This is a genomic window from Amycolatopsis suaedae (assembly GCF_004214935.1).
In the GTDB taxonomy this organism is placed as follows: domain Bacteria; phylum Actinomycetota; class Actinomycetes; order Mycobacteriales; family Pseudonocardiaceae; genus Amycolatopsis; species Amycolatopsis suaedae.
This window is the reverse complement of the sequence record NZ_SFCC01000010.1, coordinates 279,207-332,775: the sequence shown is the minus strand read 5'-3', so window position 1 is coordinate 332,775 and position 53,569 is coordinate 279,207. Positions and strand designations below refer to the sequence as shown.

The 53,569-nt window shown below is 70.6% G+C and carries 56 protein-coding genes and 1 tRNA gene (1 of these 57 running past the window's edge); 26 read left to right on the top strand and 31 right to left on the bottom strand.

Annotated features, from left to right (window positions below):
• Positions 1-531 precede the first annotated feature (531 nt).
• Positions 532-924 carry a hypothetical protein gene (locus tag EWH70_RS21625; RefSeq protein WP_130477260.1) on the bottom strand — a complete coding sequence of 131 codons (393 nt, stop codon included), beginning with the start codon at positions 922-924 and terminating at the stop codon, positions 532-534.
• A gap of 13 nt (positions 925-937) precedes the next feature.
• The gene (locus EWH70_RS21620) at positions 938-1,255 is read right to left on the bottom strand and encodes a hypothetical protein (RefSeq protein WP_130477313.1); all 318 of its coding nucleotides are present in this window, start codon (positions 1,253-1,255) and stop codon (positions 938-940) included.
• Positions 1,256-1,594: 339 nt separating this feature from the next.
• Here EWH70_RS21620 and EWH70_RS21615 point away from each other — a divergent pair, with 339 nt between their 5' ends.
• Both EWH70_RS21615 and EWH70_RS21610 read left to right on the top strand, forming a co-directional pair.
• On the top strand, positions 1,595-2,905 hold the full coding sequence (locus EWH70_RS21615; RefSeq protein WP_130477312.1) for a helix-turn-helix transcriptional regulator: 1,311 nt from the start codon (positions 1,595-1,597) through the stop codon (positions 2,903-2,905).
• A 31-nt stretch (positions 2,906-2,936) separates the two neighbouring features.
• Entirely contained in the window at positions 2,937-3,824 is an 888-nt protein-coding gene (locus EWH70_RS21610) for a phosphotransferase family protein (protein ID WP_130477259.1), read from the top strand.
• A 174-nt stretch (positions 3,825-3,998) separates the two neighbouring features.
• Here the strand turns inward: EWH70_RS21610 and EWH70_RS21605 are convergent, their stop codons facing one another.
• From EWH70_RS21605 to EWH70_RS21585, 5 genes are all read right to left on the bottom strand, one after another.
• Positions 3,999-6,017, bottom strand: a complete 2,019-nt coding sequence (locus tag EWH70_RS21605; protein WP_130477258.1) for a tetratricopeptide repeat protein — start codon at positions 6,015-6,017, stop codon at positions 3,999-4,001.
• 90 nt (positions 6,018-6,107) lie between these two features.
• Positions 6,108-7,130: a copper resistance D family protein gene (locus EWH70_RS21600; protein WP_130477257.1), complete on the bottom strand. Its 1,023-nt coding sequence runs from the start codon at positions 7,128-7,130 to the stop codon at positions 6,108-6,110.
• The gene (locus tag EWH70_RS21595; RefSeq protein ID WP_130477256.1) at positions 7,127-7,672 is read right to left on the bottom strand and encodes a copper resistance CopC family protein; all 546 of its coding nucleotides are present in this window, start codon (positions 7,670-7,672) and stop codon (positions 7,127-7,129) included. Before EWH70_RS21595 ends, EWH70_RS21600 begins: the two co-directional genes overlap by 4 nt.
• Positions 7,669-8,421, bottom strand: a complete 753-nt coding sequence (locus EWH70_RS21590) for a YcnI family copper-binding membrane protein (protein ID WP_130477255.1) — start codon at positions 8,419-8,421, stop codon at positions 7,669-7,671. The genes EWH70_RS21595 and EWH70_RS21590 overlap by 4 nt, the downstream gene beginning before the upstream one ends.
• 74 nt (positions 8,422-8,495) lie before the next feature.
• A complete protein-coding gene (locus EWH70_RS21585; protein WP_240687130.1) occupies positions 8,496-9,032 on the bottom strand; it encodes a hypothetical protein in 537 nt (178 codons plus the stop codon).
• A 323-nt stretch (positions 9,033-9,355) separates the two neighbouring features.
• Between EWH70_RS21585 and EWH70_RS21580 the strand changes: the two genes are divergently transcribed.
• From EWH70_RS21580 to EWH70_RS21560, 5 genes are read left to right on the top strand one after another with little or no spacing between them, the layout of a single operon-like run.
• Complete coding sequence (locus EWH70_RS21580; RefSeq protein WP_130477254.1) at positions 9,356-11,116, top strand: BCCT family transporter; 1,761 nt, start codon at positions 9,356-9,358, stop codon at positions 11,114-11,116.
• A 44-nt stretch (positions 11,117-11,160) separates the two neighbouring features.
• Positions 11,161-11,760, top strand: a complete 600-nt coding sequence (locus tag EWH70_RS21575; RefSeq protein ID WP_420809082.1) for an ABC transporter permease — start codon at positions 11,161-11,163, stop codon at positions 11,758-11,760.
• The gene (locus EWH70_RS21570) at positions 11,747-12,937 is read left to right on the top strand and encodes an ATP-binding cassette domain-containing protein (protein ID WP_420809081.1); all 1,191 of its coding nucleotides are present in this window, start codon (positions 11,747-11,749) and stop codon (positions 12,935-12,937) included. Before EWH70_RS21575 ends, EWH70_RS21570 begins: the two co-directional genes overlap by 14 nt.
• On the top strand, positions 12,934-13,728 hold the full coding sequence (locus EWH70_RS21565) for an ABC transporter permease (protein WP_240687128.1): 795 nt from the start codon (positions 12,934-12,936) through the stop codon (positions 13,726-13,728). The genes EWH70_RS21570 and EWH70_RS21565 overlap by 4 nt, the downstream gene beginning before the upstream one ends.
• On the top strand, positions 13,725-14,693 hold the full coding sequence (locus EWH70_RS21560; RefSeq protein ID WP_130477252.1) for a glycine betaine ABC transporter substrate-binding protein: 969 nt from the start codon (positions 13,725-13,727) through the stop codon (positions 14,691-14,693). Before EWH70_RS21565 ends, EWH70_RS21560 begins: the two co-directional genes overlap by 4 nt.
• Here EWH70_RS21560 and EWH70_RS21555 read toward each other — a convergent pair.
• Entirely contained in the window at positions 14,690-15,160 is a 471-nt protein-coding gene (locus tag EWH70_RS21555) for a DUF6474 family protein (protein ID WP_130477251.1), read from the bottom strand. The genes EWH70_RS21560 and EWH70_RS21555 overlap by 4 nt on opposite strands.
• A 95-nt stretch (positions 15,161-15,255) precedes the next feature.
• On the opposite strand from EWH70_RS21555, the gene EWH70_RS21550 reads away from it, so the two are divergent.
• Positions 15,256-16,890 (top strand): TM0106 family RecB-like putative nuclease, encoded by a 1,635-nt coding sequence (locus EWH70_RS21550; RefSeq protein ID WP_130477250.1) that lies wholly within the window; start codon positions 15,256-15,258, stop codon positions 16,888-16,890.
• 1 nt (position 16,891) lies between these two features.
• Here EWH70_RS21550 and EWH70_RS21545 read toward each other — a convergent pair whose 3' ends face one another.
• Positions 16,892-17,650: an SDR family NAD(P)-dependent oxidoreductase gene (locus EWH70_RS21545; protein ID WP_130477249.1), complete on the bottom strand. Its 759-nt coding sequence runs from the start codon at positions 17,648-17,650 to the stop codon at positions 16,892-16,894.
• Positions 17,651-17,774: 124 nt separating this feature from the next.
• On the opposite strand from EWH70_RS21545, the gene EWH70_RS21540 reads away from it, so the two are divergent.
• Entirely contained in the window at positions 17,775-19,079 is a 1,305-nt protein-coding gene (locus EWH70_RS21540) for a UDP-glucose dehydrogenase family protein (protein WP_130477248.1), read from the top strand.
• A 5-nt stretch (positions 19,080-19,084) separates the two neighbouring features.
• Positions 19,085-20,875: a gamma-glutamyltransferase family protein gene (locus tag EWH70_RS21535; RefSeq protein WP_165436357.1), complete on the top strand. Its 1,791-nt coding sequence runs from the start codon at positions 19,085-19,087 to the stop codon at positions 20,873-20,875.
• Here the strand turns inward: EWH70_RS21535 and EWH70_RS21530 are convergent.
• The 4 genes from EWH70_RS21530 to EWH70_RS21515 are packed head-to-tail and all read right to left on the bottom strand — an operon-like array spanning position 20,857 to position 22,830.
• The gene (locus EWH70_RS21530) at positions 20,857-21,225 is read right to left on the bottom strand and encodes an ester cyclase (RefSeq protein ID WP_130477307.1); all 369 of its coding nucleotides are present in this window, start codon (positions 21,223-21,225) and stop codon (positions 20,857-20,859) included. The two genes, EWH70_RS21535 and EWH70_RS21530, sit on opposite strands and share 19 nt — an antisense overlap.
• A gap of 27 nt (positions 21,226-21,252) precedes the next feature.
• On the bottom strand, positions 21,253-21,768 hold the full coding sequence (locus tag EWH70_RS21525; RefSeq protein WP_130477247.1) for a VOC family protein: 516 nt from the start codon (positions 21,766-21,768) through the stop codon (positions 21,253-21,255).
• Complete coding sequence (locus EWH70_RS21520) at positions 21,761-22,276, bottom strand: RNA polymerase sigma factor (protein WP_130477246.1); 516 nt, start codon at positions 22,274-22,276, stop codon at positions 21,761-21,763. Before EWH70_RS21520 ends, EWH70_RS21525 begins: the two co-directional genes overlap by 8 nt.
• A 56-nt stretch (positions 22,277-22,332) precedes the next feature.
• Entirely contained in the window at positions 22,333-22,830 is a 498-nt protein-coding gene (locus tag EWH70_RS21515; protein WP_130477245.1) for a hypothetical protein, read from the bottom strand.
• 216 nt (positions 22,831-23,046) lie between these two features.
• On the opposite strand from EWH70_RS21515, the gene EWH70_RS21510 reads away from it, so the two are divergent.
• Positions 23,047-24,027, top strand: a complete 981-nt coding sequence (locus tag EWH70_RS21510; protein WP_240687127.1) for a LysR family transcriptional regulator — start codon at positions 23,047-23,049, stop codon at positions 24,025-24,027.
• A gap of 1 nt (position 24,028) precedes the next feature.
• Here EWH70_RS21510 and EWH70_RS21505 read toward each other — a convergent pair whose 3' ends face one another.
• Positions 24,029-25,453 (bottom strand): MFS transporter, encoded by a 1,425-nt coding sequence (locus tag EWH70_RS21505; protein WP_130477244.1) that lies wholly within the window; start codon positions 25,451-25,453, stop codon positions 24,029-24,031.
• Between the two features lie 134 nt (positions 25,454-25,587).
• On the opposite strand from EWH70_RS21505, the gene EWH70_RS21500 reads away from it, so the two are divergent.
• Genes EWH70_RS21500 through EWH70_RS21485 form a run of 4 tightly spaced genes read left to right on the top strand, consistent with a single transcriptional unit; the run spans position 25,588 to position 29,182 of the window.
• Positions 25,588-26,406 carry a helix-turn-helix transcriptional regulator gene (locus EWH70_RS21500; protein WP_130477243.1) on the top strand — a complete coding sequence of 273 codons (819 nt, stop codon included), beginning with the start codon at positions 25,588-25,590 and terminating at the stop codon, positions 26,404-26,406.
• A 53-nt stretch (positions 26,407-26,459) separates the two neighbouring features.
• Positions 26,460-27,293: a hypothetical protein gene (locus tag EWH70_RS21495; protein ID WP_130477242.1), complete on the top strand. Its 834-nt coding sequence runs from the start codon at positions 26,460-26,462 to the stop codon at positions 27,291-27,293.
• A gap of 57 nt (positions 27,294-27,350) precedes the next feature.
• Positions 27,351-28,517, top strand: a complete 1,167-nt coding sequence (locus EWH70_RS21490; protein WP_130477241.1) for a sensor histidine kinase — start codon at positions 27,351-27,353, stop codon at positions 28,515-28,517.
• Positions 28,514-29,182: a response regulator transcription factor gene (locus tag EWH70_RS21485; protein WP_130477240.1), complete on the top strand. Its 669-nt coding sequence runs from the start codon at positions 28,514-28,516 to the stop codon at positions 29,180-29,182. The genes EWH70_RS21490 and EWH70_RS21485 overlap by 4 nt, the downstream gene beginning before the upstream one ends.
• A gap of 9 nt (positions 29,183-29,191) precedes the next feature.
• Here EWH70_RS21485 and EWH70_RS21480 read toward each other — a convergent pair whose 3' ends face one another.
• From EWH70_RS21480 to EWH70_RS21425, 13 genes are all read right to left on the bottom strand, one after another.
• Positions 29,192-29,686 (bottom strand): hypothetical protein, encoded by a 495-nt coding sequence (locus tag EWH70_RS21480; protein WP_130477239.1) that lies wholly within the window; start codon positions 29,684-29,686, stop codon positions 29,192-29,194.
• The gene (locus EWH70_RS21475; RefSeq protein WP_130477238.1) at positions 29,683-30,927 is read right to left on the bottom strand and encodes a hypothetical protein; all 1,245 of its coding nucleotides are present in this window, start codon (positions 30,925-30,927) and stop codon (positions 29,683-29,685) included. The genes EWH70_RS21480 and EWH70_RS21475 overlap by 4 nt, the downstream gene beginning before the upstream one ends.
• 41 nt (positions 30,928-30,968) lie before the next feature.
• Entirely contained in the window at positions 30,969-31,280 is a 312-nt protein-coding gene (locus EWH70_RS21470; protein ID WP_130477237.1) for a hypothetical protein, read from the bottom strand.
• A 325-nt stretch (positions 31,281-31,605) separates the two neighbouring features.
• Positions 31,606-33,378 carry a glycosyltransferase family protein gene (locus tag EWH70_RS21465; protein WP_240687126.1) on the bottom strand — a complete coding sequence of 591 codons (1,773 nt, stop codon included), beginning with the start codon at positions 33,376-33,378 and terminating at the stop codon, positions 31,606-31,608.
• Positions 33,375-33,917, bottom strand: a complete 543-nt coding sequence (locus EWH70_RS21460; protein ID WP_130477236.1) for a hypothetical protein — start codon at positions 33,915-33,917, stop codon at positions 33,375-33,377. The genes EWH70_RS21465 and EWH70_RS21460 overlap by 4 nt, the downstream gene beginning before the upstream one ends.
• Positions 33,914-35,725 carry a glycosyltransferase family 4 protein gene (locus tag EWH70_RS21455; RefSeq protein ID WP_240687125.1) on the bottom strand — a complete coding sequence of 604 codons (1,812 nt, stop codon included), beginning with the start codon at positions 35,723-35,725 and terminating at the stop codon, positions 33,914-33,916. Before EWH70_RS21455 ends, EWH70_RS21460 begins: the two co-directional genes overlap by 4 nt.
• A 229-nt stretch (positions 35,726-35,954) precedes the next feature.
• The gene (locus tag EWH70_RS35860; protein ID WP_240687124.1) at positions 35,955-36,716 is read right to left on the bottom strand and encodes a class I SAM-dependent methyltransferase; all 762 of its coding nucleotides are present in this window, start codon (positions 36,714-36,716) and stop codon (positions 35,955-35,957) included.
• The gene (locus EWH70_RS21450; RefSeq protein WP_205669195.1) at positions 36,713-38,227 is read right to left on the bottom strand and encodes a methyltransferase domain-containing protein; all 1,515 of its coding nucleotides are present in this window, start codon (positions 38,225-38,227) and stop codon (positions 36,713-36,715) included. The genes EWH70_RS35860 and EWH70_RS21450 overlap by 4 nt, the downstream gene beginning before the upstream one ends.
• A 1-nt stretch (position 38,228) precedes the next feature.
• Positions 38,229-39,575 carry a flagellar basal body-associated protein FliL gene (locus tag EWH70_RS21445; RefSeq protein WP_130477235.1) on the bottom strand — a complete coding sequence of 449 codons (1,347 nt, stop codon included), beginning with the start codon at positions 39,573-39,575 and terminating at the stop codon, positions 38,229-38,231.
• A gap of 113 nt (positions 39,576-39,688) precedes the next feature.
• Positions 39,689-40,906: a hypothetical protein gene (locus EWH70_RS21440; RefSeq protein ID WP_130477234.1), complete on the bottom strand. Its 1,218-nt coding sequence runs from the start codon at positions 40,904-40,906 to the stop codon at positions 39,689-39,691.
• Positions 40,907-40,973: 67 nt separating this feature from the next.
• Positions 40,974-42,116 (bottom strand): acyltransferase family protein, encoded by a 1,143-nt coding sequence (locus tag EWH70_RS21435; protein ID WP_130477233.1) that lies wholly within the window; start codon positions 42,114-42,116, stop codon positions 40,974-40,976.
• Positions 42,113-43,021, bottom strand: coding sequence for a hypothetical protein (locus EWH70_RS21430; protein ID WP_130477232.1), 909 nt, complete (start codon positions 43,019-43,021; stop codon positions 42,113-42,115). The genes EWH70_RS21435 and EWH70_RS21430 overlap by 4 nt, the downstream gene beginning before the upstream one ends.
• Entirely contained in the window at positions 43,018-43,650 is a 633-nt protein-coding gene (locus tag EWH70_RS21425; RefSeq protein WP_130477231.1) for a hypothetical protein, read from the bottom strand. Before EWH70_RS21425 ends, EWH70_RS21430 begins: the two co-directional genes overlap by 4 nt.
• 107 nt (positions 43,651-43,757) lie before the next feature.
• On the opposite strand from EWH70_RS21425, the gene msrA reads away from it, so the two are divergent.
• The 5 genes from msrA (at position 43,758) to EWH70_RS21400 (ending at position 46,639) form a co-directional block, all read left to right on the top strand.
• A complete protein-coding gene (gene msrA, locus EWH70_RS21420) occupies positions 43,758-44,420 on the top strand; it encodes a peptide-methionine (S)-S-oxide reductase MsrA (RefSeq protein WP_130477230.1) in 663 nt (220 codons plus the stop codon).
• Positions 44,421-44,462: 42 nt separating this feature from the next.
• Positions 44,463-44,810 (top strand): type II toxin-antitoxin system RelE/ParE family toxin, encoded by a 348-nt coding sequence (locus EWH70_RS21415; RefSeq protein WP_130477229.1) that lies wholly within the window; start codon positions 44,463-44,465, stop codon positions 44,808-44,810.
• A gap of 5 nt (positions 44,811-44,815) precedes the next feature.
• The gene (locus tag EWH70_RS21410) at positions 44,816-45,115 is read left to right on the top strand and encodes a helix-turn-helix domain-containing protein (RefSeq protein ID WP_130477228.1); all 300 of its coding nucleotides are present in this window, start codon (positions 44,816-44,818) and stop codon (positions 45,113-45,115) included.
• Between the two features lie 151 nt (positions 45,116-45,266).
• On the top strand, positions 45,267-45,896 hold the full coding sequence (locus EWH70_RS21405) for a hypothetical protein (protein WP_130477227.1): 630 nt from the start codon (positions 45,267-45,269) through the stop codon (positions 45,894-45,896).
• A 17-nt stretch (positions 45,897-45,913) separates the two neighbouring features.
• Entirely contained in the window at positions 45,914-46,639 is a 726-nt protein-coding gene (locus tag EWH70_RS21400; protein ID WP_240687123.1) for a PIN domain-containing protein, read from the top strand.
• A 117-nt stretch (positions 46,640-46,756) separates the two neighbouring features.
• Here the strand turns inward: EWH70_RS21400 and EWH70_RS21395 are convergent, their stop codons facing one another.
• Positions 46,757-47,413 (bottom strand): response regulator transcription factor, encoded by a 657-nt coding sequence (locus tag EWH70_RS21395; protein WP_205669194.1) that lies wholly within the window; start codon positions 47,411-47,413, stop codon positions 46,757-46,759.
• 9 nt (positions 47,414-47,422) lie between these two features.
• Entirely contained in the window at positions 47,423-48,604 is a 1,182-nt protein-coding gene (locus EWH70_RS21390; protein ID WP_205669193.1) for a sensor histidine kinase, read from the bottom strand.
• 165 nt (positions 48,605-48,769) lie between these two features.
• On the opposite strand from EWH70_RS21390, the gene EWH70_RS21385 reads away from it, so the two are divergent.
• The 3 genes from EWH70_RS21385 (at position 48,770) to EWH70_RS21375 (ending at position 50,244) form a co-directional block, all read left to right on the top strand.
• Positions 48,770-49,360 carry a DUF4190 domain-containing protein gene (locus EWH70_RS21385; protein WP_130477225.1) on the top strand — a complete coding sequence of 197 codons (591 nt, stop codon included), beginning with the start codon at positions 48,770-48,772 and terminating at the stop codon, positions 49,358-49,360.
• Between the two features lie 147 nt (positions 49,361-49,507).
• Positions 49,508-49,804, top strand: coding sequence for a YiaA/YiaB family inner membrane protein (locus tag EWH70_RS21380; RefSeq protein WP_130477224.1), 297 nt, complete (start codon positions 49,508-49,510; stop codon positions 49,802-49,804).
• Positions 49,805-49,836: 32 nt separating this feature from the next.
• Positions 49,837-50,244, top strand: coding sequence for an Imm7 family immunity protein (locus EWH70_RS21375; RefSeq protein WP_130477223.1), 408 nt, complete (start codon positions 49,837-49,839; stop codon positions 50,242-50,244).
• A gap of 53 nt (positions 50,245-50,297) precedes the next feature.
• Here EWH70_RS21375 and EWH70_RS21370 read toward each other — a convergent pair whose 3' ends face one another.
• Together EWH70_RS21370 and EWH70_RS21365 are read right to left on the bottom strand one after the other, a co-directional pair.
• Positions 50,298-50,891 (bottom strand): lytic polysaccharide monooxygenase auxiliary activity family 9 protein, encoded by a 594-nt coding sequence (locus tag EWH70_RS21370; protein WP_130477222.1) that lies wholly within the window; start codon positions 50,889-50,891, stop codon positions 50,298-50,300.
• 316 nt (positions 50,892-51,207) lie between these two features.
• Positions 51,208-51,280: transfer RNA gene (locus EWH70_RS21365), tRNA-Gly, on the bottom strand.
• A gap of 183 nt (positions 51,281-51,463) precedes the next feature.
• On the opposite strand from EWH70_RS21365, the gene EWH70_RS21360 reads away from it, so the two are divergent.
• The 3 genes from EWH70_RS21360 to EWH70_RS21350 form a co-directional block, all read left to right on the top strand.
• The gene (locus EWH70_RS21360; RefSeq protein ID WP_130477221.1) at positions 51,464-52,867 is read left to right on the top strand and encodes a sigma-70 family RNA polymerase sigma factor; all 1,404 of its coding nucleotides are present in this window, start codon (positions 51,464-51,466) and stop codon (positions 52,865-52,867) included.
• A gap of 117 nt (positions 52,868-52,984) precedes the next feature.
• Positions 52,985-53,425, top strand: a complete 441-nt coding sequence (locus tag EWH70_RS21355; protein WP_130477220.1) for a DUF983 domain-containing protein — start codon at positions 52,985-52,987, stop codon at positions 53,423-53,425.
• Between the two features lie 5 nt (positions 53,426-53,430).
• Positions 53,431-53,569: the beginning of an Fpg/Nei family DNA glycosylase gene (locus EWH70_RS21350; RefSeq protein WP_130477219.1), read on the top strand. Its footprint extends 713 nt past the window's final position; only the first 139 of its 852 coding nucleotides appear in the window; the start codon lies at positions 53,431-53,433; the stop codon falls past the right edge of the window.

Sequence of the window (53,569 nt, the reverse complement as noted above, 5' to 3'; positions counted from 1 at the left end):
CACACCGGCACCAGCCAGCACACCCACCCCACCAGCCACCACGAACGAGACAACACCCCGCCGCCACCAACGGCACCGTACTTGCGCGAGACGCAACCACAGCGCCCCTGCCAACGGCCCCAGGCCGTCGCCGCCCACGACCATGCCGAGGCTCTGACGTCTCACGTGGTGAAGGTGGCCTTCACGTGCTTCAGACACGTGGAAACCGCGGGCCGGTGCCGGTCGGGGGAGGGGGAGTGCAACAGCACCGGCCCGCGGAGAATGCGGGGCCACTCTGTGGGCGGGGAGCCACAGGTTGCGATATGCAATTTTTGTGGCGGCCAACATGATCAACAGTAACGATCGATTACCGCTCTGGCTAGGCATTGTGACGAAATTCCCCGATTAATCGTGGGACTTTCGTCGGTTGTGGTACCGGCGGCCGGCTCGTGTCGCTCGGGGGTACGGACGAACCGGCCGCCGGAGTTTCGGTGAACGGACGTCGGCACGATCGGGGCTGTCGGCCGGTCGGCATTCACCGAGATCAAGGGGTCACGGGGCTCCGGCGACCGCCTGCCGCGGCGTGACCAGTGCGTGCCGTCCGGTCGAGGCGACCTGCTCGGCCACCCGCGCCGCGCGACGGCCGCGCTTGCGTAGATCCTGCTGGGGCGCCAGGCCGCCGGCGACCAGGTGCTCGTGGGCGACCTGCCACACCGAGCACGGCGCCTTGCAGCGGTGCCAACGCGTCGAGCAGGTTGGGCAGTCGCCACGCTCGTCCGGCTCGTGGGCCTTGAGCATCGCGCGCCAGCCTTCGGTCAACCGGGGCAGTTCGGACCGGGCCACCGAGACCAGAGAAGCGGCGTCAGCGCGGTTGGCGAGGTCGGCCAGCATGTCGAGGCGCTCCCACACGGCGTTGCGGAGTACCTGACCGAGGATCTGATCCACCTGGAACTCACCGTCACCTTTCCGCCAGTTTGGCGGCTTCGTTGAGCGCGGCTCTGAGCTGGCCGAGCTGGCCACCCGTCAGCCGCGCGGTTTCCCCGGGAGGCCCGACCAGCACGACCTCACTGTCGTCCACGAACACCGTGACACAGCGCTCCCGGTTGATCACGTCACCACACTGCACGCGCCACACCGTGTGCCCGCCTTCCTGGCGACGGATGGACTCCGTGCCGGGCTGGCTCACGGGGCGCGCCGGCACGTGGCCGACGGAACGGAGGGCCGGACGCCCGGGGCGGGGCACCGTGCCTGTAGTGCTCGATTCCACGAACTGCACCGCGTCCACTCCGCTCTGTCGTCGCTCTCCGTACCGGGTTCCCCTTGGTGGTTGCTGAGCGTGATCGCCGTCTGTGTCGGCTCGCTCACAGGGAACTGCGAACTACATTGCGATGAAACCCGGGCCGATAGAAGCTCAACAGCACCTCGCCGCGCCGACCGGCCGGAGGGCGCCGATGAACGGTCATCGGAGTTCGGTCGGGCCGATCAGCCTCTACTTTTGGCACTTCGCACGGTTGAATAGGTGTGCCTACGCTGTCAATCGACGCCCAACGGACTGTGAGGGGGGCGCATGGACGCCGGAAACCCCATTCCGCCGGCTGCCTGGGAGCAGCCGGACATGCGGGACGCACTGGCTTCCCGGGACATCAGCACCGTGTACCGCCTTCTGCGCAAACACGGCGTGTCCCAGCGCCAGATAGCCGCGATGACCGGTCAGTCGCAGTCCGAGGTGTCGGAGATCCTCAAGGGTCGGCAGGTGATGGCCTACGACGTCCTGGTGCGGATCGCCGATGGCCTGGGTGTCGCCAGGGGGTACATGGGCCTCGCCTACGACGAGGCCACGGCGATACAGGTCGTCGGCGCTGCCGACGGCCGGCAGGCTGAGGAGGACGAGACCGTGAAACGGCGGAAGTTCCTCGCGCACGCCGCCCAGGTGACGATGGGAGCGGCGGTCTTCGGGCCGACCTCCGAGGCCTGGGCGACGTCGCCGGCGAGGACACCGGCGCCCGGTCGGATCGGGATGACCGACGTGCGGCAGATGGAGGCCGCGACCAGGGCGCTGCGCGCGCTCGACTACCAGTACGGCGGTGGTTTCTGCCGGGACGCGGTGGTGGCGCAGCTGTCCTGGGGACAGCAGATGCTCGAGGCGAGCGGCGCCGAGCTGGTCAAGTCGCGGCTCTACGTGGCGCTGGCCGACCTGCACAGCCTCGCCGGCTGGACCTCGTTCGACACCGGGCTCTTCGACTCGGCACGCGGCCACTTCGCCAACGCGCTCGACCTGGCCAAACAGGGTGACAACAACCCGCTGGTCGCCAACGTGCTCTACCGGATGGGCCGGGTCTACCTGCACCAGCACGCCCCCAACGACGCGCTGAAGCTGTTCCAGCTCGGCCAGATCGCGGCCCAGGAATCGGGCTCCGAGCTGGCGATCTCCGTGTTGTGCGCCAACCAGGCGTGGGCCTACGCGATGATGGGCAACGAGGAGCAGGCGGTCAAGCTGCTCGGCCGCACCAAGGACGAGTTCGCGCGGGCCGACATCGCCAGCGCCGAGTCCTGGGTGCAGTTCTTCAACGAGACCGACGTCTACGCCATGATCGGCACCGTGCACACCGCGCTGGCCATCGAGGGCAAGCTGGAGCACACCAAGTACGCCATCCCGGCGCTGACCAGGGCCGTCGAGGCCTACGGCGACGACATGGCGCGCAGCAAGACGTTCAACCTCAGTGCGCTGGCGGTCAATCACCTGCTCGAAGGCGACATCGACCAGGGCGCGAAGGTGGGCGGGAAGGCGCTGGACGCCGCGGAGGGGCTCAAGTCGGCCCGGGTCAAGGACCGGATGGAGCCGCTGAAGGTCGAGGCCGAGCGGCGGCGTAACAACACCGACGCCCGCGACCTGGCCGACCGGATCAACGCCTTCTACGCCGCCTGAGCCGAATCGCTGGTCAGGCCGGAAGAGCAGAGTGGACGGCCGATTCACAGCGGAGACCCTGGCCGACGTGCTGCGGCGGACCTGTGAGCTGCTCGGGCTCGCCCACCAGGGCGCCCGGTTGCTGCGGTTCACCAACAACGCGGTCTACCTGCTGGCCGACGACCGGGTCGTCGTCCGCGTGTGTGGTTCGCTGGCGCTGCGGCACCGCGCGGCCAAGGTGGTCGCCGTGGCCTCCTACCTGGCCGAACACGGCGTGCCGGCCATCCGGCTGCTGCCCGGCGTCGAGCAGCCGATGCGGGTCGGCGAGCACATCGTGACCGTGTGGGAGCGGGTGCCGGCCGGGCCCCGCGTGTCCACCGCGGCTGACCTGGCGTTTCTGCTGCGAAAGGTCCATTCGTTGCCGGTTCCCGAGGGGGTCGGCCCGTGGACGCCGGTCGCCGACGTGCGGGCACGGATCGACGACGCCGAGGAACTCGACGAGGGGGACCGGCGGTTCCTGCTGGACCGCTGCGCCGAGGTGGAGGACGCACTGGCCAGGGTCGAGTTCGTGCTGCCGACCTCGCTGATCCACGGCGACGCCCACCCTGGCAACGTCCTGGTCGGTCCGGACGGGCCGGTGCTGTGCGACTTCGACTCCAGCTGCGTCGGCCCGCCGGAGTGGGACCTGACGCCGCTCGCGGTGGGCAGGGAACGCTTCGGCGACCCCGCGGGCCGGTACCGGATGCTGGCCGACGGGTACGGCTTCGACGTGACCCGCTGGCCCGGCTTCACTACTCTGCGTGCGGCCAGGGAGCTGAAGCTGGCGACCAGCGTGCTGCCCATCCTGCGCAGTCATCCCTTTGTCCGGGGTGAGCTGAAAGGCCGCCTACGCGATCTGCGCGACGGTCGTACCGACACCCGGTGGAGTCGATACCGCTGAACGGAGGGCCGTCAACAGCGCTTTTCCGGTGATGTTCGGCGCTGGAAAATGACCGTTCGCCGTTTCTCCGAAACGAACACGCTGCGCGTAGTGAATTCGGCCCTCCTGGTCACCCTGTATGACAGATAGTGTCCCCCGTTCGCGCGGGAATGACTACGCTGCGCTACTTGACCCTTAGCTGGGCTCGATTTGCGCGCGCTCCAGCTGCTCCCGCAACGGGCCGGCTTCGGGCCGGCCGAGCTTCTCGTAGATGGCCAGCGCCTCGGTGTGCAGCCTGCGTGCCTCGGCCGCGTCGCCGGTCGCCTCGGCGAGGTCGCCGAGCCCGTGCATGGCCCTGGCCTCCTCGAACTGCGAGCCGCTGGCCCGCATGACCTCCAGTGCGGCGGTCAGGTGTTCCTCGGCCTCGGCGGTCCGGCCCGCCGCGGTGAGCGCACGGCCCAGCCCGGTCCGGGCGCGGGCCACGTTGTACTCGTTGCCGTGCTCGGTGAGCAGCTCGACGGCTCGCTCGAGCCGTCCGACCGCCTCCGTCGCGTTGCCGGAGTCGGTCAGCGTCACCCCGAGGTTGACCAGTGCCAGTGCGGCGTCGTGTTCCCGGTTGAGCCGGTCGGCGAGGTCGAGCACCTCGGTGAACCGGGCCGCGGCCTCGTCCAGGTCGCGGCGTGCCAGCGCGACCAGCCCGAGGCCCTCGACGGACCGCAGCGCGAGGACCTCGCCGACGCCTTCGGGCAGGACGTCGCGGGCAGCCGTGTAGTGCTTCACGGCGTCGTCGAACAGACCGGTCGCGCGGCGGGCGGCCGCCCAGCGGTTGTGCATCAGCGCCTCGGCGAGCGGGTTGCCCCACTTGGCGGCCACCTTGACGCCGAGCTGGCTGACCGTCACGAAGTCGCGGTAGTGCTTGTGCAGCAGGAACAGCGGCCACATCGCGGCGGCCAGCTGCCAGGCCAGTTCAGGTTCGCGACGGCGTTCGGCCGAGTTGATGGCCGCGATGAGGTTGAGCCGTTCGGTCTCCAGCCAGGCCAGCGCCCGCTCGGGCGGCGGCAGCGAGCCGGAGTCGGCCAGCGGGAAGGCGAACTCGTAGGGAATGCGGTCCTGGTCGGGCGTGGTCAGGTGGTCCTCGGCTGCCTGGGCGGCACGCAGGTACCACTCGACGATGCGACGCCAGGCTGCCCTCGGCTCGTCGGTGCCCAGTTCGCGGGCCTTCTCCTCGGCGTGTTCGCGGACGAGGTCGTGGAACTCGTATCGCTCGCCCGGCTTGTCGTTCAGCAGCGAGGCCTCGGCGAGTTGGATCAGCAGCCTCCTGGCCTCGGTCTGGCTGCGGTCGACGGCGGCGGACGCGACGCCGACGCCGAAGTCCGGGCCGGGGTGCTGGGCCAGTGCCACGTACAGGGCGGCCGCGTCGGCGGGCAGTTTGCGGTAGGAGAATTCCAGCGCGGCGGACACCGAGAGTCCCTTCTCGTCCTCGTTCTCCGCTGCCCGCCGCCTGCTGCCCTGCAGCTCGTCGGCGGTGCCCGCGAACGAGGGGAAGCGCTGGACGGCGAGCTGTGCGCCCACCGCGGCGACGGCCAGCGGCCATCCCGCACAGCGTTCCACGACCAGCTTCACATCCGGGTCCGCGTCGGTCACCGTGTCGGATCCCAGCATGCTACGCAGCAGCTCGACGCCGTGCCGCGTCTCGAACGGGTCGAGGTAAATCGGCCGGGTGTCGTGCTTGGCGTTCAGCGCACCCAGCCGGTGCCTGCTGGTCACCACGACGATGCTGGTCGGCGCGGCAGGTACCAGGTCGGTGACCTGGGCGGCGTCGGCGGCGTCGTGCAGCAGGACGAGCAGCGGCCGCCGGGCGGTGAGCGTGCGGTACATGGCGATCCGCTCGGTCAGCCCGATCGGCACGGCGGCCGGTTCCACGCCCAGCGCCCGCAGGAACTGCCCGAGCAGCTCGGCGGGGTCGACGCGGCCGTCCTTGTTGAACGCGCCGAGGTCGGCTTCCAGCTGCCCGCGCGGGAACCGGGCCTTGGCGTGCTCGGCCCAGCGGTGCGCCAGCTCGCTCTTGCCGATACCGCCCGGTCCGCTGATCACCACGAGCACAGGCCGGGACCGGTGCTCGTCGAGGATGCGGTCGAGGGTCGCCAGCTCCGCCGAGCGGTTGACGAAGTGTGCGGTCGCCCTGCTCAACTGCTCGGGAACGATCCCGTCCATCGGCTCCCCTCCGGAGGTCACCGGAGAGGATGCCTGCCGAAGGTCACCGTTGTGACCGGAAGATCCAAAAAACGGCCATTCGGCCGAATGTCACGCCACCGGCGCGCGGGTGAGCACGACGGCGAAGCCGAACGCCAGTCCCATCACCGCCAGCTCGACGGTCGCCCAGGTGGCCAGCGCGGTGCGCTGGTGCCGGATGATCTTCGGCAGCAGCCGCCAGCGCACCTGTGCCCCGAGCAGGGCGATGACCCCGGTGCACACGACCTTGAGCAGCACCAGTTGCCCGTACGGCGTAGTGAACAGGCCGGTCCACAGGTCCATGTTGGGGTTGAGGTTGATCTCGACGATCCCGTTGAACAGCCCGGTGGCCGCCGAGATGATCAGGCACAGCGTCGCCAGCTTGGAGAACCGGGGCAGCGCGCGGGCCAGCAGCGTCCGGTTGCCGACGAGCAGCACGGCCATCGCGCCGAGCCCGCCGGTCCAGGCCACCGCGCTCATCACGTGCAGCTCCATCGAGATCATCGTGTAGTCGTGGTAGTTCCAGTTCGACGCGTGGCCGGTCACCGGCAGCGGCAGCAACGCGAACAGGCCCAGCCCGACCCGGACCTCGGCGGGCACCTTCTCGCCGTGCCGCACGGTCAGCACGCCGAGCCCGGCGATCAGCAGCGCCAGAACGCCGACGACCAGCAACGCCTTGCCGGCGCCGACCTGCACGATGTAGTCCCACACGTCGCTCGCGCCGATCGTGGCGTTGCCCGGCTTGAACTCGGCTGTCTGCAGAACCAGCGCGACGAGCGCGGTGACCGACCAGACCAGCGCCGACGCGACGGCGGCCGGTCTGGTCAGCTTCAGCACGGGCTCGGTCAGCTTGGGCCGGTCGTAGCCGACCAGCACCGACAGCAGGGCCAGCCCGATCGTGGTGACCGCGGCGATGTCCAGCAGGACCCGCACGACGGGGATGGCGACCGAGACCACCTCGCTGACGTCGGTCACGCCGGGGATGGGCGCGGTCGCCGTGATGGCGACCCCGATCAGTGTGCCCACCACCGCCGTGGTCAGCGTGACCAGCAGCGTGCTGTAGCGGACCCGCGAGGTGGTCTCGGTCTCCGTCATTTCTGCGCGGGCTCCTTCCCCAGTCGCAGCGCGACGACCAGCCCGATCGCCAGCAGCACCACGGCACCGGCGATCCACACCCACAGCGGTACGCCGGTGCTGTCGCTCTCGCCGGACGCCGGCTTGGCCGCGCCCGGCGACTTGGCCGCGTCGGCCGACGCTGGTGTGCCGTTACCGGCCTGCGTCAGGGTGAACCGGATCTCGTCGGACACCGAGTGCCCGTCCGCGGACAGGATGCGGTACCCGATGATGTACTCGCCGGCCGGGCCGAGCGGGCGCAGCGTCGCGGTGACCGCGTTGCCCTGCACCTCGACCGGTCCCTCGGCCCACTGGCCGCCACCGGGACCGGTGACGGCGATCTCGTTGACGTCGGCGGCCTGCACGTACTGGTCAAAGGTCAGCGTGACCTTCGGCGGTCCGGCCGGGATCGACGAGCCCTTCGCCGGGTCGGACGCCACCAGCACGTTGTGCGCCGCCGCGGGCGGGGCCAGTGCCAGTGCCGCCGCCGCGGCGACGGCGAGTGCGATCAGCGCGCGCCTCATGCGTTGTCCTTCGGCGCCGCCAACTTCCTGGCCCGCAGGGTCGCGCCCGCGCCGATGCCCAGGCCGAGCGCGCCGACCGCGAGACCGGCGCCGCCCAGCCAGCGGGCGGTGTTGTCGGTGCCTGCCGAGGCGGCCTGGGCGTGGTCACCGTCGGCCTTGGTCTCGCCGTGGCCGTGACCGTCCCCTGTGGACGCCGCGAGCTTCACCGTCGGCGCGGGGTGCTCGGGTTCCTCACCGCCGGCGGGGGGCGGCGGGGCGTCCCAGTTCACGACCTTGCCGTTCTCGTAGGTCTGCGCGGCCGGGATCACCAGGGTGTCCACATTGGGCAGTGAACCGACGACGACCTCGAACTCCTGGAACTCCGTGGAGCCGGCGGCGATCTTGACGCCGGGCTGCGCGGTCCAGCTGATCTTGCTGACGACCTCGGCGACGTCGGCGCCCTTGCTGTTCTTCACCGGCGTGGGCAGCTTCACCTTCTCGACCTTGGCGGTCCAGCCGGGCAGCGGCCGGGTGCGGGCCGAGGTGAGCGCGTACTCGGCGGGGAAGGACACCTCGACCTTCGTGGTCCCGGCGTCGGGCTCCTCGTTGGGCACTCGCAGCACGAACGCGCCGTAGCCACCCTTGGTGGGCTCGGCGCCGTAGACGTTGGCGGTGACGTGCGCGGCGGCGATCCCGCCACCGAGCAGGGTGGTCATTCCGGCGACGCCGACGAGTACGGCGGCGCGACGCAGGGTTGTGGATGTCGACATGTAGGTAGGTACTCCTGAAACACAGAGGTTGGTTCGCGCCGTTCGCCGAACGGCACGCGTGAGTTGCTGGGGTTTCAGGAGTGGACGGGCGGGCCGCGCCTGCCGTGGACGCGACGCACGAGCAGCGGCGTCAGCTCCGGTCCGGGTGCGAACGTGACGGCGGGGCGCTGGGGTCGCGGCGGAACCGGCGCGGACAGCCGGACGACGGGCATCAGTCTGCGCATCCCCGCCGCGGCCGCGACCAGCCACCGTTCCGCGGCGGACAGCATCCCGGCGGTCAGGCAGGTGGCCACCACGTGTGCGGCGGTCATGGTCCAGCCGTTCACCGTGCTCGCGCCGTGCCCATGCGGGATCAGGTCGGTCAGCACGATGTGCATGACCAGCTGGCCGGTGCCCAGCACGGCGAGCATTCCCAGCGGTCCGCGGGTGCGCTCGGCCAGCTCGGTGGCGACCCAGCTGGTCAGGACCGTCAGCAGGAGGGTCAGCGACAGGTCGGGGGTCCCGCCCCCGCCGAGGGAGTGTGCGGACACCGCCAGCGCGGGCGCGCTCACCGCGAGCAGCCCGCCACGCACGGCGCGTAACGCGCTGTGGTCGCTCCGGGTCCTGCTCACCGCCGTAGCGTAGGTGACCGGGTGATGTGACGGGAATCCTGCCCGTCTGGTGAACACGCTGTATTCGGCGTGGTGATGAAAGTGGAACCTTCGGGGTATCCGCGCAGATCAGCGGGGTTACCACCATGTAATTCCTGCTTAATCGAAGCTGTTTCGTGCTTGCCGATCTCCGGCCGATCCGCAAATGTTGTGCCACTGTTCGAGGCGGTCGGGGGCCGTGTTCGAGGCACCTCGGCGGCTTTCGACCACTAGGGTGCATTGCACCAAACGGGTTACACCGGGTCGGAAGGAGGACGCGCCGACCGTGGCGCGTGCAGAGGAATATGAGCTCGCAGGACGGTAAGCCAGGCGAAGAAGAGGTGCCGGAGGGTGGTGCGGGCGCCGTGAGCGCCACCACCTCCGACCTCGCGAACGCGCCGGACACCACCGGTGCCGGTCATTCCCCCGACGACCATGTTCCCCTCGAGATCGCCGCCGACAGACCAGCCGAAACCGACAAGATCGTGTTCGGTGTCGCCGCCGTACTGGCCATCGCCATCATCCTGTGGGGCGTCTTCCTGCCGGAGAATCTGGCGGCGGTCGCCAAGACGGTGCTGAACGAGGCCGTCATCCCGTACGGCGGGTGGGTGTTCGTGCTCACCGCCAGCGGGTTCGTGTTGTTCGCGATCGGACTGGCGATCAGCCGGTACGGCCGGATCCCGCTCGGCGGCGACAAGGAACGGCCCGAGTTCCGTACCTCGTCGTGGATCGCCATGATGTTCAGCGCCGGCATGGGCATCGGCCTGATGTTCTTCGGCGTCTACGAACCGGTCTCGCACATGGCGAGCCCGCCGCCGGGAACCGCGCAGCCGAACTCGGACGAGGCCGTGCACACGGCCATGGCCACGACGTTGTTCCACTGGACCGTGCACCCGTGGGCGATCTACGCCGTCGTCGGCCTGGCCATCGCGTACAGCACCTTCCGCAAGGGCCGCAAGCAGCTGATCAGCTCGGTGTTCGCGCCGCTGCTCGGCACGCGGCGCACGGAAGGCCCGCTGGGCAAGGCGATCGACGTGATGGCGATCTTCGCCACGCTGTTCGGTTCGGCCGCCTCGCTCGGGCTGGGCGCACTGCAGGTCGGCGGCGGTATGGGTGCCGTCGGCTGGATCGACAACCCGGGCAAGGGCCTGCTGGTCGGCATCATCGCGGTGCTCACCATCGCGTTCATCGCGTCGGCCGTGTCCGGTGTGGCCAAGGGCATCCAGTGGCTGTCCAACATCAACATGGTGCTCGCCGCGGTGCTGGCGGTGTTCGTGCTGGTGGTCGGCCCGACGGTGCTGATCCTCAACATCGTGCCCGGCGCCATCGGTGACTACTTCCGTGAGCTGGCGGAGATGTCCGGCCGTACCGGGATGACCGGCGGCGAGGAGATGCAGACCTGGCTCGGCGGGTGGACGGTCTTCTACTGGGCCTGGTGGATCTCCTGGACGCCCTTCGTCGGCATGTTCATCGCGCGCATCTCGCGCGGGCGGACCATCCGGCAGTTCATCATCGGCGTCATCGCCGTGCCCAGCGTCGTCAGCCTGATCTGGTTCGCCATCTTCGGCGGCGCCGCGATCAGCAAGCAGCGGCAGGGCGTCGACATCGCCGGTTCCGGTTCGGAACAGGAGGCGACGTTCAAGCTGCTGGAGACCCTGCCGTGGTTCGTCCCCATCGCGATCATCGTGATGATCCTGGTGTCGATCTTCTTCGTCTCCGGGGCCGACGCCGCATCGGTCGTGATGGGCACGTTGTCGCAGAAGGGATCCGTGCATCCGACCAAGGGTGTGGTGATCTTCTGGGGCGTGCTGATGGGATTCGTCGCGGCGGTGATGTTGCTCGTCGGCGGCAACGACGCGTTGAAGGGTCTGCAGAATCTGACAATTCTCATCGCGGTGCCATTCGTCGTCGTCATGGTCGGCCTGTGTATCGCGGTGTGGCGTGATCTCTCCCAGGATCCGTTGATGAAACAGGAGGACGCCATGATGCGTTCGCTGCGTGAACTGCACGAGGAACGAACGAATGGCGGACGCCGGCGGCTGCTCGGCAGGAGCCGTCGGTCGTGAATTTCTTCGAGTTCGTCGCCGACAGGTGGGACAAGCTGTCCCTGATGGGGCTGCTCCACCTGTCGGCGGTCGTGCAGTGCACCGTCATCGCGGCGGTGCTCGGGGTGCTGATCGGGGTGGCGGTCTACCGCTCCCCGATCGGCTCCGCGCTGGCCACCGCGCTGGCCAGCACCATCCTGACCATCCCGTCGTTCGCGTTGCTGGGCCTGCTGATCCCGATCGTGGGCCTGGGCACCGAGCCCACGGTGATCGCGCTGGTGCTCTACGCCCTGCTGCCGATCGTGCGGAACACGATCGTCGGACTGGGCGGTGTCGATCCCGCGGTGGCCGACGCCGCGCGCGGGATCGGGATGAGCAGGCTCGGCGTGCTCACCCGGGTCGAGATGCGGCTGGCCTGGCCGGCCATCCTCGCCGGGATGCGGGTGGCAACGCAGATGCTGATGGGCATCGCCGTCATCGCCGCGTACGCGAAGGGGCCCGGCCTCGGCGCGCCGGTGTTCACCGGCCTCGCCAACGCCGGCAGCGCCAACGCGCTCAACAACGCGATCGCCGGAACCCTCGGCGTCGTCATCCTCGCCCTGCTGCTGGAGGGCGTCTACTTCGTCATCAACCGCCTGACCGTCTCGAGGGGTGTCCGTGGCTGAGAACGTGACCGTCGCAGACCAGACCGCGGAAGACGACGCCGTCTCCGGGGTCGAGATCCAGCTGGAACAGGTGACCAAGCGCTATCCGGGGCAGAAGGAGCCCGCGGTAGCCGACTTCACCATGACCGTGCCCGCGGGCAAGATCGTGATCTTCGTCGGCCCGTCGGGCTGCGGCAAGACCACGACCATGCGGATGATCAACCGCCTGATCGAGCCGACGTCGGGCCGGATCACCATCGGCGGTGAGGACGCCCTCTCGCTCAACCCGGACGAGCTGCGGCGCAAGATCGGCTACGCCATCCAGCAGGCCGGTCTGTTCCCGCACTTCACCGTGTCGCAGAACATCGCGGTCGTGCCCGGCCTGCTCGGCTGGGACAAGAAGAAGATCGAGGACCGGGTCGAGGAGATGATGGACCTCGTCGGCCTCGACCCCGCGCAGTTCCGCGACCGCTATCCCCGCCAGCTCTCCGGCGGTCAGCAGCAGCGGGTCGGGGTGGCCAGGGCACTGGCCGCGGACCCGCCGGTGCTGCTGATGGACGAGCCGTTCGGCGCCGTGGACCCGATCACCCGCGGCAACCTGCAGGACGAGCTGCTGCGGCTGCAGACCGAGCTGCGCAAGACGATCGTGTTCGTCACCCACGACTTCGACGAGGCCGTCAAGCTGGGCGACAAGATCGCGGTGCTCGGCAACAGCTCGACGATCCTGCAGTACGACACCCCGGACGCCATCCTGGCCAACCCCGCCGATGACACCGTCGCCGGCTTCGTCGGCGCCGGTGCGTCGCTCAAGCAGCTCACGCTGCTGCGGGTGCGGGACGTCGAGGTCAAGAACGAGGCACTGACCGCTGGCGTCGACGAGCAGATCGCCGATGTGCGGGAGAAGCTCGCCAAGCAGCGGATTCCCTACGTGCTGGTGCTCGACCAGCGGCGCAGGCCGGTGCGCTGGGCCCACCGGCGGGACCTGACCGCGGCGACGTCGCTGGCCACCGCCGGCCGCCCGCTCGGCGACGTGGTGAGCACGCAGTCGACGCTGCAGGACGCGCTGGAGGCCATGCTCGCCGAGGGCGGGGCGGTCCCGGTGACCGGTTCGCGTGGTGAGTACGTCGGCACCATCGACCTGGACACGGTGATGAACACCATCCAGCAGCTGCGCGCCGAGCACGGGGACGAGTCGTGACCGCGTCCGTGAAGCCCGCCACCGACACCTCCGGTTTCAGCACCGAGTCGGGCTCGACCAGGGCGGAGAAGATCCGGCTGTTCGCCCAGCCCGCGGTGGTGCTCGTCGTGGTCGCGGCCGTGTTGATCTGGGTGTTCTCCAGCGAGCTCAAGCCGAACGAGCAGGAGACCCTGAACGCCTCGGCGTTGCTGGTCAACCTCGGCGACCACCTGCTGATCACCGTGGTGGTGACCGCGCTGGTCGTGGTCATCGCGGTGCCGCTGGGCATCGTGCTGACCCGGCCCGGGGCGACGGTGCTGGCACCGTTCTTCCTCGCCATCGCCAACATCGGGCAGGCCGCCCCGGCACTGGGTGTGCTGGTGTTGTTCTTCCTGTGGACCGGCTGGGAGGGCCTGTGGGTGATCTCGATCCCGCTGGCCTTCTACTCGCTGCTTCCCGTGCTGCGTAACACCATGGTCGGCCTGCAGCAGGTCGACCCCGCACTGATCGACGCCGGCCGCGGCATCGGTATGTCGGCGAGCGCGGTCCTGCGCCGCATCGAGCTGCCGCTGGCGATGCCGCTGATCCTGGCCGGCCTGCGCACGTCGCTGGTCCTGGCGGTGGGCACGGCGACGCTGGCGGTCTTCGTCGACGGCGGCGGGTTCGGCGTGCTCATCGACACCGGCTACAAGCTGCAGCTGGACCGCGTGATGATCACCGGTTCGGTGCTGGCGGTGGCACTGGCGCTGCTCGTCGACTGGGTCGGCGCGGTGGCCGAACAGTTCCTCGGGCCGAAGGGTTTGAACGCATGAGGCGCCGGATGAAGGCCGTGCTGGGCGCGGCGCTGCTGGCGGCGACCGTGTCCGGCTGCGGGCTGGAGACCAACGCGGCGCTGCCCTACGAGGTCGGGCCGGGGTCGATCAAGGCGATCCCCGAGCTGCAGGGTGTCGACATCACGGTCGGGTCGAAGGACTTCACCGAGAACATCCTGCTCGGCTACATCGCCGAGCTGGCACTGGCGGCAGCGGGTGCCGACGTGAGCGACCTGACCGACATCAAGGGCTCGGTCAACGCCCGCAAGGCGCTGCTGTCCGGGGACGTCGACCTGACCTGGGAGTACACCGGCACCGGCTGGATCAACTACCAGGGCAACACCGACCCCATCCCGGACGAGCGGGAGCAGTTCGAGGCGGTCAAGAAGGCCGACGCCGAGCAGTTCGGCGTCGCGTGGCTGGAGTACTCGCCGGTGAACAACACCTACGCGTTCGCCACCACCGCGGCCTACGCGCAGCAGCACAACCTGAAGACCAACTCGGACATGACCCGGTTCCTCAAGGAGAATCCGGACCAGGCGGTCTTCTGCCTGGAGACCGAGTTCTCCAGCAGGCAGGACGGGTTCCCCGGCGTCCAGAAGGTCTACGGGTTCCCGTCGACCGACATCAAGCAGTTCGGCACCGGGGCGATCTACACGTCGGTCGCCAGCGGCACCTGCAACTTCGGCGAGGTGTTCACCACCGACGGCCGGATCGCGGGGCTGAACCTGAAGGTGCTGGAGGACGACAAGAAGTTCTTCCCGCAGTACAACGCGTCACCGACGCTGCGGGTCGACTTCCTGAACCAGCATCCGCGGATCCGCGAGGTGCTGGCTCCGGTGTCGGCGGCGCTGTCCAACGACCAGATGATCGAGATGGGCAAGCAGGTCGACATCGACGGCAAGGACCCGAGCGAGGTCGCCAAGGACTGGATGGTCGCGAAGGGCTTCGTGACCGTTTCCTAGATGCCGAGCCGGTGGAGCAGCTGCCCTTCCAGGTGGTCCAGCTCGCCGGCGACGGCGCGGTGGGCGGCGCGGCGGCGGGTGGACGGCATCCGTTCCGCCGCCCGCACCGCCGCGGCCAGCTGCCGCAGCGTCGCGCCGGTCTTGTCGGCGAACTTGCGGTCCTCGTCGGTGGCCCGCTCCGAGTCACGCAGCTCGGCGGTGCCCTCGGCGAGGCCCGCGATGCGGGCGTGCAGACCGGCGCCCCGGCCGGTGAACTCCCCGAGCTGGTCGACCGCGACGCCCAGCTTGCGGGCCTGATAGCGGTCGTAGGCGTCGCGGGCCGCGCCCGCGGCACGCACGGCGTACGGCGCCACCACGGGGATCACCGCGGGGCCGACGACCTTCGCAACGGCGAGCGCGTTGCGTGCCTTCTTCGGGGTGAACAAGCCCTCGGCTTCGGGCTCGCCCTTCTTCGCCTTGCGTGCCATCGGCCACCTCCGTCACCTGCCTGCGCTGACGAACTTACTGGTCGTCAACGGGCACGGCACATCGGCTCGTCGGTGTGTGCACCTAGAGTGGTCACGTGAGTTCCGAGGTAGTGCTGGATGCGGGAGCGGTCAGCCGCTGCCGGCGTCGAGTGCACCTCGAACACGACCCGGCGATGCGGGAGGTCCCGCTGGCGCCGCCCGATCCGGCCTCCGCGCAGCGGATCGCCGACGCCGCGACGCACCGCGCCACGATCGCCAGGCGCCTGATGGACGCCTCGCGCGGCGAGTGGGTGAGCGTGTCGCGGGAGTGGACGGCGGCCGAGCGGGTCGAGGCCACCGAGAAGGCACTCGACGCCGGCGCCGACTTCATCTGGGGCGCGTTGCTGCCGACCGACCGCGCCGGTGGCCGCCGGGGCGGGGTCGAGGTGCTGGTCCGCACGTCCACCGGCTACCTGCCGGTGCTCGTCGTGCGGCACCGCATCACCGACCGTGGCGAGGGCGCCAGCACCACCGAGCTGACCGACCTGAACCCGGCCAACGCCCGTCCCGACGAGCGGCGGAAGGTCCGCTCGCAGCCGAGGGACCAGATGCGGCTGGCCCACGTCCGGCGGCTGCTGCAGGCGACCGGCAGGGCCGAGCCGGGCAGGGCGATCGGTGGCGTCATCGGCCTGGACGCCGACGTCGTGGTGTGGCACGACCTGAACGCGCCGACCTGGCCGGGTGGGCGCAGCGCGCTGGCCGAGTACGACGCCCGGTTCGCCGACCGGATGGCGATCGCCCGCGCGGCGGCCGAGGGCGACGAGCCGCTGGCCATTCCGTCGCGGATCCTGGAGTGCAAGCACTGCCCGTGGTGGCCGGTGTGCGAGCGGGAGCTGCGCGAGGTCCGCGACGTGAGCCTCGTCGTCCGCGGCGAGGACGCCATGGAGCTGCGCCGGGCCGGGGTGGCCACCGTCGACGCGCTGGCGAAGCTCGACCCGGACGCCGGGCCGCCCGCGGGCTCCAACATGGAGCTGTTCGGCAACTACGTGGTGCTGGCCAGGGCGTGGCTGGCCGGGCTGACGATGGTGCGCACGGTGCGCGAGGTCCAGGTCGCCCGCGCCGACGTCGAGGTCGACATCGACATGGAGAGCTTCGGCGACTCCGGTGCCTACCTGTGGGGCTGCCTGCTGTCCGGCGCCGACATCGGCATGCGGCAGGGCTATCACGCGTTCGCCACCTGGGAGCCGCTGCCGACGCCGGACGAGGCGCGCTCGTTCGCCGAGTTCTGGGCCTGGCTGACCGAGGTGCGTTCGCGTGCCGCCGCGGCCGGGCTGACGTTCCGGGCCTACTGCTACAACGCGCTGGCGGAGAACCGCTGGCTGTTCGGCTCCACCCGCCGCTTCGCCGGAGCGGAGGGAATGCCGGCCCACGCCGATATTCAGTCCTTTGTGGACTCCGACGAGTGGGTGGACCTGTTCCAGGGCGTCACCGAGCAGTTCCTGTGTGCCCGCGGCAAGGGGCTGAAGGTGATCGCCCCCGTCGCCGGCTTCAGCTGGCGTGATCCCGAAGCCGGCGGCGAGGCGTCGATGCGGTGGTACCGCGACGCGGTCGGCATGGACGGCGAGCCCCCCGACGCGGCGCAGCGTGAGCGGCTGCTGCGGTACAACGAGGACGACGTCCAGGCCACCCGCGCGCTGCGGGAGTGGATGTCCACCACCGCGAACACGATTCCCTACATGGGCGATTTGTAGGTCAGCGCGGGGCCATCCGCAGCGAGCCGTCCAGGCGGATGACCTCGCCGTTGAGGTAGTCCTGGTCGATGATCGACAGCGCCAGGGCGGCGTACTCGTCGGCGCGGCCGAGGCGCTTCGGGAACGGGACACCGGAGGCCAGGCCGGCGCGGAACTCATCGCTCACCGTCGCCAGCATCGGGGTGTCGATGATGCCCGGGGCGATGGTGACCACCCGGATGCCGTGCGAGGCCAGGTCGCGGGCGGCAGGCAGGGTCAGGCCGACGACCCCGCCCTTGGACGCCGAGTAGGCGATCTGCCCGATCTGCCCGTCGAACGCCGCCACCGACGCGGTGTTGACCACGATGCCGCGGGCGCCGTCGTCCAGCGGCTCGGTCGCGGCGATGGCCTCGGCCGACACGGTCAGCACGTTGAACGTCCCGATCAGGTTCACCTCGACGACCTTGCGGAACAGGTCCAGGTCGTGCGGCCCCTTCTTGGACAGCACCCGTGCCGACGGGCCGATGCCCGCGCAGTTGACCACCGTCCGCAGCGGTACGCCGGAGCCGGCGGCCTGCTCGACGGCTGCCCGTACCTGGTCGCCGTCGGTGACGTCGGTCTCGACGTACGTCACGCCGTCGACCTGCCCGGCCTTCTCGATCGAGCCGGCCAGGTCCAGTGCGAACACCCGGGCACCCCGCTCGGCCAGGGCCTTCGCCGTCGCGCCGCCCAGACCGGACGCGCCGCCGGTGACGATGGCCGCGGTGTCGGTGATCTGCATCCCGTGTCCTTCCTCCGTCAGTTAACGCTCGTTCGCATCATGACCCCCGCCCCTTCGTGCGGAGTACGCGGGGGTGTCCGCTTCCGTTAGTGCACGGGTCAACTCCGGCTGTCACCTTTCGACCATGAGCTCAGCTCGCATCGTGGTAGTGGGGACCGGATACGTCGGACTGACCACCGGGGCGTGCCTCGCCAGCCTCGGCCACCGGGTGACCTGCGTGGACGTCGACGAGGCGAAGGTGGCCCGGCTCTCGGCCGGGCGAGTGGACATCCTGGAGCCCGGGCTGGCCGAGCTGGTGGGCAGGGGACTTGCCGCCCGCCGGCTCTCGTTCGTCGTCGGGGCCAGGGAGGCGGTGGCCACGGCGGACGCGGTCTTCCTGTGCGTGCCGACGCCGATGGGTGCCGGTGGCTCCGCCGACCTGCGGGCCGTCGAGGCGGTGACCGACGAGATCCGCGACACCGTGCCGTCCGGCTGCGCGCTGGTCACCAAGTCGACCGTGCCGGTGGGTACCGCCCGCCGGATCCGGGCGCTGCTCGGCCGCGCCGACGTGCCGGTGGTGTCGAACCCGGAGTTCCTGCGTGAGGGCACCGCGGTGGCCGACTTCCTCGGCCCGGACCGGATCGTCGTCGGCTCCGACGACGAGGCCGCCGCCCGCCGGGTCGCCGACCTGTACGAGCAGCTGTCCGCGCCGGTGGTGGTGACCGACGCGGCCAGCGCCGAGCTGGTCAAGTACGCCGCCAACTGCTTCCTGGCGATGAAGCTGTCCTACGTCAACGCGGTCGCCGAGCTGTGCGAGCGGCTCGGCGCCGACATCGAGGCCGTCACCGAGGGCATGGGCCACGACCGCCGCATCGGCCGGTCGTTCCTCAAGCCCGGGCCCGGCTGGGGCGGCTCCTGCCTGCCGAAGGACACCGCCGCCATGGTGCGGTTCGCCGAGGCGGCGGGCTACGACTTCACCATGCTGACGGCCGCGATCAGCGAGAACCTGGCCCAGCGGGAGCGGGTGCTGGCCAAGATCGCCGGTGCCGTCGGCGGGAACCTGTCCGGGGCGCGGGTCGGTGTGCTCGGGCTGGCGTTCAAGGCCGGGACCGACGACCTGCGGGACTCGCCCGCGCTGGCCGTCGCGTCGGCGCTGTTCGCACACGGCGCCGAGGTCACCGCGTACGACCCGGCGGTCGGCGGTGAGCTGCCCGGCATGATCGTGGTGGACGACCCGTACCAGGTCGCCAAGGGCGCGGACGTGGTCGTGCTGCTCACCGAGTGGAACGAGTTCCGCAGGCTGGACTGGGCCTACATGGCCGAGCTGATGGTGGGCGACACGGTCGTCGACACGCGTAACCTGCTCGACCCACACACCGTGCTCGACGCCGGCCTGATCTGGCAGGGCATCGGCCGCCCGCACGCGAGGATCCCCGTCGCTCTACGGTGAGGGTCGTGTTCACGACCCGACCCGAACTGTCCGGCACCCACGGAATGGTCGCCACCACGCACTGGCTGGCCTCGGCCGCCGGCATGGCGGTGCTGGAGGACGGCGGCAACGCCTTCGACGCGGCTGTCGCCGCCGGTTTCGTCCTGCAGGTGGCCGAGCCGCACCTGTGCGGCCCCGGCGGCCAGGTCCCCGCGTTGTTCGTCACGGCCGACGACCGGCGGCCGCGCATGCTGGCCGCCCAGGGCGGCGCGCCCGCCGCGGCCACGCCCGAGCACTTCGCCGACCTCGGGCTGGACCTGATCCCGGGCAGCGGTCTGCTCCCGGCCACCGTGCCCGGGGCGTGGGACGGCTGGCTGCTGCTCCTGCGTGACCACGGCACGAAGAGCCTGCGTGACGTCCTGCGGTACGCGTTGTCCTACGCGGAGAACGGGGTGCCGCTGGTCGGGCGCGTCGGCGAGACGGTCACCGCCGTCGAGCGGCTGTTCAGTGAGCACTGGCCGACGTCGGCCGCGTTGTGGCTGACCGGCGGGAAGCCGCCGGCGGCCGGGACGCTGCACCGTAACCCCGAGCTGGCCGCGACCTGGCGCAGGCTGCTCGACGAGGCGGAGTCGGCCACCGGCAGGGAGGCACAGATCGACGCCGCCCGGCGGGCGTGGTCGCAGGGCTTCGTCGCCGAGGCCGTGGACGCGTTCGCCCGCCAGGCCGTCCGCGACGACTCGGGCCGCGACCACGCCGGGCTGCTCACCGCCGAGGACATGGCCGCCTGGCAGGCGAGCTACGAGGATCCACTGGTGGTGGACTTCGACGGCTGGAGCCTGGTCAAGTGCGGCGGCTGGACGCAGGGCCCCGCGCTGGCGCAGACGTTGCTGCTCCTGGACGGGTTCCGCGACGAACTGTCCTACGTGGACGGCGTGCCGACGGCCCGCACCGTGCACCTGGCCACCGAGGCGGCCAAGCTCGCCTTCGCCGACCGGGAGGCGTGGTACGGCGACACCGACGTCCCGCTCGACGACCTGCTCTCGGCCGAGTACACGGCCGCCCGCCGGGCACTGATCGGCGACACGGCCAGTGCCGAGCTGCGCCCCGGCGCACCGGGTGGCCGGGACCCGCGGATGCCGGGCCTGCTGGCCAGGCTGGCCGAGGCCGAGCACGCGGCGGCGTCCGGCGGGGCCACCGGCGAGCCCACCGTCACCCCGGGCGGGGCGACGAAGGGCGACACCGTGCACATCGACATCGTCGACGCCGCGGGGAACATGATCTCCGCGACGCCCTCCGGCGGCTGGCTGCAGTCCAGCCCGACCATTCCCGGGCTGGGCTTCTGCCTGGACTCCCGCGGGCAGATGTTCTGGCTGGAGCAGGGCCTGCCCAACTCGCTCGCCCCCGGCAAGCGCCCCCGGATCACGCTGTCGCCGTCGCTGGCGCTGCGGGACGGCGAGCCGGTGCTGGCGTTCGGCACGCCCGGCGGCGACTGCCAGGACCAGTGGCAGCTCTGCTTCTGGCTGGCCCACGTCGGCGCCGGACTGAACCTGCAGGAGTCCATCGACGCACCGGCCTGGCACACCACCGCGTTCCCGGACTCGTTCTACCCGCGTGCCTGGACCCCGCGCGGCCTGCTCGTCGAGTCCAGGCTCGGCCAGTCCACTGTGGACCAGCTGCGGTCCTGGGGGCACCTGGTCACCGACAGCGGCCCGTGGTCGCTGGGCAGGTTGTCGGCGGTGTCCCGCGACCCGGCGACCGGCCTGCTGAAGGCGGCGGCCAACCCGCGCGGCATGCAGGGCTACGCCGTCGGCCGCTGAACCGGGTCCTCGGCGATCACCCAGTACTCGACGAAGCGGCCGCCGTCGCGTCGCAGCAGGTCGTGCCCGCGGAACTCGACGGGCTCACCCTGGTACCGCCCCCTGCCCACCCAGCGGGCGGCCACCAGGTCGCCGTCGGCCAGGGGACCGACCTCGACCTCGAACCGCAGCTCGTCGAACATGGTGCGGCCCTCCCGGATGACCGCCGCCAGCTCGCCGGGCCCGGTCACGAAGCCGGGCCGCCCTGGCCAGGTGCCGGTGAAGTCGGCCGACACCACCTCGGCGGCCAGATCCTCCAGCCGGTCGAGGTCGCCGTTCCACAGCTTGTCCAGCCAGTCCGCATACGTCACATCCGCCAACCGGCACCTCCTTCCTTGTCAGCCCGGCCGCTGGGCCAGCATCCAGCGCTGACCGAACGGGTCGGTGATGTTCGCTCCGTAGCCGTGCCCGGTGTCCCGCGGCGCGCGGTCGACGCTGGCGCCGAGCTCGCTCGCCCGCGCCACCGCCCGGTCGACGTCGAGCACCTCGACCCGGATCAGCGGCCCGCCGCTCGCCGCGACCGTGTGCCCGATCTCCGGGAACTCCTCGGCCAGCATCAGCACCGAGTCGCCGATGGCGACCTCGGCGTGGCCGACCTTGCCGTCGGTCATGATGACCGGCTCGCCACGCACCGTCGCGTCGAACACGTCGACGTAGAACCTCATCGCCCCGCGGGCGTCGGACACCGCGAGGTACGGCGTCAGCGCGTGGACGGTGGCCGTCACCCGGTCACTCGTGATGTCGTCTCCGTTCAGCACGGCGTCCACCAGCCGCGCACGCAGCTCCGCCGCGAACGCGGGATCGGGGGCCACCGGCGTGTTCTCGGCACGCAGCGCGTCGAAGGGGTCAGTCATCCTTACCTCCCTCGTAGGCCCGCCGGAACGCCGAGCGAGCCCGCACCAGCAACGCCTCGGTTGCGTGCACCGTGCGGCCGAGCAGCTCCGCCACTCGTGGCACGCCGAGCCCGTCCAGGTACCGCAGGGTCAGCGCGGCCTGGTGGTGCGGTTCGAGCTGGGCCAGTACCTGCCTGGCCCGCAGGGCGTCCAGTTCGGCGTCCCACGGATCCACCAGCTGCTGCTCGTCCTGGTGCACCAGCCGCAGGCCGCGCCGCTCCCGTTCGAGCCTGCGCCAGTGGTCGGCCAGCTTGTGCCTGGCCACCCCGATCAGCCAGGGCACGCCGATCTCCACGTTCGCCTGCCGGGCTGCCGCGACGGCGCCGAGAAAGGTCTCCGACGTCAGCTCCTCAGCCAGCGTGCGGTCACCGCACCTGGCCAGGAGATAGCCGTAGACCTCCGGTAGCGCCGTGTCGTACAGCTCAAGCAGCGCGAACGCGGGATCCGGTCGTGCCCTGGGTTCGTTCACATACCCATCGTCGTCCGGGACGATCAGGCTCCGATGCCCCGAATGGGTGAAGGGGTTCAGGCGAACCTGGCGGCCTTGCGTGCCCGTACGTAGGCGTTGTTCGCCGGCAGCCAGCACAGCACCACCGCGACCAGGCCGATCGCCATCGCCGCGAAGCTCGTCGCCGACACGGCGACCGGGGAGTGGTCAAAGGCGATCAGCACGTGCGGCAGCAGCGAGAACACGGCACCGATGGTGATCAGCACCCTCGCCGCGGTCGCCGCGTTGCGCGCACACAGCCCGGCGATCAGCAGCCAGAGCGCGAAGAACACCGCCATGCCCCCGCGCACGACGAGTTGCTGTGCCCGCTCGTCGACGACCAGCTGCCACATCGCGGGTGACAGCGACTCGATGTCGGCCGCCGTGATGCCGTCCGGGAGACCGATGCTCGGGCCGAGCGTGTCGATGGCCTCCTTGAGGTTCGTCTCTGCCAGCTCCTTGCCGCCGGCGAACACCAGCACCGCACCGACGACGGCGGCGGCCGCCGCGGCGATGGCCGCCCCCACCGCGGCCATCACCGTCCCCGGCTTCGATACGGGCTGTGTTGTCGGCTGGGCAGGGTGCATCGTTTGTGGATGATTCACGTCGCAATTTCTCCTAGGAAAGGGATGGGGAGGCGCCAGAGTGTGCCACGGGCCATGGCGTGATGAACAGTGAGTCGAGAAACTAATGTGAAGATAAATTGTCGTGTAATGCGGATCAGTTTCCGGCTGCCGATACACTCTCGCCTCATGAGCAGACAGCTCGACAGTCCACAACCGTTGCTGGACACCACAATGGACCAGCTGCGGACGTTGATCGCGGTCCGCGACACCGGAACCGCGCTCGGTGCCGCCCGGCTGCTCGGCCGGGAGCAGTCGAGTATCCAGAAGCAGCTGGACACGGTGAACCGCAATTTCGGTGAACTGTGTGGTGAACCGCTCGTGCGAAAGCAGGGACGCGGAAAGGCCATGCTGTTCACGCCGACCGGCGAGGTACTGGTGGAACTGGCCAGGAAAACGCTGGGGGACTGGCTGGACGCCGTCGAGGACTCCCGGCGCAGGCTCGGCACCACGCTGACCGTCGGCACCACCCGGTTCACGCTGGGGTTCCTCATCGACGGCACCGAGCGGGTCGCCGACGACTTCCGCCGCGACGGCATCGAGCTGAAGGTGACCCACCTGCGGACCAAGGATCTACTGTCCAGCCTGGACGATCGCAGGGCGGACCTGGTGTGCGGCAGCGTCCTCGCCGGTTCGTCGCTGTGGGAACGCTACGACGTCATGGAATGGCGGCGCAGCGGGCTGTCCCTGTTGACGAACCTGCCCGAGCGCCGCCTGCGGGGACCCCGCGTCGCGGCCAGCGAGCTGACCACGTTGCCGCTGGTGGTCCCCGCGGCGGGGCTGATCACCGGCGTGCTCAAGGGCTGGTTCGGCGCGGACTACCGCTCGACGCTGGACGTCGCCGCCGAGATCGACACCATCCAGTACGGCATCGAACTGCTCACGTCCGGCCTGCTCAGGGGCTGCATGCTGGTGACGAGGGGCGTCGGCGAGGCCGCCGAGGACGGCAGGCTGGCCGAGGGCGACGGGCTACGTGTGCTCGAACTCGACGGCGACCTCGAACCGGCGCAGGAGGTGCTGGTCGGGGTGTTCTGCCGGAAAGGGGAAAGCTCCGCGCACGGCGCGGAGCATCCCCTCACCCGGTTGTGGGGAGCGCTGGCAAAGCGCTAGGTCAGGCCCGGGGGTCCGGCAGCTTGCGCCCGGCGGTGACCACCACGATCGACCCGGCCAGCTGCAGGCCCAGGACCAGCAGGAACGCCGTGCGCATGTCCAGCGCACCGGACGCGGTGAGCCCGGAGAACAGGCTGCCCAGGATGGCGACGCCGGAGGCGTTGGACGCCTGCTGGGTCGTCGAGAGTGCGCCGCTGCCGACACCGGCGAGGTCGGCTGGAACGCCGGACAGCACCACGCGGAACAGGGTGGTCACCGCCATGCCCTGCCCGATGCCGCAGACCACCATGCCCGGTGCCAGGTCGAGCACGGTCACGTCCGGCCAGGCCAGCCCGAACGCTCCGGCGAGCAACAGCAGCCCGACGCCCTGCAGCGCGCCGCCGGCCACGACCACCCAGTGCCCGTACCGCGTCACCAGCCTGCTGCTGGCCAGCGAGGTGACCATGAACGCGACGGCCATCGGGGTCATCGCCAGACCGGCCTGCGCCGGTCCCAGGTGCAGCCCGTCCTGCAGGGTCACCGCGTAGACGAACATCATGCCGCCGAACGCGGCGAAGAACGGCACGCCGATCGCCAGGCCGCGCCGCATTCCCGGCATCCGCAGGACCGACGGTGGCAGCAGGGGGGTACGACCTGCCCGTTCGGCACGTCGCTGGGACCACACCAGCGCGACGGCGCTGACCGGCGAGACGGCCAGCAGCACCCACGCCCACACCGGCCAGCCCAGCGCGCGCCCCTCGGTCACCGGGATCAGGAAGGCGAGCAGGGTGAACCCGAGCAACGCGGTGCCGAGCCGGTCGGCGCCCAGCGGCACGCTGGACCGGCTTTCCGGGAGCCGGCGGGACAGCAGCAGGCCCAGTAGCCCGATGGGCACGTTGACCAGGAAGATCGGCCGCCAGCCGGTACCGGCGATGTCGGCGGCGACCAGCAGCCCGCCAAGTAGCTGGCCGATGACCATCGCGCTGCCGGCCGTCGCGCCGTACTTGCCGAGCGCCCGCGACCGCTCCAGCCCGCTGGTTCCGGCCTGGATGATGGCCAGGACCTGCGGGAACATCAGCGCCGCCGAGGCGCCCTGGGCGATCCGGGCGACGACGAGCGTGCCGGCGTCCGGGGCGATCCCGCACGCCAGCGAGGTGAGGGTGAACGCGGTCAGGCCGAGCTGGTAGAGCCTGCGCCTGCCGAAGGCGTCGCCGAGCCTGCCGCCGAGGACGAGCAGCGTGGCGAACGCGACGCCGTAGCCCGCGACGACCAGCTCCAGCGTGGCCGCGGAGGTGGCGAGGTCGGCGCCGATGGTCGGCAGCGCGACGTTGACGATGAAGTAGTCGATGAGTGGAAGCGCCGTGCCCAGCAGCACCGTGTACAGGCTGCGTGCGCTCAGCGTGGAAGCGGGGAGAACGGCTGTCGGCCGTTCGGTCTGGACTGTCACGGCTACCAGCCTCGGGCGCAGGGGACCCTGGTACCAGTGCGTGTTTATCCAGGTATCCCTGGTACCTGGTAACCGCCTGCCGCCCGTGGGATCGTGGCTGGGTGACCACCGTAGCCCCAGGTACTCCCGATTCGATGCGCCGCCGCGTACTGGGCCACTTCCTGCGCAGCAGGCGGGAGCGGATCACACCCGAGCAGGTGGGCCTGCCCCCGGGCGGCAGGCGGCGCACGCCGGGTCTTCGCCGCGAGGAGGTCGCGCAGCTCGCCGGTGTCGGGGTCACCTGGTACACCTGGCTCGAGCAGGGGCGCGACATCCGGGCGTCGGAGCAGGTGCTCGACGCGGTGTCCCGCACCCTGCGGCTCGACCCGCACGAACGGGCCCACCTGTTCCGGCTGGCCGGAGCCCGTGAGGTGCTGCCACTGGACGGTGACTCGGCGGCCGTCACCCCGCCCGTGCGGCGCATGCTGGCCAAGCTCGAACCGTTCCCGGCGGTCGTGCAGAACACCAGGACCGACATCCTGGCGTTCAACCGCGGCTACGACTGGCTCACCGACATCGGCAGGCGGCCGTTCGACCAGCGCAACTCGCTGCGGCTGTGTTTCCTCGACCCGGACTGGAAGGCCCGGATCGCCGACTGGCCGGAGAGCATGCCGCGGTTCGTCGCGCAGTTCCGTGGGGCGATGGCGACACACGTCGCCGAGCCGGGCTGGAAATGCCTGGTCAAGGAGCTGCGCCGGGAGTCGCCGGAGTTCCTGGCGATGTGGAACCAGCACGAGGTGCGGGGCGTGCACAGCCTGACCAAGTCGTTCGATCATCCCGAGGCGGGCTACCTCCGGTTCGAGTTCACCTACCTGTGGTTCGGCCAGCGTTCCGAGGTGCGGCTGGCCACGTTCACCCCGGCCGACGAGGCCACCCAGGCCAAGCTGCCGGTGTTCCCTCCCGAGGGGGACTGACCTCGGCCGCACGCGGGAGGATCGCGGCGGGTCCGGGCCGCAGACTCGGTGGCATGGCGGTTCTGTCGGTGAAAGTCGAGCGGCCCTCGGTCGGCCGGGTGGTGCTGGGCTGTGCGGCGGTGCTGGGCACCGTGCCGTACCTGGTACTGAAGGTGTCCTGGCTGACCGGTGGCACGGTCGGGCTGAACGATCCGGAGTTCGTCCGGACACCCCTGATGTACGCGGGCAACGCGCTGACCGGGCTGCTCGATCTCGCGGCCGTGGTGGTGGCACTCGCGCTGACCCTGCCGTGGGGCCTGCGGCTGCCGGGGTGGCTGGTGCTGTTCCCGGCGTGGGTCGGGCTCGGGCTGCTGGTGCCGATCGTCGCGGCCGCGCCGGTGGCGATCGGCCAGTTCCTCGGCGGGGAGGTGCCGGCTGACCTGCCGTTGAAGGACTGGGTGTGGGCCGTGGTCTACGGCGGGTTCGCCTGGCAGGGGCTGGCGCTGGGAGCGGCGTTCCTGCTCTACGCCCGGCGCCGCTGGCCAGGGGCGTTCGCGCCGCGTGCGGCCCGGAGCCGGCTGGGCTGGGCCGGGATCGCGGTCGCCGTCGCCGGGCTGGCCGGCTGGCTGGTGCTGGCACCGATGGATCTGCTCGGCTGGCTGCTGGCCGCGGGGACGGTACTCGCCATCGCCGGGACGCTGGGCCGTTCGGCCGTCGCGCTGGCGGCGGCGTGGGCAGGCAGCGGGATGCTGTTCGGCTGGGGTGGCTGGACCCTGCTGACCGGCGCGGCCGTGCGGCTGCCCGCCGGTGAGATCTCGGTGGGGCACCTGGCCGTGTGTGCGATCCAGGTGCTCGCGGGCGTGCTACTTGGCCTGGCACTTCGACGCGGCCTAATGCACACGTCGTAACCCAACAGCCGCTTTTCAACGGACGCCTGGGCCGGTCGGGTGCCGTAACTTCGACGTGTGGTTCCGGAGAAGCGCACGCAGCGTGTTCCCAGCGCGGGTGACGTCGCATTGGCGGTCATCGTGGCGGGGTTCGTCGCCGGTACCACCACCAGCGCGTCGCACTGGCGGGGCCGGTGGCCGGGGGCGCCCGGCGAGTTCGTCGAGCCCACCGGACGGATGCTGGACCTGCTGGGCTACTGCTGGCTGTTCGCGGCCACGTTGCCGCTGCTGCTCGCCCGCCGGTTCCCCCTGCCGGTCTTCGCGGTCACCGCGGTGCTGGCCATCGCGTACTACCACTCCAACTACCCGGGTGGCCCGGTGATCGTCGCCCCCGCGGTCGCGTTGTTCACGCTGACCCGGCTGCGCGGGCTGGTGCCGGGTGCCGTCGCCGGCGGGGCGTTGCTGCTCGGGCTGTACGTCACCTACGTGGCGGCCAACGGCCAGTGGCTGCCGGGAGCGGGAGCCGCCGGGCTTGTCGGCGGCGTGGTCGCGGTCATCGGGATCGGGCTCGCCGTGCGTGACCGCATGGCCGCCAACCGGGCACGGCGGGACCAGGCCGCGGAGCACGCCGTCCGGATGGCCGAGCAGGAACGGCTGCGGATCGCCCGCGAGGTGCACGACGTCGTGGCACACAGCCTGGCGATGATCAACGTGCAGGCCGGGGTGGCCGCACACGTCGCCGACCGGCGCCCGGAGCAGGCCAAGGAGGCGCTGCACAACATCAAGGAGGCCAGCGCGTCGGCGCTGACCGACCTGCGGGCCACGCTGGCGGTGCTGCGGGGTGGGCAGGAGACCGGTCCGTCGCCGAGCCTGCAGCAGATGTCGGAGCTGATCGACCACGCGAGCGCGGCCGGGCTGAACGTGCGGGTGCACGGCGAGCCGGGCCAGCTGCCCGCACCGACCGATCAGGCCGCCTACCGGATCCTGCAGGAGTCGCTGACCAACGTCGTCCGGCACGCGAACCAGCCGCGGAACGTCGACGTGCGGCTGCGCCGCAGCGGTAACGTGTTCCAGCTGGTCGTCCGGGACGACGGGCAGGGCGCGACGCCGCCGAAGACCGGCAACGGCCTGCGCGGCATGCGGGAGCGGGCCGAGGCGCTGGGCGGCTGGGTGCGGGCGTCCGTGGTCGACGGCGGGTTCGAGGTGCGAGCGGAACTTCCGGTGAGCGGTGAGGGAGCGACATGACCATTCGCGTGGTGCTGGCCGACGACCAGGCGCTGGTACGTGCCGGGTTCCGCGTGCTGCTGGACACCGAGGACGGCTTCGAGGTGTGCGGCGAGGCCGGAGACGGCGCCGAGGCGGTCGCGCTGGCCGTCGAGCACCGGCCGGACGTGGTGGTGATGGACATCCGCATGCCGGGTACCGACGGCCTGGAGGCGACCAGGCAGATCACCGGCAACCCGGAGCTGTCCGGTGTGAAGGTGCTGGTGCTGACGACGTTCGACGTGGACGAGTACGTCTACCAGGCGCTACGGGCCGGGGCGAGCGGGTTCTTGCTCAAGGACACCGACCCGGTCGACCTGCTGCGGGCGCTGCGGGTGGTCGCGTCCGGCGAGGCCCTGCTCGCGCCGACCGTGACGCGGCGGCTGATCAGCGAGTTCGTCGGCAGGCCCGAGCACAGGACGATCGACGTCGGCGCGATCCGGGAGATCACCGACCGCGAGCGGGAGGTACTGGCCCTGGTGGCGGGCGGGTTGTCCAACGACGAGATCGCCGAGCACCTGGTCATCTCCAGCGCCACGGCGCGCACGCACGTCAGCCGCATCATGACGAAGATCGGCGCGCGCGACCGTGCCCAGCTCGTGGTGCTGGCCTACGAATCCGGCCTGGTGACGCCCAAGCGCGGCTAGTGTCCTGAGTCAGGTACCGACGATCCACCAGTGGACGACAGGTCTGGCCGGATCCGTCCGGTCGACCAGAACCTCACGGGTCACCACGTCCGGTGTTCCCGGCTGCGGTGGCAGGCGATCCTCGGCCGAGGCGATGTCGGAACCGTTGTCGGGGTGGAATCCCTCGACTCCGGGGGTGAAGACCTTGCGTCCCCGCTCCAGTGGCGTGGTGAACCCTGATCCGGTGAGCAACGGTTCGACGGAGGCGGGTTCGACGGCGACGGCCAGGCGGTAGAGCTGATCGATCCCGCGATCGGCCTGTGCGCCCAGCACCTGCGTGCCCGGCGGCAACACGATGTGGCCGATGCGCAGGGCCTGCTCGACTGCGGCCGGATCGGCGGGTTCCTCGCCCCGGGGCGAGCCGGGTTCGGCGCCGCAGGCGACCAGCAGCATCAGCAGCCCGGCCAGCACCAGCAAGAGCGGACGGGCGGGGTAACCGTTGTCGGGCACGATCGTCAGCTTCACCGCCCAGGGTCCGTTCGACCGCCCGTGCGGTTGTCGGGCGGGGGTGGGAGGCCAGGTTGTTCGCCAGGTGCCGGCACCGTACCGGAGAAATGCTTCGCATCCGTCGAGCCGGTCAGGTTGTATTCCTGGGCGAGACCGCTCTTGTGTAACTCGGCAAGCTGCTGGTCGGTGACGGTGAACGGCCCTATTTCGGTGGATTTCCCTCCATCCCAGTTGTACCGGTCGAAGACGTGCGTCTTGTAGTCCATCTCGATCCGGGGCTGGCCTCCAGGCTGATCAGGCGGGTGCACCGTGGCCACACCGGTCACCGCGTAGCTTCCGCTGCCGGTCGCATAGAACCAGTCCTTGTTCTCGTCTGGACTGATTGTGTAGTCCTGCCAGCCTGAGCTGAACGGGATCGGTTTTCCGTAGGTGCCGTTGGCTGCGGCTTGTTCGGCGATCTGTCGCATCTGCGCTGCCGTTGTCTGATCGACCTGTCCGCGGAACGAGGCAACGTCGCGAGCCATCTCGTCGGGGCTCATGTTGAGATCCTTACCCGAATTGCCGAGGTAGTGCTCGAGGTTCTTCGCGGCGTGTGTCCAGCCGGCACCGTCTGCCCAGTCGGCGGCCTCCGAGGCCAGTACCGCGGTCAGGTAGTCCGCGGCGTTCTCGTCGCGGCTCTTGTGTGGTCCAGCCCCCGGGTCGGTCGGCGGCGGAGGGGGTGCACCGGGAATCGGTGGAGCATCCGCCTGAGCCGCTCCGGCGGCTGCCGCTTCGGCGATCGTCGGGGCGGTTCCGGGATCGACCTCTCCACGTTCGGCTCGCCGGAGCGCTGTTGTCAGGTCGGCATCGATGTTATGTGCGGTGCGCAGCGCGGCGGTGATGGCCGCACCGCCCTCGACACGAGCACGCTCCCGGTCCTCTGGGCGCAAGTCTGGCGGCGCCACGCCCCCGGCGAATGTGTCGACAATCGCTCCGTCGTCAGCAACCCGGAAACCGTACTTGTTCAGGTAGTTTTCGGCGTTGGCGATTTCCGCCTGGACGGCGGGGATTCTGTCAGCGGCTTGCGGAATCGCCTTGGCCACCAGGCCGCTTCCCGCTGCCATGGTTCGCAGTCGGGTCATCATGGCGTGGTGTGCGGAATCGGCGTTGGATGCGGCAGGGCCTGACCAACCCTCTATCGGCAGGACTTTGCCGAAATCGTCGCCTGAGTGGATGAGGGCGTTCTGCCGGTGCTGGATCACTGACGCGATCTCGTTCAACGCGGCGGGATTCCACCGTTTCACCTCAGGGATTCCCACCATCAGAGTGGTCCCCCGAGCTTCGGCTCGTGTCGAACCACTTCGGTACGTGCGTTGTCGTCGGCTGTCCGGTAGCTCATGGCTGCACGGCTGAGCGAACTGCCGAACTCGTCGGCGTCCTCGCACCATGAGGCGAGCGCCGCCGCCCAGGTCGTCGCATAGCTCATTCCTGCCCCGGACGCTTCAGTTCCCGGAATTGCTGCGGTCAGCTCGTTGACCGGGCTTCCACAGTCGGCACCACGCAACTCGGTTGCCAGCTCGGCTGCCTGAACCCCTGCGGCCTGGATCGTCTCGGGCGTCGCATCGAAACCCACGTGACTTCCCCCCGAAGTCGTGAGATCTGTTCGAACCTTGACTGCTGCAGAGTGTAGTCGCCAGGAAGCTTTCTGGAGTCGAGTCCAGTAGAGATGGGTAAGAAAGGCACGAACGGCCTAGTTCGCCGGTCATGCACGCGAGACGTCCTCAGCCCTTGCGGGGCTTGCGCAGGCTGTGGACCAGGCGCACCAGAAAGACCAGCGCGACCGCTGAAACCAGCACTATCTGCAACCACATGGGCGTGCCTCCTCGTTCGGATGCTCCGCCTCTACTACGCACGGCGCCGGGAAGACACGGCCCTTCTCACCCGTTCGGACTAGCGAACTACACCCGGTCCAGCTCGGCCCACACCCGTCCGGCGTCCAGGTCGACCGGTCGCGGCGCGGGATCCGGACGCAGCCGCGACAGCAGGATCTGCTGCACCAGCGCGCTGTCGTGCCCGCACGCGACGACCTGACGCCAGAACACGTGGTCCTCCAGCCCGTCGAACAGCGGGTTCTCCGTCCACTCGCCGACGGCGTCCACAACGGACCGGTGCACCAGGTACCCGCACCCGAGATACGGCAGCCGCCGCAGCCGCCGCTCCTCGGCGGGCAGCGCACCGACCAGGCCCTCGACGGGGTCGGCCACCAGGCAGTGCGCCACCGGCGCGTCCGCCTCCAGCAGTCGTTCCAGCAGGTACGGCGACGCCCGCAGCCCCGCGTCGACCACCAGCAGCCACGGCGAACGCGACCGTTCCAGCAGCCGGTTGCGCGCGTAGCCGCGGCCCAGCGGGAACTCGTGCACCAGCGTCGGGAACGGCGACGACGACGGCAGCGCACCGTCCTCACCGATCAGGATCTGCCTGGGCAGCACCGTCCCGCCGAGCAGGTCGTGCACCAGCCCCGCCGGGTCCGGCTCGCCGGGCCTGCGCACCAGCAGCACGTCGACCGGCGCGCGCTCGGCTTCCGGGAACACCGCCACCGACGGCTCGATCCAGCGCTGGTCCGCGCCCCGCCGCGCGTAGGTGATGCGGTCGACCGCCATCACACACGCCGCGGCGTCGAAGTCGCCGGACGGGCCACCCGGGCCGGGCGCGAACCGGGGGTCCCAGGACGGGGTGTCCACCGACAGCGACTCCGCCGGACGCCGTGGCGCCGCGGCGAGCCTGCTGGTCTCCGGCGCGCCGCCGGGGTCGGTGACCCCGCCGATCAGCTCCGTCCCCAGCTCCATCAGCATTTTCGCCGACCCGAGCAGGTCCAGCTTCTCGCGGACGAACTCGTACCCGGCCATCCGCAGCTCGCGTTCCCGCTCCGGCTGACCGGCCAGCGCCGCGGCCACCGCGCCCAGCGACTCACCACGCGCGACCACCAGGTGCTCGCCCGGCACCATCGGCTCGACGTCGGCCGACGGCTCGGTCAGCACGACACAACCGTTGCACAGCGACTCCAGCACCCGCACCCACTCCAGCGCGACCGACCGGCCGCGGTGCAGGTTGATCAGCATGCGGGAGTCGGCGAGGTGGGCGAACTTGCCGTCGCCGGGCAGGAAGTCGACCCGCCGCGGCCCCATCATCTCGTGCGGCGGAACCATGATCCGGGTCCGCAGCGCGTCCAGGTCACGCCAGTATCCGGCGAGCAACTTCGACCGCCGCCGCTCCTCGGTGCCGAGGTAGGTGACGTCGACCGAACGCTCGCTGTCCGGGTCGCCGCCCCAGCGGTCCCACAGCGGTGTCCAGCCGAGCTGGAAGTGCTCGACGCGGTTACCCTGCCTGCGCAGCTCGGCCGTCGAATCCAGGTTGATGTCGACGCCCAGCGCCAGCTTCGGCAGGTACTGCGCGGTCCGCTCGAACGACAGCGTCCCCGGATGCTCCACACAGAACCCGATGGTGCGGGCCAGCAGCTCGGACCCGGGCTGCTCGTGCGGCGGGGTCACCACGAAGTACTCGTGCGGCACGATCAGGTAGACCGTGTCCGGCCCCGGCTCGGGGAAGCGTCCGCTGGCCGTGCGTGCCCTGCCGCCGGCCCGGCGGACGGCGTCGGCGACGACGTCGAGCAGCTCGTCCATGAAGACCGAGCCGCCGATGCCGGAGACGAAGCAGAAGTCCGGCCCGCTCACTGCTGCGCGCGCCTGCGGACGGCCCGCAGCGGGGCGGTGACCCGCCAGCTCACCGTCGCCCTCGTGGCCTCCAGCTCGCTGGTCAGCTCCGCGACCTGGCTGGCCAGCGCGGCCGCCCGCTGCTCGCTCTCCGCGGAGCCCGCGCCCGGCCTGCCCAGCTGGTCGGACTTGCCGGCGAGGCTCAGCTCGGCGTCCAGCAGCCGCAGCCGCAACGCGTCCCGTTCCCGCCTGGTCTCCGCCAGCTCCGACCGCAACGCGGTGCGTTCCGCCCGGACCCCGTCGGCCGTGGCACGCAGCGCGTCGGCCTCGGCGGCGGCCTCCGCGGCGGCACGCTCGGCTGCGGCCAGCCGGTCGGTCAGTTCCCGCGCACCCGCCAGCTCGTCCCGCTCGGCGGTGACCTCCGCCAGCTGCCGCGTGACGCCGGCCAGCTCCTCGCGTACCCGGTCGCGGTCCTCGGCGAGCACCTCACGCTCGGCACGCAGGCGGGTCAGCTCGGCCCGCAGCGGGCCGGGCAGCCCGGCAAGGTCGTCGTTGGTCACGGTGTTTCCCCTCCACGGGTGAGCGAGCTCAAAACCTCGGAGTACTCGGCGGCGTAACCGGCCGGGTCGAGCCAGCCTGCCAGGTCGGCGTACGCGGCCTGCGCGATCTCGGCCCGCTGCCGCGCGGGCGTCTCCAGGGCCCGCAGCAGCGCGACGGTCAGCGCGTCGATGTCGTTCGGCTCGAACAGCCAGCCCGACCGGCCGTCGGAGATCATCTCCCTGGCGCCGAACACGTCGCTGGCCACCACCGGAAGGCCGACGCACACGGCCTCCAGGATCGACCGCGGCAGCGACTCGACGTCGGAGCTGTTCACGAACAGGTCGGCGGCCTGGAAGTACGGTGTCGGGTCGCGCTGCACCTCGACTAGGTTGACCCAGTTGCCCAGCTTCATGCGCGACACCAGGTCCGAGGTCGCCAGCCCGTACGGCGACGGGTGGTGCCCGACGACGGTGAGCAGCACGTCCGGGTAATGCCTGCGGACCCTGTCCATGGCCGCGATCAGCCCGGCCTGCCCCTTGCGGGGCTCCATGATGCCGACGTTGAGCACGATCAACGCGTCATCGGGCAGGCCGAGCCGCTGCCGGGCGTCGTGCCGGACCTTGCCGCTGGTGCGCCCGTCGAACCGGACGAACGGCGTGCCGTACCGGACCGTCCGCCGCCGGTGCGCGGGGGCGTAGCGGCCGAACATGTCGCTGGTCGCGTCCGCGACGAACAGGAGCTGCTCGGTCTGCCCGAGCAGTTCCTCCCAGCGGGCACGCACGGTCGGGTCGACGCCGTCCCGCCACGTCTCGTAGGCGAACGTCGACAACGGGAAGCTCTCGTGTACCGCCCACGCCACCGGCAGGCCGGCCCGGCGCGCGGCATCGACGCCGGGGAACGCGCTCAGCGTGTTCACCAGCGCCACCCCGGCACCGGTCGACTTGGCCAGCAGCGCCAGCTCCGCGACCTGGCCCTCGTAGCCCGCGACCGAGTCGACGGCGTAGGGCTGGGTGAGGTGCACCGGGATGCCGAGGTCGGCGCAGTCCTGCCGGAGCGGCCCGTCCAGCGGCGTGACGACGGTCGCCGCCCAGCCGTGCTGCTTGACCAGCCCGGTCAGCAGTTCCTGCAGCCACAGCTGCCCGCCGCCGAGCCGCAGGCTGTGCGCGAACACCAGCGCGTGCCGGGGGGCGGTCCGCGCGCCGACCCTGGCCAGCATGCGGCCGCAGCGGTCCCGCAGTTCGCCGGCCAACCGCTCGTCGTCGGTGTCCCGCGACGGTGGCCGGATCACGCAGTAGCGGGTGGGCGACGTCCACTCGCCGAGCTGGTGATGCCGCAGCCGGACCCGCAACGCGACCCGGTGCTCGCTGCCCGGCGGGACGTCCAGTGCCAGTCGCGCCTCGAAACCGCTGGTGCCGGCCTCGGTGAAGTCGGGGAGCGCGCCCGCGACGTCGCCACGCGGGATCCGCAGCCGCGCCGCGGTCGGCGGGGCGCCGTCGACCAGGATCTCCACGGTGCTCGGCGCGTAGCCGTCCATCAGTGCCCAGCCGCTGATCGCCAGCACGTCGTCGGCGATGTCGGCTTCCGGGTGCGGGTGGTCCAGCTCGAACAGGACGAGTGGTTCGTCCTCCTCGAACCGGCCGACCGTGCAGTGCGCCAGCGCGACCCGCCCGCCGGGCCCGTGCAGCTCGACGGGGTGCGTTCCGGTGGCCACCGGGGCGGCGGTGGTCGCCGCCCAGCCGATGCCGTGGTCGGCCGGCGCGGGCGCCAGCAGCGCCTCGCGGCCGGCGATGTGCACCGTGACCTGGTCGAGGCCGCTCACCCCGGACACCCAGCCGACGATGCTGAACCGGTGTCCGAACGGCTTATCGAGCGGTTGGAACCCGCCGGTGACTCTGCGAGCCCGTTGGCGAACCTCATGATCGCGGTATTCGTGCCCAGATGCCCCCTGGCCGCGTTGTCGCGAGGCCCGAATATGCCCGATATGAGGACCTCGCTCCGCCTTGCCAGGAGCCATCTGGATCACGAATCCCCTCGATCGAAGGTCCACCAACAGGCTCTCATGTCCACAACCTCGCCACGTCCTTCACCAGCACCATGACGTCCTGGTGGTTGTCCCACGCCGCCTCGTCGTAGCCGGCCAGCCGGAGCCCCGGCGTCTCGAGCGCGCGGGCGATCGCCCAGCTCGGCGACGTGATCGAGATGCCGTAGCCGGGCTGGAACGAGTAGTCGGCGTAGCCGAAGCCGCAGGCGTGGTAGGCCGCCAGGACCCGGTCGATGACCCTCGGTTCCAGGCCGTAGTTCTTGTCCTGCTCGGCGCGGTAGGCCATCCGCCTGCCGTGCGTGGTCACCACCGCCACGCCACCCGGGGCTAGTGCCCTGCCGAAGTACCGCAGCACACCGGTCCAGCCCGCGACGTCCAGGTGGGTGAGCACCGAGCCGCACCACACCAGGTCGATGTCGGTGACCTGCTCGATCTGGTCGACGTCTGCCGAGCCTGCCACGGGCACCGCCCCGAACGCCGCCGCGCAGTGCGCGACCGCGGCCGGGTCGACGTCGCAGGCGTAGAGCTGGGCGGCGGGGAACGCCGCCCGCAGCGCACGCTGCACCCGGCCGTAGCCGCAGCCGAAGTCGAGTACCCGCTTGGGTTCGGCGTGACCGGTCAGCTGCAGGGCGGCGAGCACGGTACGCAGGGCGCCCGCGGACACGTCGAGGTAGCGCTCCAGCGGGCCGTCGAGCATGGTGTCGCCCTCGGCGATGGTGGTGTCGACGCCCGACATCACCCGCGTCACGGCGTCGTTCAGGCTCTCCAACTCGCTCACCCGCCCTCCCCAGGCATTTCCCGCACCACCACGGCCTCGTCGAGCCGGGTGTACCAGGCGGTTCGTATCTTGCCTTCCTCGCGTTCCAGCGCGACAGGCGTGTCCCCGTACTGCCGCAGCGCCTGGAACCGGGCCTCCCTGGCGACGGCCGCGGGTACGAAGTCCGGCGACCGGCCCAGCAGCGTGCCGAGCCAGCCGGCCAGATCGCGGACGGTGCCACCACCCGCGCCAGCCCACGCCGCGGCGGCCAGTTGCTCGGCCACCAGCAGCAACCCGCGGTCGACCACGGACTCCACCGTCGCGGGCGTCCAGCGCCACTCCAGGTCGATCGGGTGCAGGGTGCCGTCGGCGGTGACCACGACGTTGTGCGGCATCAGGTCCCACAGCGCGGAGCCCAGCTCGGCGGCCCGCTCGGTGACCAGGTCCCGCCACGCCGTCAGCTTGTCCTCGGCAAGCCACGGCTTGGCCACCAGCAGGTCCACCAGCGTCGGACCGTCGTAGACCGGGTCCGTCCACGCCTGCACCGAGACCTCGGTGTCCTCGCCGGGCAGTTCCAGCATCGGCGTCCTGCGGACCTGCCCGGACGCGGTCACCTCGGCGCGGGTACACCAGCGAGCGGCCCGGTCGGTGTTGAAGTAGGCGGCGAGCCGCGACGCGGGCCAGAGCGGTTCGGCGGGCGCGCCGGAGACGGCGGCCAGCACCAGGATGCTGTTCCACGCGCCGTCGGCCTGCCCGGCTTCAACCAGACCGGCCCACAGGCGGGCCTCGTCCACCGGACGGGGTGAGTCGTGCCCGTGGTCGGGGCTGGGCAGGCGGGGCAGTTCGACGGCGAGACGCGGGTAGCGGGTCAGCAGCTCGGGGCTGAGCACGGCACGGGTCACCAGGTGGTCGGGGAAGCAGCCGAGCACGTCGTCGACCGAGAACCCGGCCGCGGTCAGCTCGGTGATCACCTGCTGGCGGCTCATGGCCCGCGCCGGTGCGCCGAACGGATACCCCTCGACGGCGTCCCAGCGCCTGCCGGTGCTGCGGTCCGGCGCACCGGCCAGCGCACGTGCGCCGAACCGGTTGTCCACCGCGACACACAGCGTCCCACCCGGGCGCAGCCGGGCCCGCAGCTCACGCAGCAATCCGGCCCGCTCGTCCTTCGCCAGCGGCTCCAGCACGCCGATCGCGACGGCGACGTCGAACTGGCCGTCCGGCAGGCCGGTCCGCACCGTCACCCCCGGCAGGCCGGCCGTCCTGGCGGCCAGGACCTCGGCGGCCCCGGCGTCCGCTTCGACGGCGACGACCTCGGCCACCGTCTCGCCCAGGTACCGCGTCAGCGCGCCGGTTCCGGCACCGACGTGCAGCACCCGGGCCGACGGCGGCAGGTCCAGCGACCGCAGCAGGTTGGCCCTGCCGTGGTCGAGGTGGCGACGCTCCGCCCAGTCGTGTGCGGCGAAGTGCAACTCGTCGCTCATCGAGCCACGATCGGCCGCCTGAGCGACGATCGCCGCCACCAGCCGGGACACGTTACGACGCTGGGAAGTTCTTCAGCGTGGCGACCGTCTGCCGCTGGTAGCTACCGCTCATCGCGGCCTCGGCCTCCTTGGCCGGCTCCGGGATCGGGTCCAGCGAGACGCTCACCTGCACCAGCGTGTTCCCCGAGACCCAGACGCCGTGGTAGCCGACCTTCTTCTGGTTGACCTCCTTGTGGAACACCACGGAGGTCGGGATGCCGGGGAACTGCGTCTTGTCGAGGATCCAGCCCAGCTCGTCCTGGTGCTTGGTCAGCGCGGTCGCGGCCGCCCGCGCCTTGGTGGCGTCGGCGAACTTGACGGCGGTGACGGAGAACTTGTCCGGGTGCGGGCTGTTGGCGTCGGCGCCCTTGACCGAACCACGCCAGGCAGCCTCGGTCGCGCCGTTGCCCTTCAGGGCGTCGACGGAGGTCTGGTCCATGATGCCGAGCGTGGTGAGCTGGTTGAGGTCCAGCTTGCCGCTCTTGGCGTCGGCCTGACCGGGAGGTGCCGGGATGCGCTCGATCAGCGGCGAGTTCGGGCCAGGCCCGGTCGGCTTCGGCGGCGCGGGCGGAGGCGGCGGGGGCGACTGTGCCTGGGTGGTCGGCGGGTTCTCCTCGCCACCGCCGCCACCGAACAGGAAGATGCCACCGGTCACCAGGCCACCGAGGACCAGCACGGCCACGACGGCGATGATCGCGATCTTGCCGCCCTTGCCCTTGCCGCTGTCGTCGAAGGCCTCGGGGCCCTGGCGGGTCCACTCCGACTCCGACGCCGGTGAGATCGGCGGGAAGTCCGAGCCGCCCCACGGCGGGTTTACGTCGTCGGGCGTGTTCCAGCCCGGCTGCTGCTGAGGGTGCTGCGGCTGCTGCGGCTGCTGGAATCCACCGGCCGGGGACGCCGGCTGCTGGAAGCCGCCCGCGGGCGACGCGGGGAAGCCCGGCTGCTGCGGCGGGGCGTACTGCGGCTGCTGCGGTGCCTGCGCCTGCCAGTGCGGGACGGCCTGCGTCCGGTCCGAGCTCAGGTCGGCCGGGCCGACGATCTGCGTCGCTTCGGCGTTCGACTGCTGCGGGGTCCCGGCGGGCGGGCTGACCGGGCCGACCACCTGCGTGGCGTTGGGGTCGCCGGTCGGCTGCTGGGGCGGCTGCTGTTGCTGCTGCCACGGTGGCTGACGGGTCGGCTGCTGCGGCGTGAACATCCCGCCCGGCTGCTGCGGCGGTTGCTGCTGTTGCTGCGGCTGCGGGTCTCCCGGGGCGACAGCCGAGGAGAGCACCTGATCGCGGCGGACCCGGTAGTCGTCGGCGGAAAGCCGGCCCGAGGCGAGTTCCTCGTCCAGCTTGCGGAGCTCCTCCTGCCAGGACACGCGCTAGCCCCTCTCGTTCCAGGTGTTCGGCATCGGCGGACTTGCTGCGATGACCTGCGTCATTGTGCACGGCCGCCGGAAGGTGCGTGGTCTCGGGCCACACTCATGGGGCATCACTTCGGCGGGAGCACCGCCTGCACCGCTTCGAGCGTCTTCGTCAGGTGTTCGGACAGCCGGGAGCGCTCGCCGTCGAGGGGCTGGGACACCCACACGGCGACGGCGTTGTTGTCCGAGGCGTACCAGGTCGCGTTCATGCGGCCGGCGTCGTTCGTGCCGCTCAGTGCGTTGCTGTTGGCGGGCAGCGTCAGGTTCAGCTTGGTGAAGCCGACCTGCTGCGCGTCGTTCTGCAGGGTCTGCACCACCTGGGCGGCGTCCTCCGGCGAGCGGGTGGGCACGACCATCAGCAGGTAGCCGTCCCTGCCGTCGGCGGTGGACCGGTAGATCAGCTCGGTCGCGCCGCGCTCCTTGAACATGGCCGCGACGCCGGGAGCGAACAGCTTCAGCTCCAGGCCACGGTCGATCGACATCGTGGAGTTGTTGGCGTTCGGCCTGCCCGGCAGCGCCGGCAGGCGGTCCTCCAGCGACGGCGGTGCCGCGGGCGGCGGCGCGGCCTGGGCCGGTGCCGACTGCTGGGCCGGCGCCTGGCCGGAGCCGTTTTCCTCGTTGCCACCCAGCCACCAGATGCCCGCGATGATCAACGCGGCGACGAGGAAGACGCCGAGGGCGAGGAACAGCCAGGTGGGAAGCGTGCGTGAGGGCCGCTCGGCGACCGGCTCCGGTCGCTGCTCGGCGGGCTGGCCCAGCGGCAGGGTGGGTTGCCACCGGGGCTGTTGCTGCTGCTGGGGTGGCGGGGCGCTGAACGCCGGCTGCGGCTGCCGGACCTGGGGTCCCGGCGCCGGCATCGACTCGGTGCTGCGCTGATCGGCCGGGCTCGGCGCACTGGTCGGCCTGCCGTTGGACAGCAGCGCCGCGGCCGACGGCTTGGGCTGCGCGGGTTCCGGCGTGGGAGCGGGGACGGTCGGTTGCTGGGAGATCGGCGGTGGCGGGGGCGGCGCCGACGGGTTGTGACTGCGCCACTGCGGCAGTACCTGGGTGGCCGAGTGGGTCGGCTCGGCGGTCGGTGCCGGGGCGGTCGGCTGTTCGGCGGGCTCGGCCGGTCTCGGTCTGCGGATCGGCGTGGAGGTGCGCAGGGGCGCGGCGACGGGTGACGGCGAGCCCGCGCCCGAGGCTTCGGCAAGTAGCTCGTCACGCTGCCTGCGGTGCTCGGCGGGGGTCAGCCGTCCGTCTGCCAGCTGGGCGTCCAGCTGACGCAGCTCTTCCTGCCAGCTCATCGGGCGCTCCATCGTCTGCGCGTCTGAATGGGTGAGACCGGTGCACATAGTGTGCCCGATCGACACGCTACCGGTCCCAGAATTGGGCGAGTTCACGTCGACGCTGTTCCCGGCGGCCCTCCCAGCGGCGGTACGCGGCCGCGATGGGCCGTTCGACGAACCGGTACAGCAGCTCGACCGCGGCGACGAGCACCACCAGGCCGATCAGCAGCGCGGGCCAGAAGCCGAGCGCCGGGTCCAGGAGGTTCAGTGCACCCAGCAGGATCGGGAAGTGCAGCAGGTAGATGGCGTAGGTGCGGGCCGCGATGTAGGCCACCGGGCGCGAACGGGCCACCCGGCCGTTGGCCTTGGTGCACAGCAGCAGGACCAGCAGGAGCAACGCCAGGGTCCGCACCCACGCCGTGCCGTTGGGCGTGTCCGGCCAGGTCGCGACCGCGCGGACGCCCAGCGAGACGTGCAGCACGCCGAGCAGCAGCGCCACCGGCACGGCCAGCTTGCCCTTGCGGACCAGCATCACCAGCTGCCCGAGGAACAGCACCGGGAGGAAGGTGGCCACGATCCGCCAGTGCGTCATGGCGTCGCCGGACGGGCCGCCGGTGAACGAGATGAGCGCCGAGATCAACGCGGCGGCGATCGTCGGCGGCAGCCACGGCCAGCGTCGCAGCAGCGGGATGGTCGCCGCGACGAACAGGTAGAACACGACCTGGACGGTCATGGTCCAGCTGACCGGGAGGATCTGCGTGACGCCGTCGAAGTCGTAGTTGAGCAGGACGAGGTTCAGCAGCCACTCGCCCGCGTCCGGGCGCGCGCCCGCGCCGGTCGCCCCGGCCAGCATCAGGACCCACGCGATGCTGACCGCGACCCACAGCGCCGGAAACAGGCGGGTGGCCCGCCGGGCGAGGAACTGCCCCGGTGACTCGGCGAACGTCACGTGCGTCACCACCAGGCCGCTGATCAGCAGGAACGAGCCGACGCCGACGAAGCCGAGCAGCTCGTTGAGACGCAGCGACGCCACCAGGCCGCCCTCGACGAGGGTCGCGGGCCAGAAGTCGCCGTCGTGCATCCGCGACCAGCCCGCGACGTGGTTGTAGACGACGGCCAGCGCGCAGATCACCCGCAGCAGATCCAGCCCGTGCAGGTAGGTGTGGACACGGGGGATGGGCACGGTGCGTTCGGTGGCCGTCTCCGGCGGTGCGGCGGTGCGGGTCATGCCGGCACCTTTCGCCGGGAGAGCCGCGTCAGCTGGTGGACGACCTCGGCCGCGGCGGCGACGCCGAGCACGGCCAGCGGAAACGCCGCCGCGAACGGCACGGTCGTGAGCAGATCCAGCAGCGGATGGCCCACCGGCACCGCCAGCAGCACCAGTTCCCAGGCGCGAGTGGCGGCCCAGCGCACCGGCGGCAGGGTGGCCAGCCGGGCAGCCGTCGGGCCGGCGAACAACACCGCGACCGCGCCCAGCAGGCCGGCGTAGGTGGCGGCGACCGGGTACCACCAGCCGTCCAGCGTGGGCACCAGGTGCTCGGCGAGAGCGACCACCGCGAGACCGGCCGTGCCGAGCAGGCCGCCGGTCCACGGCCGCAGGTCACCGGTCGAGCAGCCGGCGATCAGCTGACCGGCCACGACCAGCGGGTAGAACGAGGCGGCGGCCGCCACGCCGGGTGCCGCGGTGGCGGTCGCGGCGACGACGGCCAGGGCAAGCACCAGCTGCGTGAGCGGGCCGAGCCAGCGGGCGGGCCTGGGCAGCAGTCCGGTCACGGCGACACCGCCGAATCCGATGACCACCAGCAGCACCGTCCACCCGGTGACGGCGACCAAGTCCCTGGTGGCTGGGAGGAGGTAACCGGCGACCGTCAGGCCGGCGAGCACGAACAACGCGACGTCGACCCTGCCGCGGCGGGCCGTCAGGTAACCGGCGGCGACCAGCATCAGCAGCAGGCCGAGCGGGCCGAAGTCCTCGCCGAGGCCGAGCGGACGGGCCACCCACTCGCGAAGCCAGGTGACGCCCGGCGGCGTCGGGGTGTCGCGCGTGTCCAGCCAGAGGCCGGCCAGGTAGCCGTAGCCGGCCAGCACCATCCCGCCTGCCCTGAGCAGGACCTCCGCGTTGGTGAGCCTCATGACGTCCGGTCCGGCGGGTAGGCCTTCACCTGCTCGGCGAGCAGTTCGGCGAAAGCCGGGTCGACGGGGTCGAGGACGGTCCCGGCGACCTCGACCCTGATCACGTCGCGGCCGCGGACGTAGTGCGCGTGGTAGCTGGTCGTCGGCTGGCCTGCCGCGATCGCGTAGCCGCGGACCAGCACGCCCGGCGGCGACGGCTTGCGCAGGCTGTGCCCGCCCGCCGCGTAGATGGCGTCGAGCGCGTCCCGGGCCGCCGCCGGTGACGCACCGTCACGGACCGTGAGCCGCATGATGGTGCGGTTGAAGGTGCCGTCGGCGGTCCGCAGCACCTGGACGGTCACCACGCCGGTGCGGGTCAGCTCCATCCGCTCGTCGCCGGTGAACAGCTCGGCGCCCTTCTTGTCGGTGACCGCGGCCTTGTACTTCAGTGCCTGCGTGCCCCGGGGCCAGACCAGCGGATCGGGCTCCGGCCCAGGTCGGCGCGGTGCGGGGTCGGCCTGCGAGGTGGGCGGCAGGGGTGGTTCGCCGGAGGCCCCGCTGCCCCAGGCCAGCCAGGCGGCCGTCGGGATCGCCGCGACGACCAGCAGGACGGCGACGGTCGCGGGCAGGGTCGTCCAGCGCCGTCGCACCCCGGATCCCTCCCCGACTCACCTAACTCAGCGCAACCATGGTGCGTGATGGGATCCCCATTGTGTTAACCCGGGGGTAGCTTTCGACACCTACGTACGATGGACGTATGGCGTTGTTCGGACGTGGCAAGAGCACGATCGTGTCGGCGGACCAGGCGCTGCCCGGCAGGGACCGCCCGATTCCGGTGCCGGAGTACCACGCGGTCTTCCCGGACCGCCGCATCGTCGCGCCGTTCCCCGACGGCATGCGTACGGCGGTGTTCGGGATGGGCTGTTTCTGGGGCGCGGAGCGGCTGTTCTGGCAGACGCCCGGCGTCTACTCGACCGCGGTGGGGTACGCGGGCGGGTACACGGCGAACCCGACGTACGAAGAGACCTGCACCGGCCTGACCGGCCATGCCGAGGTGGTCCTGGTCGTCTTCGACCCCGCCGAGGTGTCGTTCGAGACGTTGCTCAAGGTCTTCTGGGAGGGCCACGACCCGACGCAGGGGATGCGGCAGGGCAACGACGTCGGCTCCCAGTACCGGTCGGCGGTGTACTACGCCGACGAGGAGCAGCGGGCGGAGACCGAGCGATCGCGGGAGACGTTCCAGCAGGCCCTGCGTACGGCCGGCCACGGGGAGATCACCACCGAGGTGGCGCCGCTGCGGGAGTTCTACTACGCGGAGGACTACCACCAGCAGTACCTGCACAAGGTGCCGAACGGCTACTGCGGCCTCGGCGGCACCGGCGTCTCCTGCCCCGTTGGGTTGGACGTCGACCGGTCGTAGTCACCCGTTAGTGGATCCACCAGCGGCTATAGCATCGATGATATGCCTTGGGGTACCGTTGAGCTGGAGCCGGAGGTTCGTGACTGGCTGGAGCAGCTGACCACGGGTCACTTCGCGACAGCGGCGTTCTACGTGGATCTGCTCGCGGAACACGGAGTGCTGCTGGGTGAGCCCTATACGCGGCAGCTCGATGGCAAGTTGCGAGAGTTGCGGTTCCACCTCGACGGCGAGGCGATGCGGCTCACGTACTGGATCGCATCGGGCAGGCGGATTGTGTTGCTGACGGTCTTTCGCAAGACACGGATGCGTGAGGAACGTGAGGTCGAGCGGGCTCGCAGAGCAATGGCGCGTTGTATCGCGGAAGGGCACACGGAGTACGACGGGGAGTGAGGGAAGTGGGTCAGCGCACTGACTGGCGGCAGCTCCGCGACAGGCGGATGGAGGAGCCGGGAGCCGAGGAGGCGTATGAGGCCGCGCGTCTCGCTTTCGAACTCGGCAAGACGGTCCGCGAGATGCGCGAGGCCAACGGCTGGACACAGACCCAGCTCGCCGCCGCTGCCGGGATGACTCAGCCGGCGGTCGCACGCTTCGAGGCTGGTGGTACTACGCCCACGATCCCCGTGCTCGAACGTCTCGCGCACGCGCTCGGTGCCGAACTGGTCGTGCGGCTCGCTCCCCCGGACTCCGCAGCCTAGGCATCCGAAACTTCGGCGAAGTCACAAGCAATGGCCTGAAGGCCGAGGGGACAAGCTGTCGTCCAGATGCTTAGATCGGCATCTGTCTAGTCAATTGACGTGTCTTGATGGTTGGTTGTAGGCTTCTTCGGGGATACAACGAGGTGGGCCGATGACCGATCTGACGGCAGCCACAGGCGCGGGGCTGAAGGAGTTCCTTGACCGAGTGGTGAAGTATGGCGAGATAAACCCATCCACGGGCAACGCGCAGCGGGTCGCTGCGACGAAAGTTCTAGCGAGCGAAGCAGATCCAGATGGTGTTGACATTAGATCTCTGGACGTCGAGCGTGTCCTCGATCGATTCGACAGCCTCAACCGGATGAACTACTCAACTGCAAGCCTCGCTACGTACAAGACCCGGTTCAGGAACTCGGTGGCCATGTATTTGGCATGGTTGGACGGTGACCCAACCTGGAAGAACGTCGTCAAGACGAGGCGTTCAGCCGCGACATCGCGCGTAACGAACGTGGCGCCCACTCAAGTGGTCGAGGCGGAACCCGCAGGGTCCGACCGTAGAAACTTTGCGCTCTTGGAAGACGGCTCGCGTCCGATATCGGCGCCGATCGTGACCTATCAGCTCCCGATCAGGCCTGATCTGCTGGTTCAGATTCAGTTGCCGGTGGACCTGACACCGGACGATGCTGACCGTGTGGCTACGTTCGTCCGGAGCCTTGCCTTCGCCCCTTCGACGACGAAGAACCGATCAGAGCCCGGCTGGGCCGGAGACGACCGGGGGGCCTGATGCGTGTGGGTGTTTACGTGGATGGCTTTAACCTCTACTACTCGGGTAGGCGTTGGTTCGGACGCGATGTGGCAGGTTGGAGATGGTTGTCGCCGAAGTCGCTGGCTGCCGCCCTTGTCGCACAACGTGCCAACTGGTCGGGTGCGCGTGTCAATCGAGTCGTCTACTGCACGGCGAGGATAGATGCCGCAGAGGCACCCGTTGCCTACGTTGACCAGGACGTCTACCTGAAAGCCTTGGATGCCGAGGGAGCAGTTGATCACATCGAGTTCGGTCAGTATGTAGCTCGGACCAAACAGGTGCCCCTTGCTTGCCAGCCCCGTAAGGGACGGCCGCAGCTGGTGCGTCCGCCTGCTCAGATGCCCGAAGTCGATCTCCCCTTGATGGTCGCGAATGACGCGAACGGTGATCGCATCATCCTGGCAACAGCGCTGGTCCGGGAAGAGAAGGGGAGTGACGTGAATGTGGCGACACACATGTTGGTAGACGTGCTCAGCCGGGAGGTGGACGCGGTAGTAGTGGTCTCCAACGATTCCGACCTCGGTCTACCCCTCAAGATCGTGCGGAACTACGTGCCGGTTGGTGTTGTGAACCCGTCGACCGGCTTCCTCGCGGGTGCACTGCAGGGCAAGGCAACAGACGGAGTCGGAAGGCATTGGTGGCGTCAGCTCTCCCGGTCGGATTTCACCGACCACCAGATGCCGGATCCGGCCGGGTCGTTTACCCGCCCGCCAGGTTGGTAGCCGGTCGACGGTGTGTCAGTTGTCAAGTTGACGGCGGTTGGCTCGACGTCTAGCGTGGGTAGTACCCACCCGGTTCCCTCGTGGAGCCGGGTTTTCTTTGTGCTCTGGCACGGTCAGTCACGGCGTGACCAGGCCGGACTCGTAGGCGAAGATCGTCAGCTGCACCCGGTTGGCCGCGTCGATCTTGGCGAAGATCCGCGTGATGTGCGTCTTCACCGTGGCCTCGCTCAGGTGCAGCGCACCGGCGATCTCCGCGTTGGACCTGCCGCGTGCCACCGCGGTCACGACCTCGCGCTCGCGCTCCGACAGCACACCGAGCAGCGACCGTGCCCGCTGCCGCCGGGGGCTGGTCCTGGCGGCGACGAAGTGCGAGACCAGTTTCCGGGTCGCCTGCGGGGCCAGCATCGCCTCGCCGGCCGCCACCACCCGGACCGCGTCGATGATGTCCTGCGGCGAGCCCTCCTTGAGCAGGAACCCGCTCGCCCCTGCCGCGAGTGCCTCGAACACGTACTCGTCCAGATCGAACGTCGTCAGCACCAGCACCTTCGGCGCCATCGGCAGCGCGGTCACGGCCGCGGTGGCGGTCAGGCCGTCCATCCGGCGCATGCGGATGTCCATCAGCACGACGTCCGGCGCGTGCATGGCGACCTTCGTGACGACCTCGTCGCCGTCCCCGGCCTCGCCGACGACGGTGATGTCGCCGGTGCTGCCGAGGATCATGGACAGCCCGGTGCGGACCAGGGGGTCGTCGTCGACGAGCAGGACTCGCAGCACCGAGTCAGATTAGCCGCGCTCCCAGGGCAGGACCGCGCGCAGGGCGAACCAGCCGTCGTCGGTCGGCCCCGCGGTGACGTTGCCGCCCACCACCGCGGCCCGCTCGGCGAGCCCGGCCAGGCCGGTACCCGAACCCGGCGACGGGGATGCCTTGGCGGGCAAGGGATTGACCACCTCGATGGTCACCCCGGCGCCCGGGCCGCCGCGCACGCTCACCTCGGTCGGCTGCCCCGGCGCGTGCCGCAGCACGTTGGTCAGCGCCTCCTGCAGGATCCGGTACGCCGCCGTGCCCAGCGGCGCCGGCGCACCCGCGGTCTCCTCCAGCAGGACGGTCAGGTTCACCGTCAGCCCGGAGCGGCGGGCACCTGCCACCAGTTCCGGGATGTCGGTCAGCGACGGCTGGGGCGCGACGGACGGCGCGTCCTCCTGCTCGGCACCGCCCTCGCCGTCGCGCAGCACGCCGATCACCTGCCGCAGGTCGTCCAGCGACTGGCGGGCCGTGGTGCGCACGGTCCGGGCGACGTCGGCCGAACCGCCGTTGGTCACCTCCAGCGCGCCGGCCTGCAACGACAGCAACGTGAGCCGGTGGCCGAGCACGTCGTGCATCTCCCGCGCGATGCGCGTTCGTTCCTGCCGCCGCGCCATTTCCTCGCGCAGTTGCCGTTCCCGCGTCTCGCGCGCGGTGAGGTCCTTGCGCATTCCACGCCACACGCCGACGGCGAGCGGGATCGCGGTGAGGAAGCTGGCGATCACCAGCGTGCCGATCACCTTGGCGGCCACGGGCTCGGTGCTGAAGAACCGGCCGAAGACGGTCACATCCGGATGCCTGCCGAAGTCACGCAGCACCGCCAGCGCGGTGGCGGCGTAGACGGCGAGCGAAGCCACCACCAGCTGCCAGTCGCGGCGGTGGGCGGCGAAGGCCGCCAACGCGATCAACGCGGCCAGCGCGTCGGAGACCATCAGCAGTGACGGCACCAGCGCGATGCCGAGTACGACGGTCGGCCAGCGGTGCCGCCAGCACAACATCACCGCCGCACCGATGCTCGCCAGGAAGGTCAGCGTGGTCCACCACGTGGCCACCAGGTCGCCACCGGGGACGTGGTAGTGCGCGCCGAAGACGTAGAAGCTGCTGATCACGCACGCGGCCACCGCGAAAACGGTGGTGAGCACGCTGAGCACACGTCTTCCCATACGCGCAGCGTACGGACACGGCGGGGGGCCTCGGCATCAGCGGTTCGGCGGCTTTCGGGCCGCCGAGGTTACGACTTTCGATTGAACGGCCACCGCGTCGCGGACGACGCGGACAGGCCCGGGTCGCTGGTTGCATCCGCTCATCCCCATTGGAAAGGACCAGTCGTGACCCAGCAGATCCCCTACCCGCCCGTCGCGCCGCCGCAGCCGCCCCGCAACGGTTTCGGCACCACCGGTTTCATCCTCGGCATCGTCGGCCTGGTGACGTCGCTGATCCCCGTGGTCGGTGTCGTCGCCTGGCCGCTGGTGATCCTCGGCATCATCTTCAGCGCGCTCGGCATCGCCAGGGCCGCGAAGGGGATGGCCACCAACAAGGGGCTGTCCATCGCGGGCGTCGTCGTGTCGGTGCTGGGCCTGGCGGTCTGCATCCTCTGGGTGTTCGTGTTCAACGCCGCCGTCGACCAGGTGGACAAGGAACTCAACCGCACGGCCAACGTGACCTACGAACTCACCGGCGACGCCGCCGCCGTCGACGTGACCTACGGCGAGGGCACCAACCCGCTCAGCGAGGACGTTCCCACGCTGCCGTGGCGCAAGGACGTACAGAACAAGGGCCCGGTTCCCGGTGGCCTGCTGACCGCCACCACCGGCCCGGACGGCGGCACGGTGACCTGCAAGATCACCGTCGACGGCAAGGTCGTCGACACCCAGACCGGTTCGGGTGCGTTCACCGTCGTGGCCTGCACGGGCCTGTAGCCCGGGTCTTCCCGCCCGGTGGTTGAGGGGGCCGCCGGGCGGGTTCCGTGTTTTTCGTGATCTCAAGAGGTCGCCCCTATCGGCGCGACCTCTAAATGAGTAGCCGTACTCAAGACTTGATCGCCCCGGATGTCGCACGGTGGAACCATGTCCACGAAAACGATGTCCTCGACCTCGTCCACCACCGGCGCGTTCTTCGCGCAGGCGGCCATTTCCTTCGCCGTCGCGGTCGTCGCCATGGCGCTCGGTGTGGCGCTGTTGCCCGTCGACCCGTGGGTGCGGGCGTTTCTCGCTCTCGGCCTGCTCTACACGGTGACCTCGGCGTTCACGCTCGCCAAGTGCGTGCGGGACCGGCAGGAGGACACCTACCTCTCCAGCCGCGTCGACCAGGCCCGGCTGGACAAGCTGCTCGCCGAACACGATCCGTTCAAGGAACCGGCCTGATCGTGTCGACAAGGCGGTTCTAGGCTGCCCGCATGTACGAGTATCACGGCTGGGTGACCATCCAGGTGAGCGCCGACGAAAGCGAGCCGGACGGCCTGCTGGACCGCGCTGTCGAACGGGTCGGCCGGCTGGTGCGCGAGTTCGCCGCGCCGGGCCTCGTCGACCTGCGCTGGGCGAACGGCGTGCCGGTGCTGCATCTCGGTGGCGTGCTGAAGCGGCCGAGCACGCTGGGCCCCGAGCTGATCCGGCTGTTCGCCAGGGTGGGGGAGCTGGCACCCGGTTCGTACGGGCTGCTCTACGTGCTCGACGACGAGGATTTCGGGCACGACAACGAGTTCCGGGTCTACCGGATGGCCAGGGGGCAGGTGACCGAGCGGGCCGATCCGTTCCTCACCCCGGTGGTGCCGACGATCCTCGAGGACGTCTACGCGGACGCGTGAGGGCCGGGCCGAACCGGCCGCTGCAGGGTGGCAGACCGGCTCGGCCCGGATGATCAGAAGGTGACGTCAGCGCACTGGTAGAAGGCGTTCCCGGTGTCGGCGATGTCCCAGACGGCGAGGATCAGGTGCCTGCCGGACTTGCCGGAGGGCAGCTGCCCCGTGTGCGAGACGTTGAAGCCGGGACGCGCGCCGTTGAACGGCACCGTGTAGAACGGCTGCGACTCGAGCTGGGCCCGGGTCAGCGGAGCCGACGGGTTCCAGCCGTTGCGGGTGATGAAGTAGCGGAACGACGTGGTCGCGTGCGGCGCGGTCAGCGTCCAGGTGAACGTGAAGCTGCCGCTGGAAACCTGCTTGGCTGGCCAGTTGCCGCCGCGGGGGTCGTCGAGCTGGGCGAACTGGGACAGGCCGCCCGCGCAGATCTTGCCGTTCGCGGGGCCGGCTGCCGGGAAGCCCTTCGGGCCTTCGATGCTGTGTGGATCCCACTGGACGGGGCCGCAGTTCTGGGCGGCGCCGGTCTTGCAGTTGTAGGAGCGGCTGGGGGCGTTCGTCGTGTAGCCGTGACCGGAGGCGACGCCGGCGAACAGCAGGGGTGCGGTGACCGCGAGGGCGGCGACCGCGGCGAGTCTCTTGATCAGCTTCGTTGCCATTGAAGGACTCCAATAAAGACGGGCGGAGGAGACAAACACGGCGGCAAAGCGAGTCTAAAGTGACCCCCGTCACGTGGTCTAGACCAAGACCCCACATGGTCCAGTCCATTAGTAGAACCGCTACCAGCAGTTCTTCGAATTATCACAGGGTGAGAGCAAAACAGCCCAAAGGGACCACAGAAAGCTGGTGAACCGAAAACCCAACCACGCCGTGTCAGAAGGAGCAAGCACCGTGGGGGTCTGGGGGCTCGGCCCCCAGAGGCGATGGCGAGGGAGCCGGGGTGAGAGCGAAGCTCGAACAGACTTCGCCGCGACGAGCGGATGACGGGATTCGAACCCGCGACCCTCACCTTGGCAAGGTGATGCGCTACCAGCTGCGCTACATCCGCACTTGCTCCGGTTTCCCGGTGCGGAGCACAGTCTATACCCGGCCGCTCGGACGCTTCACACCCACCCGGACGGTGGCGCAGCGGTTACTCTTGGCGCACAGGGGGTGACGGGGACGTGTGGGCTCCGTATGGTGTGCACATTCAACCGAACGGATTAGCGTCGGTCGGGAGGTGCCTGGCGGGATGACCGAGCAGAGTACGACGCCGCATCCTGCGCTGGGTGGTTCCGGCGAGGCCGCCCTGCTGAGACGCCTGCGCGACGGTGAGGACGCGGCGTTCGGCGAGCTGTTCGAGGCCCATGCCGCGGCTGTTCGCAGGCTGGCCCTCGGCCTGGCGTCGGACCGGTCGGAGGCCGAGGACATCACGGCCGAGACGTTCTTCCGGGTGCTGCAGGCGCTGCGCCGCGGATCCGGGCCACGCGACAGCGTGCGGGCCTACCTGCTGACCGTCGCCCGGCGGGTGTCCTGGGAGTGGAGCGGCGCGCGCAGGGACGTGCCGGTCTCCGAGGACGAGCTGAGCACACGGGTCGGCGCCGGTTCGGACGCGCATGCCCGGACGGCCGAGCACACGCTGATCACCAGGGCGTTCACCAGCCTGCCGGAGCGCTGGCGCACGGTGCTGTGGCAGACCGAGGTCGAGGGCGAGCAGCCCGCCGTGGTGGCACCGCATTTCGGGTTGAGCGCGAACGCGACGGCCGCCCTGGCCCGCCGGGCCCGTCAGGGGCTGCGGGCCGCGTACCTGCAGGCTCACCTGTCGGTGCACCGCGGGGCGGACGGTTGCCGGGCGGTGGTGGAGAAGCTCGGCGGCTACACGGCAGGCAGCGTCACCGGCGCGGAGGCCCGCCGGATCCGCGCGCACCTGATGGGCTGCTCGTCGTGCCGGGCGACGGCCGACGAGTTGCGTGAGGTGTGCTCGTCGCTGCGGGCGCACGCCGGGGTGCTCGCGGTGCTGGTGCCGGTCGCCGAGGTGGCCACGAAGGGCGGCCTGTCCAGTGCGGTGAGCAGCCTGTTCGCCGGGCTGAAGAGCCTGGTGGTGGGGTCGAAGGTCAAGGTCGGCATCGCCGTGGCGTCGACGGCGGCAGCCGGTGCGTTCGGTGCCGCGGTCGGTCCGATCGTGTTCGACACGGAAGCGACCGTGCCGCTCGGCCTGCCCAGCCACAACGGCGGCACCGAGCTGACGGTCGCGCTGACACCGCCGCGGCCACCCGAGCCGCCCGCGCCGGCCGAGCCGGTGGTGGCCACCGGTCACCTGTACGGGCAGGCGTTGGACGCGGTGGTGCCACGGCAGCGTGACGGCGGCAGGCTGCCCGCCGAGCGAGGTGTCACGCTGCCCAGCGAGGCGTCCGGCGTCGCATCCGTGCCCGGCGAGTCGCCCCAGCCGACCGCACCCCGGGAGACCCCCGAGGAGGGGACTCCGCGCATCGACCCGAGCGAGGGCGTCGGCACGACGTCCGAGACGGAGCCGATGACGTCGGAGGTGCCGGAGACGATGCCGACGACCGAATCCACGACCGACCCGACGTCGACGTCGTCACCGGAGTCGCCGACCGAGTCGTGTCCGACCACCACCGTGCGAACACCCTGCTGACAATCGAACACCGAGGGTGATCACGGGGCTACGTTCCGGTCTCGCGTTGTGACCTGCGCTCGCGGTACGGTGATGGACGACCTAGTCGGCACTGTTTTCGCGGTGGAGGCCCGAGGAATGAACCGGCGCGTGCAGGGTCCGGACGGGCGGGAGTGGGTACTCCGCAGCACGCTGGAGTGGCGGCAGCCGGCCACGGCAGACGACTTCGAACACGACGCCGCGGGCAGCTACGCGCCGGGCATCGCGATGCTGGTGGTCACGTTCGCCCTGGTGGTGGTCCTGATCGCCTGGCGGCCGGCCGACGTGGTGGTTCCGTCGTGGGTGCTGCTGGCCCTGCTGTTGCTGGTCCTGTTCTTCCCGCTGCGCTGGGTGCTGCGCAGGCCGTGGACGGTCGTCGCGGAGACCGACGGCGACCCGACCGGCGACCGGCCGTCCGAGCGCTGGGTGGGCACGGTCCGCGGGCTGTTCAGCGTGCGCGGGGAGATGAACCGCATCGCCAAGAGCATCCAGAAGCACTCGCTGCCCGACTTCGACGGCCCGCTGGCCCCGGTGAAGTAGGAACCGTGCCCGAACTGCCCGAGGTCGAAGCCCTCGCCCACCACCTGCGGCAGAACGCCGCCGGCCGGACGGTGACGCGGGTCGACGTGGCCTCGATGACGGTGCTCAAGACCGTCAGCCCGGCCTGGACCGAGTTGCACGGCA

Bases quoted from the DNA above. Each gene is read 5' to 3' on its own strand.
- EWH70_RS21500 (WP_130477243.1), top strand. From the start codon at position 25,588: ATGCGCCGCCGCGTACTGGGCCACTTCCTGCGCAGCAGGCGGGAGCGG.
- EWH70_RS21525 (WP_130477247.1), bottom strand. From the start codon at position 21,768: ATGACTGACCCCTTCGACGCGCTGCGTGCCGAGAACACGCCGGTGGCC.
- EWH70_RS21375 (WP_130477223.1), top strand. From the start codon at position 49,837: ATGTACGAGTATCACGGCTGGGTGACCATCCAGGTGAGCGCCGACGAA.
- EWH70_RS21380 (WP_130477224.1), top strand. From the start codon at position 49,508: ATGTCCACGAAAACGATGTCCTCGACCTCGTCCACCACCGGCGCGTTC.
- EWH70_RS21580 (WP_130477254.1), top strand. From the start codon at position 9,356: ATGAGCTCGCAGGACGGTAAGCCAGGCGAAGAAGAGGTGCCGGAGGGT.
- EWH70_RS21495 (WP_130477242.1), top strand. From the start codon at position 26,460: ATGGCGGTTCTGTCGGTGAAAGTCGAGCGGCCCTCGGTCGGCCGGGTG.
- EWH70_RS21440 (WP_130477234.1), bottom strand. From the start codon at position 40,906: ATGAGCTGGCAGGAAGAGCTGCGTCAGCTGGACGCCCAGCTGGCAGAC.
- EWH70_RS21615 (WP_130477312.1), top strand. From the start codon at position 1,595: ATGCGGGACGCACTGGCTTCCCGGGACATCAGCACCGTGTACCGCCTT.
- EWH70_RS21575 (WP_420809082.1), top strand. From the start codon at position 11,161: ATGGGGCTGCTCCACCTGTCGGCGGTCGTGCAGTGCACCGTCATCGCG.
- EWH70_RS21560 (WP_130477252.1), top strand. From the start codon at position 13,725: ATGAGGCGCCGGATGAAGGCCGTGCTGGGCGCGGCGCTGCTGGCGGCG.
- EWH70_RS21370 (WP_130477222.1), bottom strand. From the start codon at position 50,891: ATGGCAACGAAGCTGATCAAGAGACTCGCCGCGGTCGCCGCCCTCGCG.
- EWH70_RS21555 (WP_130477251.1), bottom strand. From the start codon at position 15,160: ATGGCACGCAAGGCGAAGAAGGGCGAGCCCGAAGCCGAGGGCTTGTTC.
- EWH70_RS21415 (WP_130477229.1), top strand. From the start codon at position 44,463: ATGCCTTGGGGTACCGTTGAGCTGGAGCCGGAGGTTCGTGACTGGCTG.
- EWH70_RS21435 (WP_130477233.1), bottom strand. From the start codon at position 42,116: ATGACCCGCACCGCCGCACCGCCGGAGACGGCCACCGAACGCACCGTG.
- EWH70_RS21605 (WP_130477258.1), bottom strand. From the start codon at position 6,017: ATGGACGGGATCGTTCCCGAGCAGTTGAGCAGGGCGACCGCACACTTC.
- EWH70_RS21595 (WP_130477256.1), bottom strand. From the start codon at position 7,672: ATGAGGCGCGCGCTGATCGCACTCGCCGTCGCCGCGGCGGCGGCACTG.
- msrA (WP_130477230.1), top strand. From the start codon at position 43,758: ATGGCGTTGTTCGGACGTGGCAAGAGCACGATCGTGTCGGCGGACCAG.
- EWH70_RS21355 (WP_130477220.1), top strand. From the start codon at position 52,985: ATGAACCGGCGCGTGCAGGGTCCGGACGGGCGGGAGTGGGTACTCCGC.
- EWH70_RS21600 (WP_130477257.1), bottom strand. From the start codon at position 7,130: ATGACGGAGACCGAGACCACCTCGCGGGTCCGCTACAGCACGCTGCTG.
- EWH70_RS21360 (WP_130477221.1), top strand. From the start codon at position 51,464: ATGACCGAGCAGAGTACGACGCCGCATCCTGCGCTGGGTGGTTCCGGC.
- EWH70_RS21485 (WP_130477240.1), top strand. From the start codon at position 28,514: ATGACCATTCGCGTGGTGCTGGCCGACGACCAGGCGCTGGTACGTGCC.
- EWH70_RS21515 (WP_130477245.1), bottom strand. From the start codon at position 22,830: ATGGCCGCGGTGGGGGCGGCCATCGCCGCGGCGGCCGCCGCCGTCGTC.
- EWH70_RS21510 (WP_240687127.1), top strand. From the start codon at position 23,047: ATGAGCAGACAGCTCGACAGTCCACAACCGTTGCTGGACACCACAATG.
- EWH70_RS21430 (WP_130477232.1), bottom strand. From the start codon at position 43,021: ATGAGGCTCACCAACGCGGAGGTCCTGCTCAGGGCAGGCGGGATGGTG.
- EWH70_RS21545 (WP_130477249.1), bottom strand. From the start codon at position 17,650: ATGCAGATCACCGACACCGCGGCCATCGTCACCGGCGGCGCGTCCGGT.
- EWH70_RS21540 (WP_130477248.1), top strand. From the start codon at position 17,775: ATGAGCTCAGCTCGCATCGTGGTAGTGGGGACCGGATACGTCGGACTG.
- EWH70_RS21405 (WP_130477227.1), top strand. From the start codon at position 45,267: ATGACCGATCTGACGGCAGCCACAGGCGCGGGGCTGAAGGAGTTCCTT.
- EWH70_RS21590 (WP_130477255.1), bottom strand. From the start codon at position 8,421: ATGTCGACATCCACAACCCTGCGTCGCGCCGCCGTACTCGTCGGCGTC.
- EWH70_RS21390 (WP_205669193.1), bottom strand. From the start codon at position 48,604: ATGGGAAGACGTGTGCTCAGCGTGCTCACCACCGTTTTCGCGGTGGCC.